This is a genomic window from Extensimonas vulgaris, assembly GCF_003337425.1.
GTDB lineage: Bacteria > Pseudomonadota > Gammaproteobacteria > Burkholderiales > Burkholderiaceae_C > Extensimonas > Extensimonas vulgaris.
Genome location: NZ_QPJU01000011.1, coordinates 1 through 55567 on the forward strand (window position 1 = coordinate 1; position 55567 = coordinate 55567).

53 protein-coding genes (1 of these 53 cut by a window edge) are annotated in these 55567 nt (G+C 65.6%); 35 read left to right on the forward strand and 18 right to left on the reverse strand.

The window, feature by feature from the left end; all coding sequences use genetic code 11:
- From DFR45_RS14600 to DFR45_RS12685, 15 genes are all read left to right on the forward strand, one after another.
- On the forward strand, positions 1-205 hold a 205-nt coding region (locus tag DFR45_RS14600), incomplete at its 5' end, for a hypothetical protein (RefSeq protein WP_211306510.1).
- A 95-nt stretch (positions 206-300) separates the two neighbouring features.
- On the forward strand, positions 301-1125 hold the full coding sequence (locus DFR45_RS12620) for an ABC transporter ATP-binding protein (protein ID WP_114484106.1): 825 nt from the start codon (positions 301-303) through the stop codon (positions 1123-1125).
- Entirely contained in the window at positions 1122-1904 is a 783-nt protein-coding gene (gene mlaE / locus DFR45_RS12625) for a lipid asymmetry maintenance ABC transporter permease subunit MlaE (protein WP_114484107.1), read from the forward strand. The genes DFR45_RS12620 and mlaE overlap by 4 nt, the downstream gene beginning before the upstream one ends.
- Positions 1905-2120: 216 nt before the next feature.
- Complete coding sequence (gene mlaD, locus DFR45_RS12630; RefSeq protein WP_114484108.1) at positions 2121-2609, forward strand: outer membrane lipid asymmetry maintenance protein MlaD; 489 nt, start codon at positions 2121-2123, stop codon at positions 2607-2609.
- On the forward strand, positions 2606-3340 hold the full coding sequence (locus DFR45_RS12635) for an MlaA family lipoprotein (RefSeq protein WP_114484109.1): 735 nt from the start codon (positions 2606-2608) through the stop codon (positions 3338-3340). Before mlaD ends, DFR45_RS12635 begins: the two co-directional genes overlap by 4 nt.
- Positions 3341-3396: 56 nt before the next feature.
- Positions 3397-4038: an MlaC/ttg2D family ABC transporter substrate-binding protein gene (locus DFR45_RS12640; RefSeq protein WP_114484151.1), complete on the forward strand. Its 642-nt coding sequence runs from the start codon at positions 3397-3399 to the stop codon at positions 4036-4038.
- Complete coding sequence (locus DFR45_RS12645; RefSeq protein WP_114484110.1) at positions 4016-4336, forward strand: STAS domain-containing protein; 321 nt, start codon at positions 4016-4018, stop codon at positions 4334-4336. The genes DFR45_RS12640 and DFR45_RS12645 overlap by 23 nt, the downstream gene beginning before the upstream one ends.
- Before the next feature lie 57 nt (positions 4337-4393).
- Positions 4394-5344: an ABC transporter ATP-binding protein gene (locus DFR45_RS12650; RefSeq protein ID WP_114484111.1), complete on the forward strand. Its 951-nt coding sequence runs from the start codon at positions 4394-4396 to the stop codon at positions 5342-5344.
- Positions 5341-6096 (forward strand): ABC transporter permease, encoded by a 756-nt coding sequence (locus DFR45_RS12655; protein ID WP_114484112.1) that lies wholly within the window; start codon positions 5341-5343, stop codon positions 6094-6096. The genes DFR45_RS12650 and DFR45_RS12655 overlap by 4 nt, the downstream gene beginning before the upstream one ends.
- Positions 6097-6115: 19 nt before the next feature.
- Complete coding sequence (locus DFR45_RS12660; RefSeq protein ID WP_114484113.1) at positions 6116-6361, forward strand: BolA family protein; 246 nt, start codon at positions 6116-6118, stop codon at positions 6359-6361.
- An 86-nt stretch (positions 6362-6447) separates the two neighbouring features.
- Positions 6448-7722 (forward strand): UDP-N-acetylglucosamine 1-carboxyvinyltransferase, encoded by a 1275-nt coding sequence (gene murA, locus DFR45_RS12665; RefSeq protein ID WP_114484114.1) that lies wholly within the window; start codon positions 6448-6450, stop codon positions 7720-7722.
- Positions 7719-8381, forward strand: coding sequence for an ATP phosphoribosyltransferase (gene hisG, locus DFR45_RS12670; protein WP_114484115.1), 663 nt, complete (start codon positions 7719-7721; stop codon positions 8379-8381). Before murA ends, hisG begins: the two co-directional genes overlap by 4 nt.
- On the forward strand, positions 8378-9703 hold the full coding sequence (gene hisD / locus DFR45_RS12675) for a histidinol dehydrogenase (protein WP_421782703.1): 1326 nt from the start codon (positions 8378-8380) through the stop codon (positions 9701-9703). The genes hisG and hisD overlap by 4 nt, the downstream gene beginning before the upstream one ends.
- 71 nt (positions 9704-9774) lie before the next feature.
- Entirely contained in the window at positions 9775-10086 is a 312-nt protein-coding gene (locus tag DFR45_RS12680; RefSeq protein WP_114484116.1) for a type II toxin-antitoxin system RelE/ParE family toxin, read from the forward strand.
- Entirely contained in the window at positions 10070-10417 is a 348-nt protein-coding gene (locus DFR45_RS12685) for a helix-turn-helix domain-containing protein (protein ID WP_114484117.1), read from the forward strand. Before DFR45_RS12680 ends, DFR45_RS12685 begins: the two co-directional genes overlap by 17 nt.
- A gap of 13 nt (positions 10418-10430) precedes the next feature.
- Here DFR45_RS12685 and hisC read toward each other — a convergent pair whose 3' ends face one another.
- Positions 10431-11504, reverse strand: a complete 1074-nt coding sequence (gene hisC, locus DFR45_RS12690; protein ID WP_114484118.1) for a histidinol-phosphate transaminase — start codon at positions 11502-11504, stop codon at positions 10431-10433.
- Between the two features lie 180 nt (positions 11505-11684).
- Here hisC and hisB point away from each other — a divergent pair, with 180 nt between their 5' ends.
- The 3 genes from hisB (at position 11685) to hisA (ending at position 13807) form a co-directional block, all read left to right on the forward strand.
- Entirely contained in the window at positions 11685-12287 is a 603-nt protein-coding gene (gene hisB, locus DFR45_RS12695) for an imidazoleglycerol-phosphate dehydratase HisB (RefSeq protein WP_114484119.1), read from the forward strand.
- Between the two features lie 52 nt (positions 12288-12339).
- Positions 12340-13008: an imidazole glycerol phosphate synthase subunit HisH gene (hisH, locus tag DFR45_RS12700; protein ID WP_114484120.1), complete on the forward strand. Its 669-nt coding sequence runs from the start codon at positions 12340-12342 to the stop codon at positions 13006-13008.
- 61 nt (positions 13009-13069) lie between these two features.
- The gene (gene hisA / locus DFR45_RS12705) at positions 13070-13807 is read left to right on the forward strand and encodes a 1-(5-phosphoribosyl)-5-[(5-phosphoribosylamino)methylideneamino]imidazole-4-carboxamide isomerase (RefSeq protein WP_114484121.1); all 738 of its coding nucleotides are present in this window, start codon (positions 13070-13072) and stop codon (positions 13805-13807) included.
- A gap of 69 nt (positions 13808-13876) precedes the next feature.
- Here hisA and DFR45_RS14395 read toward each other — a convergent pair whose 3' ends face one another.
- Together DFR45_RS14395 and DFR45_RS12710 are read right to left on the reverse strand one after the other, a co-directional pair.
- On the reverse strand, positions 13877-14833 hold the full coding sequence (locus DFR45_RS14395; protein ID WP_144686967.1) for a hypothetical protein: 957 nt from the start codon (positions 14831-14833) through the stop codon (positions 13877-13879).
- A complete protein-coding gene (locus tag DFR45_RS12710; RefSeq protein ID WP_114484122.1) occupies positions 14818-16146 on the reverse strand; it encodes a glycosyltransferase family 2 protein in 1329 nt (442 codons plus the stop codon). The genes DFR45_RS14395 and DFR45_RS12710 overlap by 16 nt, the downstream gene beginning before the upstream one ends.
- Positions 16147-16399: 253 nt before the next feature.
- Between DFR45_RS12710 and galE the strand changes: the two genes are divergently transcribed.
- The 9 genes from galE to tatB all read left to right on the forward strand — a co-directional run bounded on the left by galE (position 16400) and on the right by tatB (position 22058).
- Positions 16400-17407: a UDP-glucose 4-epimerase GalE gene (gene galE / locus DFR45_RS12715; protein ID WP_114484153.1), complete on the forward strand. Its 1008-nt coding sequence runs from the start codon at positions 16400-16402 to the stop codon at positions 17405-17407.
- A 127-nt stretch (positions 17408-17534) separates the two neighbouring features.
- Positions 17535-18314, forward strand: a complete 780-nt coding sequence (gene hisF / locus DFR45_RS12720) for an imidazole glycerol phosphate synthase subunit HisF (RefSeq protein ID WP_114484123.1) — start codon at positions 17535-17537, stop codon at positions 18312-18314.
- 71 nt (positions 18315-18385) lie between these two features.
- Complete coding sequence (gene hisI / locus DFR45_RS12725) at positions 18386-18811, forward strand: phosphoribosyl-AMP cyclohydrolase (RefSeq protein ID WP_114484124.1); 426 nt, start codon at positions 18386-18388, stop codon at positions 18809-18811.
- A complete protein-coding gene (locus DFR45_RS12730; protein WP_114484125.1) occupies positions 18808-19182 on the forward strand; it encodes a phosphoribosyl-ATP diphosphatase in 375 nt (124 codons plus the stop codon). The genes hisI and DFR45_RS12730 overlap by 4 nt, the downstream gene beginning before the upstream one ends.
- Before the next feature lie 49 nt (positions 19183-19231).
- Positions 19232-19618 (forward strand): DUF4870 family protein, encoded by a 387-nt coding sequence (locus DFR45_RS12735; protein WP_114484126.1) that lies wholly within the window; start codon positions 19232-19234, stop codon positions 19616-19618.
- A 43-nt stretch (positions 19619-19661) separates the two neighbouring features.
- Positions 19662-20723: a patatin-like phospholipase family protein gene (locus tag DFR45_RS12740; protein ID WP_114484127.1), complete on the forward strand. Its 1062-nt coding sequence runs from the start codon at positions 19662-19664 to the stop codon at positions 20721-20723.
- Between the two features lie 47 nt (positions 20724-20770).
- Positions 20771-21139, forward strand: coding sequence for a histidine triad nucleotide-binding protein (locus DFR45_RS12745; RefSeq protein ID WP_114484128.1), 369 nt, complete (start codon positions 20771-20773; stop codon positions 21137-21139).
- A gap of 149 nt (positions 21140-21288) precedes the next feature.
- Positions 21289-21531 (forward strand): Sec-independent protein translocase subunit TatA, encoded by a 243-nt coding sequence (gene tatA / locus DFR45_RS12750; protein ID WP_114484129.1) that lies wholly within the window; start codon positions 21289-21291, stop codon positions 21529-21531.
- Positions 21532-21599: 68 nt separating this feature from the next.
- The gene (tatB, locus tag DFR45_RS12755) at positions 21600-22058 is read left to right on the forward strand and encodes a Sec-independent protein translocase protein TatB (RefSeq protein WP_114484130.1); all 459 of its coding nucleotides are present in this window, start codon (positions 21600-21602) and stop codon (positions 22056-22058) included.
- A gap of 32 nt (positions 22059-22090) precedes the next feature.
- Here the strand turns inward: tatB and DFR45_RS14565 are convergent, their stop codons facing one another.
- Positions 22091-22234, reverse strand: coding sequence for a hypothetical protein (locus DFR45_RS14565; protein ID WP_158637015.1), 144 nt, complete (start codon positions 22232-22234; stop codon positions 22091-22093).
- A gap of 183 nt (positions 22235-22417) precedes the next feature.
- Here DFR45_RS14565 and tatC point away from each other — a divergent pair, with 183 nt between their 5' ends.
- Together tatC and htpG are read left to right on the forward strand one after the other, a co-directional pair.
- A complete protein-coding gene (tatC, locus tag DFR45_RS12760; protein WP_114484131.1) occupies positions 22418-23233 on the forward strand; it encodes a twin-arginine translocase subunit TatC in 816 nt (271 codons plus the stop codon).
- 223 nt (positions 23234-23456) lie between these two features.
- A complete protein-coding gene (gene htpG / locus DFR45_RS12765) occupies positions 23457-25415 on the forward strand; it encodes a molecular chaperone HtpG (protein ID WP_114484154.1) in 1959 nt (652 codons plus the stop codon).
- On the opposite strand, the gene guaD is transcribed toward htpG, so the two are convergent.
- From guaD to DFR45_RS12785, 4 genes are all read right to left on the reverse strand, one after another.
- Positions 25376-26743 carry a guanine deaminase gene (guaD, locus tag DFR45_RS12770; RefSeq protein ID WP_114484155.1) on the reverse strand — a complete coding sequence of 456 codons (1368 nt, stop codon included), beginning with the start codon at positions 26741-26743 and terminating at the stop codon, positions 25376-25378. The genes htpG and guaD overlap by 40 nt on opposite strands.
- 800 nt (positions 26744-27543) lie before the next feature.
- A complete protein-coding gene (locus DFR45_RS12775; protein ID WP_421782719.1) occupies positions 27544-28671 on the reverse strand; it encodes a BMP family ABC transporter substrate-binding protein in 1128 nt (375 codons plus the stop codon).
- A gap of 190 nt (positions 28672-28861) precedes the next feature.
- Positions 28862-30175 (reverse strand): YbfB/YjiJ family MFS transporter, encoded by a 1314-nt coding sequence (locus DFR45_RS12780; protein WP_114484132.1) that lies wholly within the window; start codon positions 30173-30175, stop codon positions 28862-28864.
- Positions 30176-30301: 126 nt separating this feature from the next.
- A complete protein-coding gene (locus DFR45_RS12785; protein WP_277752693.1) occupies positions 30302-31366 on the reverse strand; it encodes an adenosine deaminase in 1065 nt (354 codons plus the stop codon).
- Positions 31367-31486: 120 nt separating this feature from the next.
- Between DFR45_RS12785 and DFR45_RS12790 the strand changes: the two genes are divergently transcribed.
- Both DFR45_RS12790 and DFR45_RS12795 read left to right on the forward strand, forming a co-directional pair.
- On the forward strand, positions 31487-31906 hold the full coding sequence (locus tag DFR45_RS12790) for a hypothetical protein (RefSeq protein ID WP_114484133.1): 420 nt from the start codon (positions 31487-31489) through the stop codon (positions 31904-31906).
- A gap of 54 nt (positions 31907-31960) precedes the next feature.
- A complete protein-coding gene (locus DFR45_RS12795; protein ID WP_144686966.1) occupies positions 31961-32518 on the forward strand; it encodes a hypothetical protein in 558 nt (185 codons plus the stop codon).
- Between the two features lie 17 nt (positions 32519-32535).
- Here DFR45_RS12795 and DFR45_RS12800 read toward each other — a convergent pair whose 3' ends face one another.
- The 4 genes from DFR45_RS12800 to DFR45_RS12815 are packed head-to-tail and all read right to left on the reverse strand — an operon-like array spanning position 32536 to position 37468.
- A complete protein-coding gene (locus tag DFR45_RS12800) occupies positions 32536-33702 on the reverse strand; it encodes a BMP family ABC transporter substrate-binding protein (RefSeq protein ID WP_114484135.1) in 1167 nt (388 codons plus the stop codon).
- A gap of 57 nt (positions 33703-33759) precedes the next feature.
- Positions 33760-34677, reverse strand: a complete 918-nt coding sequence (locus DFR45_RS12805) for an ABC transporter permease (protein WP_114484136.1) — start codon at positions 34675-34677, stop codon at positions 33760-33762.
- A gap of 3 nt (positions 34678-34680) precedes the next feature.
- On the reverse strand, positions 34681-35760 hold the full coding sequence (locus DFR45_RS12810) for an ABC transporter permease (protein WP_114484137.1): 1080 nt from the start codon (positions 35758-35760) through the stop codon (positions 34681-34683).
- Entirely contained in the window at positions 35747-37468 is a 1722-nt protein-coding gene (locus DFR45_RS12815; protein ID WP_114484138.1) for an ABC transporter ATP-binding protein, read from the reverse strand. The genes DFR45_RS12810 and DFR45_RS12815 overlap by 14 nt, the downstream gene beginning before the upstream one ends.
- 318 nt (positions 37469-37786) lie before the next feature.
- Here DFR45_RS12815 and xdhA point away from each other — a divergent pair, with 318 nt between their 5' ends.
- Together xdhA and xdhB are read left to right on the forward strand one after the other, a co-directional pair.
- The gene (gene xdhA, locus DFR45_RS12820) at positions 37787-39412 is read left to right on the forward strand and encodes a xanthine dehydrogenase small subunit (protein ID WP_114484139.1); all 1626 of its coding nucleotides are present in this window, start codon (positions 37787-37789) and stop codon (positions 39410-39412) included.
- A gap of 38 nt (positions 39413-39450) precedes the next feature.
- Entirely contained in the window at positions 39451-41823 is a 2373-nt protein-coding gene (gene xdhB, locus DFR45_RS12825; protein ID WP_241659459.1) for a xanthine dehydrogenase molybdopterin binding subunit, read from the forward strand.
- Between the two features lie 9 nt (positions 41824-41832).
- On the opposite strand, the gene DFR45_RS12830 is transcribed toward xdhB, so the two are convergent.
- A complete protein-coding gene (locus DFR45_RS12830; protein ID WP_114484141.1) occupies positions 41833-44115 on the reverse strand; it encodes a sensor domain-containing diguanylate cyclase in 2283 nt (760 codons plus the stop codon).
- A gap of 412 nt (positions 44116-44527) precedes the next feature.
- Positions 44528-45151 carry a Crp/Fnr family transcriptional regulator gene (locus DFR45_RS12835; RefSeq protein ID WP_114484158.1) on the reverse strand — a complete coding sequence of 208 codons (624 nt, stop codon included), beginning with the start codon at positions 45149-45151 and terminating at the stop codon, positions 44528-44530.
- A 237-nt stretch (positions 45152-45388) separates the two neighbouring features.
- On the opposite strand from DFR45_RS12835, the gene DFR45_RS12840 reads away from it, so the two are divergent.
- Positions 45389-46414 carry a porin gene (locus DFR45_RS12840; protein WP_114484142.1) on the forward strand — a complete coding sequence of 342 codons (1026 nt, stop codon included), beginning with the start codon at positions 45389-45391 and terminating at the stop codon, positions 46412-46414.
- A 42-nt stretch (positions 46415-46456) separates the two neighbouring features.
- Here the strand turns inward: DFR45_RS12840 and DFR45_RS12845 are convergent, their stop codons facing one another.
- A complete protein-coding gene (locus tag DFR45_RS12845) occupies positions 46457-47806 on the reverse strand; it encodes a glycerate kinase type-2 family protein (RefSeq protein ID WP_114484143.1) in 1350 nt (449 codons plus the stop codon).
- A 216-nt stretch (positions 47807-48022) separates the two neighbouring features.
- Between DFR45_RS12845 and DFR45_RS12850 the strand changes: the two genes are divergently transcribed.
- Positions 48023-49894, forward strand: a complete 1872-nt coding sequence (locus DFR45_RS12850; RefSeq protein WP_242005157.1) for an EAL domain-containing protein — start codon at positions 48023-48025, stop codon at positions 49892-49894.
- A 24-nt stretch (positions 49895-49918) separates the two neighbouring features.
- Here the strand turns inward: DFR45_RS12850 and DFR45_RS12855 are convergent, their stop codons facing one another.
- The 3 genes in view from DFR45_RS12855 to DFR45_RS12865 are tightly spaced (at most 38 nt apart) and all read right to left on the reverse strand, a layout consistent with a single transcriptional unit that may run on beyond the window.
- Positions 49919-51349, reverse strand: coding sequence for an efflux transporter outer membrane subunit (locus DFR45_RS12855; RefSeq protein ID WP_114484145.1), 1431 nt, complete (start codon positions 51347-51349; stop codon positions 49919-49921).
- Between the two features lie 3 nt (positions 51350-51352).
- Complete coding sequence (locus DFR45_RS12860) at positions 51353-54499, reverse strand: efflux RND transporter permease subunit (RefSeq protein ID WP_114484146.1); 3147 nt, start codon at positions 54497-54499, stop codon at positions 51353-51355.
- 38 nt (positions 54500-54537) lie between these two features.
- Positions 54538-55567, reverse strand: the 3' portion of a protein-coding gene (locus tag DFR45_RS12865) for an efflux RND transporter periplasmic adaptor subunit (RefSeq protein ID WP_114484147.1). The gene runs 284 nt beyond the window's last position; the window shows 1030 of its 1314 coding nt (coding positions 285-1314); its start codon lies off the right edge, out of view; the stop codon is at positions 54538-54540.

The window sequence follows — 55567 nt, forward strand, 5'->3', positions numbered from 1 at the left end:
GCGCATTGTAGCAGGCTTTTTTGTCAGCCCGCAAGAAGTTTTCCGACTAAAGTGCAGGGGATCTCGCGCCGCCTACGCCTTTCTCTTCCTTCTTCCCCCCTTCTCTCGCACCTACCGCGCAGCTAGCCGCCGGGGGCGCAATAAATGGGGAGGCGGATTGTATGCCGAAATTCTGGCGCTTGCGCAAGGGCAACGAGAAAAATAGGGTTCTTGGCAGATTCGAGGCCTCCGTTCGCTGCGCTAGGCTTATTCCTTTATGATCGGTCGAGCCGGCTTGATCCGGCTTTCTCATTTTTGGCCATGGAACCTGCCGCCCCATCTTCTCTCGTTGAACTCCGCCGTGTCAGCTTTGGCTATGGGGAGCGGCTCATCCTGCGCGACTTGTCGCTGCGCGTGCCGCGCGGCAAGGTTACGGCCCTGATGGGCGCATCGGGCGGCGGCAAGACCACCGTGCTGCGCCTGATCGGCGGACAGGAGCGGGCACAAAAAGGCGAGGTGCTTTTCGATGGTCACGACGTAGGCCGTATGGACCGACGCGATCTGTACCAAGCACGCAGGCGCATGGGTATGCTGTTTCAGTTCGGCGCCCTGTTCACGGACCAGAATGTGTTTGAGAACGTTGCATTTCCCTTGCGCGAGCATACCGACCTGCCCGATGAGTTGATCCGTGACATCGTGCTCATGAAGCTGCATGCGGTGGGCTTGCGCGGCGCACGTGATCTCATGCCGAGCCAAATTTCTGGCGGGATGGCGCGGCGTGTGGCGCTCGCGCGGGCTGTGGCACTCGACCCTGAGTTGGTGATGTATGACGAGCCTTTTTCAGGTCTCGACCCGATTTCGCTCGGCACTTCGTCGCAATTGATCCGACAACTCAATGACGCCATGGGCCTGACGACGCTCCTGGTCTCGCACGATCTCGAGGCAACCTTCGCGCTGGCGGACCATGTGATTATTCTCGGCCCGGGCACGGTAGCTGCCGAAGGCACGCCCGATGAGGTGCGCAACAGTCCTGATCCTTTGGTACACCAGTTCGTCAATGCCTTGCCTTCGGGCCCCGTGCCTTTTCATTACCCGGCGCCGAATATCGAGGAGGATTTCGGGCCGCCTCAAGGGAGAGTTCGATGAGTTGGTGGAAACCGGCCGACGTAGGTTTTGCCACCCGGCGCAAGTTGGCCGATATAGGGGCTGGCGCGCGCCTTTTTGCGCGGCTGATCGCCTTGTTCCCGGCCGCGCTGCGACGCCCTGCATTGGTGCGCGATCAGGTGCACTTTTTGGGCAACTATTCGTTGTCCATCATTGCCGTTTCGGGTTTGTTCGTGGGTTTCGTGATGGCGCTGCAGGGGTACTACACCCTGGAGGATTTTGGCTCGACGGCCGCGTTGGGGCAGTTGGTCGCCTTGAGTCTGCTACGCGAGCTGGGCCCTGTGATTACGGCCTTGCTGTTTGCGGGGCGGGCGGGGACGTCGCTCACGGCCGAGATCGGCCTGATGCGCGCGGGCGAGCAACTCAGTGCGATGGAGATGATGGCGGTCGACCCGGTGCGCTATATCTTGGCGCCGCGATTTTGGGCCGGCATCATTGCAATGCCCGTGCTGAGTCTGGTTTTCAATGCAGTAGGTGTGATCGGCGGCTGGCTGGTGGCGGTGGTGATGATCGGTCTCGATGAAGGCCCATTTTGGAGCCAAATGCAAGGTGGAGTGGACGTATTCAGCGACCTTGGCAACAGCATCATCAAAAGCGTGGTATTTGCATTCACTGTTACTTTTGTCGCCTTGCTGCAGGGATATACGGCCAAGCCTACTCCGGAAGGGGTTTCGCGCGCAACGACGCGCACCGTGGTCATGGCCTCGCTCGCGGTGCTGGGGCTGGACTTCCTGCTCACCGCGGTGATGTTCAGCGTCTAGTGTAGTGTTTGATGCTTGATGCGACAAATAAAACCGATGGATTTTTGGTCTGGGCAAGGCGCAAACCGCAGCGATACCGGGTGGTATCGCGAGGATTTGCAACGCGGCCCAGGCCGAAAAGACGCGGTTTTATGTCGCAGATAGCGTCGAACACTACACTAGATGCTCCATTGGGCATCCCGATTTCGAGCCGTTCGAAAGAAGAAAGAAAAAAGTATGCAACGAACCAAAAATGATGTGTGGGTCGGTTTTTTTGTCATGCTCGGCGCTGCTGCGCTGGTATTTCTGGCGCTACAGACCGCTAACCTCTTGGCTTTGAGTTTTCAGGCCGGCTATCGGGTCACGGCAAAATTCGACAATATTGGCACGCTCAAACCCAAGGCGGCCGTCAAAAGCTCGGGGGTTTCGGTGGGAAAAGTGGTGGCAATCGCCTTCGACGACAAAACTTACCAGGCAAAAGTGACACTGGAACTCGAAAAACGATACGCTTTTCCCAAAGACAGTTCCTTGAAAATCCTCACGAGCGGCTTGCTTGGCGAGCAGTACGTAGGCATAGAACCAGGCGCCGACGAACAAAATCTGGCTGAAGGCGACACCATCACCGCCACGCAATCGGCTCTTGTGCTCGAAAACCTGATCGGTCAACTTCTCTACAGCAAGGCCGCCGAGAGCGGCTCTGCAACTGAATCGGGAGCAAAGAAATGAATCCGCCCCTGCGCTTTACGGCTTTCGCTCTGAGCTCTTGCATTCTTGGGGGCTGCGCTACTGGCCCTACGGCGGATCCGCGTGACCCGCTCGAGCCGTTCAACCGGAGCATGACCTCGTTCAATGAAGCCGTGGACAAAGCGGTGCTCAAACCCGTGGCCACGGCCTACACCGACGTGCTGCCCTCGCCCGTGCGCACCGGCGTCAACAACTTTTTCGGTAACCTGGGCGACGCCTGGTCGTTCGTGAACAACGTCTTACAGCTGCGCGGCGAGCAGGCGCTCAACAGCCTGGTGCGATTCAATGTCAACACTTTTTTCGGTTTTGGCGGCGTGCTGGACATTGCGTCCGAGATGCGCATAGAGCGCAGCAAGCAGGATTTCGGTCTGACGCTGGCGCGCTGGGGCGTGCCTTCGGGGCCGTACCTGGTGCTGCCTTTCCTCGGCCCCTCCACGGTGCGCGACACGGCAGGGCTACCCGCCGACTGGTACGGCGACCTCGCGCGCCAGGTTGACCCTGTGTCCGACCGGAACATGCTGTATGCACTGCGCATCGTGGATACGCGCGCAAGCCTGCTGAACGCCGGTGATGTGATTGAAGGCGCGGCACTCGACAAATACACCTTCACACGCGATGCCTACCTGCAAATGCGTGCCAAGCGCGCGCAAAAAACCGGCGCCGACGAAGGCAGTAGCGATGAGGGCCGTTTGCCGCCTGAACCCGAAGAGTGAGGGCTCGCCCCTGCGATACCCCGATAGCAACCATCGCGTATAAAAAGGAAATGCCCATGATGAATCGACGTCATTTCAGCCGTATGGCAGTGCTGCTTTGTACGAGCTCCATTGCCTGGGCCAGGACAGGCATGGCCGCCGCTCCCGAGGAGACACCCGATGCCATGGTGCAGCGCCTCTCGAACGAGGTGCTCGAAACCTTGCGCACCGACAAGGCCATACGTGCAGGCGACATCAATCGCATCATTGCCCTCGTGGACAAGGTGATCATGCCGCACGTGAATTTCCGCCGCATGATGGCGGCAGCCGTCGGGCCGGCATGGCGCCAAGCGACCCCTGAACAGCAGCAGCGCTTGCAGGAAGAGTTCAAAATTTTGCTCGTGCGCACTTATGCCGGCGCGCTCACGCAAGTCACCGATCAAACCGTGCGCGTGAAACCGATGCGTGCCGCGCCCGAAGACAAGGATGTGCTGGTGCGCACCGAGATCATCGGTCACGGCGACCCGATCCAGCTCGACTATCGCCTCGAAAAAACCCCCTCGGGCTGGAAGATCTACAACCTCAACGTGATGGGGGTGTGGATGGTGGAAACTTACCGCACCCAATTCGCCCAGGAAATCAACGCCCGCGGCATCGATGGTTTGATCGAGGCGCTGGCCGCCCGCAACAAGAGCAATGAAGCCGCCGCCAAGAGCTGAGGAAGCGCAAGCCGCAGGTGCGACGCCTTCGCTTGCACTGCCTGCCACGCTCACGCACCGTGAAGCCAGCGCCTGCCTGCGTGCGCTCGAGCAAAAACTGGATCAAGTTGCTGCACCGCAAATCGTGGTGGATGCGAGCGCACTTGCGGCGTTCGACACGTCGGCGCTTGCCGTGCTGCTCGAATGCCGACGCGAAGCGCTGGCACGAGGCAAATCCTTCGCGGTCAAAAATCTGCCGGCAGCGCTTGGCGGCATGTCCAAGCTCTACGGCGTCGATGTGCTGCTGCCGGCAGCTTGAGCGCGCCCTTGCCGCCGCTGCAACCACGCAGCGACGGCCGTAAAATCTCGCGCCCTTATGCCTGCAGTCTCTTTCCAAGCCGTCTCCAAAACCTTTGCCACGGCCAAAGGCCCCTTTCAAGCCCTTGATAACGTCAGCTTCGACATCGAAGAAGGCGAATTCTTTGGCCTGCTCGGCCCCAATGGGGCGGGCAAAACCACGCTCATCAGCATCCTCGCGGGGCTCGCGCGCGCCAGCAGCGGGCGCGTGCTCGTGCAGGGCAGCGACACGCAAAGCGAATTTGCCGCGGCCCGGCGCAAGCTCGGCGTGGTGCCGCAGGAGCTCGTGTTCGACCCGTTTTTCAGCGTGCGTGAAGCCCTGCGCTTTCAGTCCGGGTACTTCGGCATTCGCCACAACGACGCCTGGATCGACGAGCTGCTGTACCACCTGGGCCTCGCAGACAAGGCGCAGGCCAACATGCGCCAGCTCTCGGGGGGCATGAAGCGCCGCGTGCTGGTGGCGCTGGCGCTGGTGCACCGCCCGCCCATCATCGTGCTCGACGAGCCGACCGCGGGTGTCGATGTGGAGTTGCGCCAGACGCTGTGGCAGTTCATCGCGCGCCTGAACCAGGAAGGCCACACGGTGCTGCTGACCACACACTATCTCGAAGAAGCCGAAGCCCTGTGCGGACGCATCGCCATGCTCAAGAATGGACAAGTCGTGGCGCTCGACCGCACGAGTGCGCTGCTCAAGACGGCGTCCGGCAACGTGCTGCAGTTCAAGACCGACTCGGCCCTGCCTGCCGAGCTCGCCGCGCTCGCGCGCGTCACGGGCCGCATCGTGCAGTTGCCCGCGCACGATGCACTCGAGATCGAACGCCACCTCGCCACCCTGCGCGCAGCGCACGTCGATGTGCAGGACCTCGAAATCCGCCGCCCCGACCTCGAGGACGTGTTTTTGCACGTGATGGCCACGGCATCGCCCCTTCCGCAACCAGAACGCATCGAGCGCACCGAGGTGGCAGCATGACCGGCTGGCAAACCCTGTTTTACAAAGAAGTGCTGCGTTTTTGGAAGGTGAGCTTCCAGACCGTGGCGGCGCCGGTGCTCACGGCCGTGCTGTACCTGCTGATTTTCAGCCACGTGCTCGAAAACCACGTGCGCGTCTATGACCGGCTGAGCTACACGGCTTTTTTGATACCCGGCCTCGTGATGATGAGCTTGCTGCAAAACGCCTTTGCGAACAGCTCTTCGAGCCTGGTGCAAAGCAAGATCATGGGCAACTTGGTGTTCATCCTGCTCACGCCGCTGTCGCACTGGGCCTGGTTCGTGGCCTACGTGGGCTCGTCGGTGGTGCGCGGGCTCGTGGTGGGGCTGGGCGTGTTCGTCTGCACGCTGGTGTTTGCGCGGCCCGAGTTTTCCGCCCCCGTCTGGATCGGCGTGTTCGCGCTGCTCGGGGCGGCACTGTTGGGCACGCTGGGCCTGATCGCGGGGTTGTGGGCCGACAAGTTCGACCAGATGGCGGTGTTCCAGAACTTCATCGTCATGCCCATGACTTTTCTCTCGGGCGTGTTTTATTCGATCCATTCGCTGCCGCCGTTCTGGCAACAAGTGAGCCACCTGAACCCGTTTTTCTACATGATCGATGGCTTTCGCTACGGCTTTTTCGGGCAGAGCGACGTCTCGCCCTGGCTGAGCTTGGGCATCGTGGGCACGGCCTGGCTGCTCGTGAGCGCGCTGGCCATCCACCTGCTGCGCACGGGCTACAAAATCCGCTACTGACTTTTTTGCTGAACGCACCATGACCGCCGACGAACTCAAAGCCCTGATCGCCGCCCAGCTGCCGTGCGAACACATCGCGCTCGAAGGCGATGGCCGCCACTGGTTTGCCACCATCGTCTCGCCCGCCTTCGAGGGCCTGCGCCCCATCCAGCGCCACCAGCGCGTCTATGCCACGCTGGGCAGCAAAATCCACACCGACGAGGTGCACGCGCTGTCGATGAAGACCTACACGCCTGCCGAATGGGCGCAGCAGGCCGGCGGCTGAATTTCCAATGCTCCATTATTCATAGCTGCTTGCGCTTGATACATCTGCGCTAGAGGCCAATTTCACCCTTATTTTTGGCGATTCGCATGGACAAACTCCTGATCCGCGGCGGGCGGCGTCTGCACGGCGAAGTGCCCATCTCGGGCGCGAAGAACGCCGCGCTGCCCGAAATGTGCGCGGCGCTGCTCACGCCCGAGCCCGTGCGCCTGGTCAACGTGCCGCGCCTGCAGGACGTGGCCACCATGCGCCGGCTGCTCGACCACATGGGCGTGCGCACCGAAACGCACGGCGCGCGTGGCGGCATGGGCTTTCATGCTGCAGGGCCCATCACTCCCGAGGCGCCTTACGAGCTGGTCAAGACCATGCGCGCCTCGGTGCTCGCGCTGGGCCCGCTGCTCGCACGCTTTGGCGAAGCCACGGTGTCGCTGCCGGGCGGTTGCGCCATAGGCTCGCGCCCCGTCGATCAGCACATCAAGGGCCTGCAGGCCATGGGCGCGCACATCGTGGTCGAGCACGGCTATATCCTCGCCAAGCTGCAGCCCGGCCGCAGGCGGCTGCACGGCGCGCGCATCACCACTGACATGGTCACGGTGACCGGCACCGAAAACCTGCTCATGGCCGCGACGCTGGCCGAGGGCGAAACCGTGCTCGAAAACGCCGCGCAGGAGCCCGAAGTCACCGACCTGGCCGAGATGCTGATCGCCATGGGCGCGCAGATCGACGGCCACGGCACGAGCCGCATCCGCATCCGCGGCGTCGAGGCGCTGCACGGCTGCACGCACCACGTAGTGCCCGACCGCATCGAAGCCGGCACCTTTTTATGCGCCGTGGCCGCAACGGGCGGCGAGGCGCTGCTGCGCCACGGGCGCGCCGACCACCTCGACGCCGTGATCGACAAGCTGCGCGATGCCGGTGCCTGGGTCGAGGCCGCGGCCGACGGCATCCGCATCCAGAGCGCGGGCGGCGCCCAGCTCAAGGCGCAGAGCTTTCGCACCACCGAATACCCGGGCTTTCCGACCGACATGCAGGCGCAGTTCATGGCGCTCAACTGCATCGCACAAGGCACGGCGACGGTGGCGGAAACCATTTTCGAAAACCGCTTCATGCACGTGAACGAGCTGCAACGCCTGGGCGCACGCATCCAGACCGACGGCAAAGTGGCCGTGGTCGAAGGCGCGCAGCGCCTCTCGGGCGCCACCGTGATGGCCACCGACCTGCGCGCCTCGGCCAGCCTGGTGATCGCGGGCCTCGTGGCCGAGGGCGAAACGCTGGTCGATCGCATCTACCACCTGGACCGCGGCTACGACAGCATGGAAACCAAACTGCGCGGCCTGGGCGCCGACATCGAGAGGCTCAAGTGATCACACTGGCATTGTCCAAAGGACGCATCTTCGAAGAAACCCTGCCGCTGCTCGCCGCAGCGGGCATCACGGTGCTCGAAGACCCGGAAAAATCGCGCAAGCTCATTCTGCCCACCAACCAGCCCGACGTGCGCGTGGTGCTGGTGCGCGCGACCGACGTGCCCACCTACGTCGAATACGGCGGCGCCGACCTCGGCGTGACGGGCAAGGACACGCTGATCGAGCACGGCGGCACGGGCATCTATCAGCCGCTCGACCTGCGCATCGCGCGCTGCCGCGTGAGCGTGGCCGTGCGCGCCGACTTCGACTACGCGCAGGCCGTGCGCCAGGGCGCGCGCCTCAAGGTGGCGACCAAATACACCACCATCGCGCGCGAATTCTTCGCCGCCAAGGGCGTGCACGTCGATATGGTCAAGCTCTACGGCAGCATGGAACTCGCGCCGCTGACCGGCCTTGCCGACGCCATCGTCGATCTGGTCAGCACCGGCAACACGCTCAAGGCGAACCAGCTGGTCGAGGTCGAGCGCATCATGGACATCAGCGCGCGCCTCGTGGTCAACCAGGCTGCGCTCAAGCTCAAGCAAGCACCGCTGCGCCGCATCATGGACGCCTTTGCCAGCGCCGTGAATGCCGCCGAAAAAACGCCGGAGGCTGCATGACAAGTATCGATTTGAGAGCTACTCCCGCACGTCTATCCAGCGCTGACGGCCAATTTGATGCCAAACTCGCGGCGCGCCTGCACTGGAGCGCAGCGCAGGACGACGCGATCGAGCAGCGCGTCCAAGACATCCTCGCCGACGTGCGCGCGCGCGGCGACGTGGCCGTGCTCGACTACACCGCGCGCTTCGACGGCGTGCAGGCCGAAAGCCTCACCGCGCTGGAGCTGCAAGCAGGCGAACTTGCGGCTGCCTTCGACGCCCTGCCCGCCGCGCAGCGCGACGCGCTGCAGCAAGCCGCCGCGCGCATCCGCCGCTACCACGCCTGGCAAAAGCAGCAAGGCGGCGAAACCGCCACCTACGTGGACGAAGACGGCACCCTGCTGGGCCAGAAAGTCACGCCGCTCGACCGCGTGGGCATCTACGTGCCTGGCGGCAAGGCAGCCTACCCGAGCAGCGTGCTGATGAACGCCATCCCCGCGCATGTGGCCGGCGTGGGCGAGATCATCATGGTCGTGCCCACACCGCGCGGCGCCAAAAACCCGCTGGTGCTGGCCGCCGCGCACGTGGCCGGCGTGACGCGCGCCTTCACCATCGGCGGCGCGCAGGCCGTGGCCGCGCTCGCTTACGGCACCGCCACCGTCCCCAAGGTGGACAAGATCACCGGCCCCGGCAACGCCTACGTCGCGAGCGCGAAAAAGCACGTGTTCGGCCAGGTCGGCATCGACATGATCGCGGGCCCGTCGGAAATTCTGGTGCTCGCCGACGGCAGCACGCCGCCCGACTGGGTGGCGATGGACTTGTTCAGCCAGGCCGAGCACGACGAGCTCGCGCAATCCATTTTGCTGAGCCCCGACGCCGCCTACCTCGACGCCGTGCAGGCCGCCATCAACCGGCTGCTGCCCAGCATGCCGCGCGCCGAGATCATCGCCAAGAGCCTCACGAACCGCGGCGCGCTGATCCACACGCGCAGCATGCAAGAGGCTTGCGAGATCGCCAACCGCATCGCGCCCGAGCACCTCGAAGTCAGCAGCCGCGAGCCGCAGCGCTGGGAGCCGCTACTCAAGCACGCCGGCGCCATCTTTTTGGGTGCCTACACCAGCGAATCGCTGGGCGACTACTGCGCCGGCCCCAACCACGTCCTGCCCACGAGCGGCACGGCGCGCTTTTCAAGCCCCTTGAGCGTGTACGACTTCCAAAAACGCAGCAGCCTGATCGCCGTCAGCCAGGCCGGCGCACAAAAACTCGGCCACATCGCGCAGGTGCTGGCCGAGGGCGAGGGCCTGCACGCGCATGCCGAGGCGGCGCGGCTGCGGGTGGGGTGACTGGCAGAGCTTGCGCGTTCTCGCACCATTGCCACCGCCACGAAGATACTCCTTGGGAGTATGATTTCCCCATGTTGACGGTGGTTGAAACGCTTCTGTTCCAGCGCCAATGGCCGCTCTATTGGACGGAAGAGGAAAGAGGCGCGTTCGCCGCCTACATTGCAGCGCATCCCATGGCCGGCGACGTGGTTCCGGAGTCGGGCGGCATTCGCAAGGTGCGCTGGTCGCGTGCAGGGTCAGGCAAGTCTGGTGGCGTGCGGGTGATCTATTTCACGCGCACCTCGGCAGGGGAAGTCGTCTTGCTGACGCTGTATGCCAAAGCCAAAACCGACAACCTCACCGGCCCCAAGCTGAAGGAAATTTGCCGTGCCCTCGAAGAATAAGCCCCTTTCTGACCAGGAACTCAGCGCCTACGAAGCCGAGCGAGATCTGGCGGCTGAGCTGCTGGAAGCCGTGCAGCAAATGAAAGCCGGCCAAGTGCGCGTCGTTTCATCCCCTGTGATGGAGGCCCGCAAAAAAACCGGGCTTTCGCAATCGCAGTTTGCCGCGCTGCTAGGTGTTTCAGTACGCACATTGCAAGGTTGGGAGCAAGGACGCAAACAACCCAGCGGCGCTGCGCGCACTCTTTTGGCTATCGCGCGCACCAACCCCAAAGCTTTGCTCGCCGTGGCTACGCACAGCGCCGACTTCGCGACCAGCGACTCCAAAACCTGAATGGCTGACACCCTCACCCCGCCAAAATCTCCCCCAGCGCCCCCACCAATCGCTCGCACTGCGCATTCGTCCCAATCGTGATGCGCAGGAACTGCGCGATGCGTGGCTGCTTGAAATGGCGCACGATGATGGCGCGCTCACGCAACGCGGCGGCGAGTTGTGCGGCGTCGTGCTCGGGGTGGCGCGCGAAAATGAAGTTGGCGGCCGAGGGCAGCACCTCGAAGCCCAGCGCGCCCAGGCGCTCGACCAGCGCCGTGCGCGTGGCGATGACTTTGCGGCAGCTTTCCTGAAAATGCGCCTCGTCCTGCACCGAAGCCAGCGCGCCGGCCAGCGCCAGGCGATCCAGCGGGTAGGAATTGAAGCTGTTTTTTACGCGCTCCAGCCCTTCGATCAGCGGCGCCTGCCCGATGGCGTAGCCCACGCGCAGACCGGCGAGCGCGCGGCTCTTGGAGAAGGTGTGCACCACGAGCAGGTTCGGGTAGCGCTGCACGAGGGGCACGGCGCTTTGCCCGCCAAAGTCGATGTAGGCCTCATCGACGAGCACCACGGCGTCGGGGTTCGCGGCGACGATGCGCTCCACGTCGGCGAGCGCAAGCAGGCGGCCCGTGGGCGCGTTGGGGTTGGCAAAAACGATGGCGCCAGCGCGCTCTGCGCCGCGCGGCAGGTAATCTTCGGCGCGCAGCGCAAAGTCGTCGGCCAACGGCACCGCCCGGTGCGCGATGCCGTAGAGCTGGCAATACACGGGGTAGAACGAATACGTGATGTCGGGGAACCACAGCGGGCGCTCGTGGTGCAGCAGCGCCATGAAAGCGTGGGCGAGCACTTCGTCCGAGCCGTTGCCGACGAAGACCTGATTCGCCTGCACGCCGTAGCGCTGCGCGAGCGCGGCCTTGAGCGCGTCGGCATTCGGGTCGGGGTACAGGCGCAGGCTGTCGTCGGTGGCCGCGCGTATGGCCTCGAGCGCACGCGGCGAGGGGCCGTAGGGGTGCTCGTTGGTGTTGAGCTTGACGAGGTCGGCCAGCTTGGGTTGTTCGCCCGGAACGTAAGGGGTCAGGCCGTGGACGACGGCGCTCCAGAATCGGCTCATGGGAAAAACAGGCAGGAAGTGAATGACGGCGGCCAGGCAGCAGCTCGTAACGCCCGCTGCTGCGCTGCCGCAGCGGGCGCGGCCTGCGCGCAACGGATGGGCCAGCGCCCGCGCCGGGAAAGGCCACATTTTGTGGGGCTCGAATGCTATCATGGCCCGGTTTTTTCTTGAACTTTTCGCATGACCAGCCCCGAACCGCGGCAAGCCGAAGTCACCCGCCGCACCCTGGAGACCCAAATCACCGTCCGCGTGAACCTCGACGGCAGCGGCCAGTCGAGCCTGCACAGCGGCATCGGCTTTCTGGACCACATGCTCGAGCAGATCGCGCGCCATGGCCTCATCGACCTGGACGTTGCCTGCCAGGGCGATCTGCACATCGACGGCCACCACACGGTCGAGGACATTGGCATTACGCTGGGCCAGGCCATGGCACGCGCCGTGGGCGACAAGAAGGGCATACGCCGCTACGGCCACGCCTACGTGCCGCTCGACGAGGCGCTGAGCCGCGTGGTGGTCGATTTTTCGGGCCGCCCCGGGCTGCACATGGACGTGCAGTTCACGCGCGCCACGCTGGGCCAGCTCGACACGCAGCTGGTGTTCGAGTTCTTCCAGGGCTTCGTGAACCACGCGGGCGTGACGCTGCACATCGACAACCTCAAGGGCGTGAACGCGCACCACCAGTGCGAGACGATTTTCAAGGCCTTTGCGCGCGCGCTACGCGCCGCGCTCGAGCACGATGCGCGCGCCGCGGACAGCATTCCCTCGACCAAGGGCGCGCTCTGAAATTTTTTAAGCAAATCGGCCCCTAGCGCTTGATACACCAGCGTAAGCAGCTATGAATACGAAAGCAAACACCGTCGCCGTGGTGGACTACGGCATGGGCAACCTGCGCTCCGTCTCGCAGGCCGTGCAGGCGGCAGCGCAAGGCAGCGGCTGGACGGTGCAAGTCACCGCGCGCCCCGAGGAAGTGCGCGCGGCGCAGCGCGTGGTGCTGCCGGGCCAGGGCGCGATGCCCGACTGCATGCGCGAGTTGCAGGACTCGGGCCTGCGCGCCTCGGTGCTCGAAGCCGCGGCCAGCAAGCCGCTGTTCGGCGTGTGCGTGGGCATGCAGATGCTGCTCGAGCACAGCGCCGAGGGCGACACGCCGGGCCTGGGCCTGATCCCGGGCGTGGTGCGCAAGTTCGCGCTCGCGGGCCAGCGCCAGCCCGACGGCAGCCGCTACAAAGTGCCGCAAATGGGCTGGAACCAGGTGCGCCAAACAGCGTCCGGCGGCCGCGTGCACCCGCTGTGGGCGGGCATCCCCGATGAAAGTTATTTTTACTTCGTGCACAGCTTTTACGCGCTGCCGCAGGACGCACGCCACTGCGCGGGCGAAACCGATTACGGCGGCTTCTTTGCCTCGGCCATCGCACGCGACAACATTTTTGCCACGCAATTCCACCCGGAAAAGAGCGCCCAGCACGGCCTGGCGCTGTACCGCAACTTCCTGCACTGGAATCCCTGAGCTTTTCCTCGTTTCTCTCTCCTACCCTGCCCTTTTTCGGCCCTAGCCTTCCTGCTCCACCATGCTGCTCATCCCCGCCATTGACCTCAAAGACGGCCACTGCGTGCGCCTCGTACAAGGCGACATGGACCAATCCACCACCTTCGGCGAAGACCCTGCCGCGATGGCGCGCAAGTGGGTCGATCTGGGCGCGCGGCGCCTGCACCTGGTGGACTTGAACGGCGCCTTTGCCGGTGCGCCCAAAAACTACGCCGCGATCAAAGCCATCCTCAAGGAAGTGGGCGACGAGGTGCCCGTGCAACTGGGCGGCGGCATCCGCGACCTCGACACCATCGAAAAATACATAGACGGCGGCCTGCGCTACGTCATCATCGGCACCGCGGCAGTGAAAAACCCGGGCTTTCTGCGCGACGCCTGCAGCGCCTTCGGCGGCCACATCATCGTCGGACTCGATGCCAAGGACGGCAAGGTTGCCACCGACGGCTGGAGCAAGCTCACGGGCCATGAAGTCGTCGATCTGGCGAAAAAGTTCGAGGACTGGGGCGTCGAATCCATCATCTACACCGACATCGGCCGCGACGGCATGCTCACGGGCATCAACATCGAGGCCACCGTCAAGCTCGCGCAGGCGCTCACCATCCCCGTGATCGCCTCGGGCGGCCTGAGCGGCATGGACGACATCGAAAAGCTCTGCGCCGTGCAGGACGAAGGCATCGAAGGCGTGATCTGCGGCCGCGCGATCTACACCGGCGCGCTCGACTTCGCCGCGGCGCAGGCGCGCGCGGATGCGCTGAGTTGACGTAGCGCCCCAGAACGGCGGGCCTTTTCTTCAGCCGTGGCCTACTCCTTGAGCACAAAGCCTGTATGGCTAAAAGGGAATGATGAAGTCTGCTCTTGCATACTGATATCGATACCCCGGACCGCCGCCCGTCCCGGCGGTAGTTTGCCGGCCTACCGAAACGTCCATTCGCAATGGCTGTTGAATCACACTTTGATATCGGATTTGCCAAGCGTAAACCGACGAATTGCTTCCATCCACGCGCTCCTGCCCGTATTCCGCATAAGCGCTCAAAACACCTCGAAGTGCAGGAATACGGCGCCGCACACTGGCACCTAAAAGATACTCGGCATAATGCTCTGGAGAAAAATAATTTCCAGAATATGCATTACTGTCACGATACAACCTCCCCCGGACATAGGCGGCGAGCCCCTGCTCTTCAGATACGACATAACTCAACTTCATCCGCCCCAAAGGACGATTGTTGTTATCCGAGAAATCGATCCACCCCAACACGCCTGCAACATTCAGACGCTCAGATACAGGGTAATCGAGCGCGACAGTAGTGGCATTATATGTCACACCATTACGCAGTGAGTTTTCCGAGTCTACAATATTGCGTTCGAAGCGTAACTCATAATTCACCCCCTGCAAATCGGCACTAATTTGGGCTGCACCAATGGCGTGAGATTTCTCATCACTTAATCGAATTTGCCCCAATTCAGCTTCGGCTTTTATCTTGCGACCAGAGTCCAATTCGAGGGTACGAGCGCCAAAAAAAACATCTGCATTGCCATGCAGACTGAATCCGGGGGCGGAAAACTGATACATGCCATGCCGAATGCCAAATTTATCGTAATCGTCATCAGGACTGGTGCGTACCCCCACCCCAAGCATGACACCGCGCACACGATTGTGATCAGTATCCTCGCTGGCAACTACATTCGAAGACACAAAAGGCTCAGCGGCGAAGCCAAAAGAATAAATGGAAAAAAGAAGGCCTACAGAAATTCGCGAAATCATGCGCATCATCATTTTGTCCCCCATCTTTTTTGCACCTTGAATAATTCCATAAAATACCCCGCAAGACAGGCCGGTTGCAATATTGCACCATACAAGAGCGCGTATATCACAAATCCCAACAAATTACGCCGAACTTTCAATCCCTGGCTACGAAACATCTGCACCTGAACAGTATACATCACATAATTAATCAACATCGCCAAAGGCAAAACAACCAGAGTCATTGGGCCCGCTATCCAGTAAACACCAAAAAAAGCCAAAACAACGCCAGGCAAAAAAACCGCCGTGTAGACGAAATCAATGTAAGGAAATAAGAGATTCCACCAAATAAATACAACACTCATCCGCGAATGGAAAAGCAACCGCCAATGATGCTTGAATGCCTCTATCAATCCACGCGACCATCTTTGCCTTTGTTTTATAAACTGCCTGAGTGTTGTTGGCGCATTCGTAAAGGCACAGGCATCTTCACAATAGCCTACACGCCAACCTCGCTCCAATAGCGCCCAGGTGAGCACGATATCTTCACCGACACACTCCTTCCAGCCGCCGACATCTCGCAACACATCGGTACGGTAAATTGAAAAAGCCCCTTGCGCAACCAATGTCCCCTGCAACAGACTTTGCACTCGCTTTATGGCGGCAATGCCATTAAAATAATCCCATTCTTGGATTTTTGTCACCCAATTGAGACGGGAATTACGCACCAAGACACTACCAGCAACCGCGGCTGTATTTGGAGGATCACTCAAATAACGCCCCACCAAGTTAACAAGTGCATTGCGATAAAGATAGGAATCAGCATCTAACGTCACAACCAACCCATAGCGCACGCGCTCTAGCCCAGCATTCAGGGCTGCCGCTTTTCCGCGGTTGGGTCGTTGGTCTATCACCTCGAGCCAGGGATAATTCAAAGCCCGGACTTTTTCCAGCGTTCCATCGCTTGAACCATCATTGATAACAATTACCTGCAACTCCCCTGGATAATCTTGCTTCGCAATACTCTCTATAGTACTTGCTATTGTATTTTCTTCATTATACGCAGCCACCAAAATACTCAAGGGCGGGTATTTTTCCATCTTCTTTTTTGGCGGCCTTCTATCTAATAGAAGCCCGACCAATAAAAAAGCATTCATCCACCCAGGAATTATCGCAATGCCAAATATAATGAAATGGGCAGCAAAATTTCCGATCAAAAATGAAAGATCGTCAATCCAACGCTTCGCCAAAATGTACGAAAATATCGCCCAAAGCAGACTTACGAGCAACATGACACAATATTTCAAAAATACCGAAAAATAAAAACTTTTCCCTGGTTTTAATTTTTTCTCGTTCATAAATTAAAATCTCCAGCCGCATCACAAAACATCTCGCCCTGACAAAAACAAAGCCACAAAATAAAAACAAGGCTAGGCGGCAGCAACGCCCGCGTCATCAAAGTACCATGCATTCGCAACGAGACCTGAACCTTTACACATTTATCTATTCTCAAAACAAAACCGGCTAGAATTCATAAAATATGCTTTTCCATCAAGACGTTTGCCATGCATGGCAACTATCCGAATGCACCCCAAGCAAGAAAGGCAACTTGTGATCCTCGTCACCGGCGGCGCCGGCTTCATCGGCTCACACACCTGCGTAGCGCTGGCCGAAGCCGGTATGCAGTATCTCATCCTCGACAATTTTTGTAACAGCCGCCGCTCGGTGCTCGACCGCCTGGCGCGCATCACGGGCGCAGCGCCGGCATTCATCGAAGGCGATGTGCGTGATGTGGCGCTATTGCAACGCCTCTTTTCCGAGCATCCGATCAGCGCGGTGATCCACTTCGCTGGACTCAAGGCCGTGGGCGAGTCGGTGCGCGAGCCGCTGCGCTATTACGACAACAACGTTGCCGGCAGCCTGACCCTGCTGCAAGCCATGCAGGCGGCTGAAGTGCGCACGCTGGTGTTTTCGTCTTCGGCCACGGTGTACGCCGAATCGGCCGTGCAGCCGCTGCGCGAAGACTTCCCCCTTTCGGCGACCAACCCTTACGGCTGGAGCAAGTTCATGGTCGAGCGAATGCTCGCAGACCTCGACCAGGCCGAGCCGGGCCAATGGCGCATTGCGCGGCTGCGCTACTTCAACCCCGTGGGCGCGCACGAAAGCGGCCTGATCGGCGAAGACCCGCAGGACGTGCCGAACAACCTGTCGCCCTACATCGCGCAGGTGGCCACGGGTCAGCGGGAAGCCTTGAGCGTCTATGGCAACGACTACCCCACGCCCGACGGCACCGGCGTGCGCGACTACATCCACGTGATGGACCTGGCCGAGGGCCATGTGGCGGCGCTGCGCTACCTGCAAACGCATCCTGGGCTGCTCACGGTGAACCTGGGCACGGGGCGGCCCGCTTCGGTGCTCGACATGGTGCGCAGCTTCGAGCGCGCAAGCGGCCGCCCCATCCCCTACCGCATCGTGGCACGCCGCCCGGGCGATCTCGCTCAATACTGGGCCGATGCTTCGCTGGCCGAGCAGCTGCTGGGCTGGCGCGCGCAGCGCGACCTCGACCGCATGTGCGCCGACCTGTGGCGCTGGCAAAGCGGCGCGGCGCAAAGTGCCTGAGGGCGCATCGCGTCGATTGTCGACAGACCGCTGATTGCCCGATCGCCTGCGTGCCCGCGCCCAGTGCAGGCGCGCGCGCCGTGGTATCTTGCGCGGCTTCTGATTTACTTTTCCCTGTTGCTTTCTCATGCTCGCCAAACGCATCATTCCCTGCCTGGACGTGACCGGTGGCCGCGTGGTCAAGGGCGTCAACTTTGTCGAACTGCGCGACGCGGGCGACCCGGTGGAGATTGCCGCGCGCTACAACGACCAGGGCGCCGATGAGCTCACGTTTCTCGACATCACAGCCACGAGCGACGGGCGCGACCTGATCCTGCACATTATCGAAGCCGTGGCCAGCCAGGTTTTCATCCCGCTCACCGTGGGCGGCGGCGTGCGCACCGTGGAGGACGTGCGCCGCCTGCTCAACGCCGGCGCCGACAAGGTCAGCTTCAACTCCGCGGCGATCGCGAATCCGCAGGTGATCGCCGACGCATCGCACAAGTACGGCGCACAGTGCATCGTCGTGGCCATAGACGCCAAGCGCCGCTTCGGCAACGACCTGCTCGACCGCGGCGAAGGCTGGGACGTGTACAGCCACGGCGGGCGCAAAAATACCGGGCTCGACGCCGTCGCCTGGGCGCGCCGCATGGCCGAGGCGGGCGCGGGCGAAATTCTGCTCACGAGCATGGACCGCGACGGCACCAAGGCCGGGTTCGACCTGGAGCTCACGCGCGCCGTGAGCGATGCCGTGGACGTGCCCGTGATCGCCTCGGGCGGCGTGGGCCAGCTCGAACACCTGGCCGACGGCATCCAGATCGGCGGCGCCGACGCAGTGCTCGCGGCGAGCATCTTCCATTACGGCGAATTCACCATCGCGCAGGCCAAGGCCTGCATGGCCGCGCGCGGGATTCCCGTGCGAATTTGAAGCGTTTTTGGCCTCTAGCGCTTATCCATAAAGCGCAAGCAGCTACTCTTTCAGAAAGCAAACGAACTGCCATGACGAACACGGACGACTCCTCCCCGAACTGGCTCGACGCCGTGCGCTGGGACGCGCAGGGCCTGGTGCCCGTGATCGCGCAGGAGCGCGGCACGGGCGACGTGCTGATGTTCGCCTGGATGAACCGCGAGGCGCTGCAAAAAACGGCGGAACTGGGCCGCGCCGTGTATTTCAGCCGCTCGCGCGGCAAGCTGTGGTTCAAGGGCGAAGAATCGGGCCACGTGCAGACCGTGCACGACATCCGCCTCGACTGCGACAACGACGTCATCCTGCTGCAGGTCACGCAGCAAGGCCACGATCCCGGCATCGCCTGCCACACGGGCCGCCACAGCTGCTTCTTCCAGCAATTGCACCATGGCCAATGGCGCGCGGTGGAGCCCGTGCTCAAAGACCCGGCTTCGATTTACCACGACCCCAAAGCATGAACACCCCCACTCTCCCGCCCGATGCGCAAGCCGCCGCGGACATCCTCGCGCGCCTTGCCGCCGTGATCGAAAGCCGCAAGCCCGCGCACGGCGGCGACCCCGAAAAGAGCTACGTCGCGCGCCTGCTGCACAAGGGGCCTGACGCTTTTTTGAAAAAAATCGGCGAAGAGGCCACCGAAGTGGTCATGGCTGCGAAAGACGCGCAGCATGGTGCCGAGCGCGCAAAAATCGTCTATGAAGTGGCCGACTTGTGGTTCCACTGCCTGGTCGCGCTCGCGCATTTCGGGCTCACCCCCGACGCGGTGCTCGCCGAACTCGCGCGCCGCGAGGGCCTGAGCGGCATCGCAGAAAAAGCCGCGCGCCCGGTGTGACGGCCCCGGCGCTTGCGGCGGCAAGCGCGCCCAACTGGAGATAAACAGCATGAACGACATCATCGACGTACAGTCGGACGAAGAACGTGCCGAGGGCCTCAAGGCCTGGGGCTGGGTGAGCTACGTGCTGCACCTGATCGTCGCGCTCGGCGCGGTGATTCCGGGCGCGCAGCCGGGCGCGGCGCTGCTCATCATCGCGCTCATCATCGACCTCGTGAAGCAAAGCGACGCCGCGGGCACCTGGCAAGAGAGCCACTACCTCTGGCGCATCCGCACCGTGCTCTGGGCGGGCATTCTTTACATCATTACGGCGCCGCTGTGGCTCTTTTTTCTGATCCCCGGCATGCTCGCCTGGGCGCTGATTTCGATCTGGTTCCTCTACCGCATCGTGCGCGGCATGATCGCGATGAACCAAAACCGCGCGATCGCGGTCTGAACGGCAACGCACCGACACCCTCCTTTTTTACAGCGACTGCGCCATGCCCGCACCCGAAGACCCCGCCACCAGCGCCCCTGCGCGCAACGCGGCGCGCCAGCCGCTGAACCTCGGGCTGCAGGGCGGCGGCTCGCACGGCGCGTTCACCTGGGGCGTGCTCGACGCCTTGCTAGCAGACGGGCAATGGGACTTCGACGGCATCAGCGGCACCAGCGCCGGCGCGATGAACGCCGTGGCCGTCGCGCACGGCTTTGCGCAGGCCGCACGCGAGCACCGCGACGCGCAGGACGCGCACGCCGCCGGTTGCGCGATGGCGCGCGCAACGCTCAGCCGCTTCTGGGAGGGCGTGGGCACCGTGGGCACGCTGTTCGCGGCGCCGCTGCTGAGCTCCAAACCGCTGCTGGGCATGATGAGCCAGTGGCTCTCGCCCTACCAGACCAACCCGCTCGACTTCAACCCGCTGCGCCGCCTGCTCGAGCGCGAGGTCGATTTCGAGCTGCTGCGCGCCACGCGCTCGGCGCAGGTGCCCAAGGTCTTCGTGTGCGCGACCAACGTGCGCACGGGGCGCGGCGAGATTTTTCACGGCAAGCGCCTGAGCGCCGACGCCGTGATGGCCTCGGCCTGCCTGCCGCTGTTGTTCCAGGCCGTGCAGATCGAGGGCGAGTATTACTGGGACGGCGGCTTTTCGGGCAATCCCGCGCTGCACCCGCTGGTCTATCAGACCGAGTGCTGCGACACCCTGCTCGTGCAGATCAACCCCATGGAGCACCCCGAGCTGCCCGACACCGTGCCAGAGATCGTCGAACGCATGAACGACATCACCTTCAACGCGAGCCTGCTGGCCGAGCTGCGCAGCATCGAATTCGTGCGCCGGCTGCTCGCCGAAGGGCGGCTCGATGCGCGCCGCTACAAAGACATGCGCATGCACCACATCGACGGCGGTGCGCTGCTGCACGCCTTCGGCCCCACGAGCAAGTCGCGGGCTGACTTGGGCCTGGTGCGCAAGCTGTTCACCCTCGGGCGCGAGGCCGGGCAAGACTGGCTCGCGGCACACCGCGCCGACGTGGGCCAGCGCGCGAGCATGCGGATCACCGAAAATATCTGACTCTCGAAACCGGAGCCGACCTGCCACCCCGCACGGAGACCCGCACCATGGACACCCTTTCGCACGACCCCAACTGCATCTTTTGCAAGATCATCGCCGGCCAGATTCCCTCGAAAAAAGTCTATGAAGACGAGGGCATCTATGCCTTTCACGACATCCACCCCTGGGCACCCGTCCATTTTCTGATGGTGCCCAAGGAGCACATTCCTTCGATGGCACAGCTCACGCCTGACCATGCCCCGCTGCTCGGACGCATGATGACGCTCGCGCCGCGCCTGGCGCTGGAGCAAGGCTGCAGGCCCTACCCCGAGGGCGGCTTTCGCATCGTCATCAACACGGGGCTTGACGGCGGGCAGGAAGTGCACCATCTACATATGCACGTGATCGGCGGGCCGCGCCCCTGGCGCAAAGGTTGAGCTTGCACTCTTTCCCATGTTGGGCGTGCAGGTGCTGCAGGGCAGCGTCATGGCCGCTGTCTACAATGGCCGCCGCCGTGCAACGCCCCGCGCACAGCGCAGGTACATTTGCCGCACGCCCCGCAAGGGTTTTTCCGAGGAGTTGATTCATGGGTTCCTTTTCCATCTGGCACTGGCTGATCGTGCTGCTGATCGTCGTCATGGTGTTCGGCACCAAAAAGCTCAAAAACATAGGCTCCGACCTCGGCCAGGCCGTCAAAGGCTTCAAAGACGGCATGAAAGACGGCGCCGCGCCCGAACAGCCCGCCACGCCTCCCGCCGCGCAGGTGACGCAACAGGCTGCGTCCGAGCCCAGCACCACCATAGACGTGCAAGCCAAACAAAAGGGCTGAGCGGCTGCGCGCATTTTCCCCATGGCCGAAAAACTCTCAGCCCCTGAGCCTGCCGCTTTGCAACTGCCATGATCGACATTGGCCTCTCCAAGATGGCGCTGATCGGCGCGGTCGCGCTGATCGTCATCGGCCCCGAAAAGCTCCCGCGCGTGGCGCGCACCGTGGGCACGCTGCTGGGCAAGGCGCAGCGCTACGTCGCCGAGGTCAAGGCCGAGGTCAACCGCTCCATGGAGCTCGAAGAGCTCATGAAGTTAAAGACGCAAGTGGAGACGGCCGCGCACTCGGTCGAGCAGTCCATCCACGGCACGGTGCGCTCGCTGGAGCAAGATTTTGCCGCCTTGCAGGGTGACGCTGGCACGGGCGCCGCGTCGGCAGCCACGCCCCCCAGCTACCGGCACCCGCGCAAGAACTGGCGCCTCAAACGCGCGGCCATCCCCCAGTGGTACAAGGCACGCAACGGCGTGCGCACCCGGGCGCTGTCAGGCGCGGCGCGCGTGGCGCGCTACCGGCCCAAGAAGTTCCACTGACGTTCCGCTATTGCCGCGCATTGGCTGATGGATCACGACTTACGCAAATCAAGATCAGGCAAGGCACGCGCCCTTTGGCAAAACACTTTGCTGCATCCTAGGAGCCTGTCGGACTTTGGAATCGTCGGCTGCGAAAGCGCCGCAGCGGCCCATTTTTTACCGTCTTCTTGCCCCATAGTCCCGCTATGGGGCGGCGAATCCGGCAAAAACTGGCCTCGCTGGGGCGCATTCTCGCTTTCGACGTCCAAAGTCCGACAGGCTCCTAGTTTGCGTAAGTCCAATGGATATTCGCCAGCGCGGCCCCGCCGCGCCACGGCCTGCCACAAACCGTGGCGCACAGACCTCCGCTGATACCTACCATGTCCGCAACCCCACCCCCAGAAGACGAGCTCGCCGGCACCGAGCAGCCCTTCGTCGAGCACCTCATGGAGCTGCGCGACCGGCTCATCAAGGCCATGCTTGCCGTGCTCATCGCAGCGGCCGTGCTGTTTTTCTACCCCGGCCCTGGCGCACTCTACGACCTGCTTGCAGCCCCGCTGGTCGCGCACCTGCCGCATGGCGCGACGCTGATCGCGACCTCGGTGATCTCGCCTTTCATGGTGCCGCTCAAAATCCTGCTCATGGCGGCGTTTTTGCTGGCGCTGCCCGTGGTGCTGTGGCAGCTCTGGGCCTTCGTCGCGCCGGGCCTTTACGCGCACGAAAAGCGCCTGGTGCTGCCGCTCGTGATCTCGAGCACCGTGCTGTTCTTCGTGGGCGTGGCGTTTTGCTACTTCTTCGTTTTCGGCAAGGTGTTCAGCTTCATCCAGAGCTTTGCGCCCAAAAGCATCACTGCCGCGCCCGACATCGAGGCTTACCTGAGCTTCGTGCTCACCATGTTTCTCGCCTTCGGACTGGCCTTCGAGGTACCCATTGCCGTCGTCGTGCTCGCGCACCTGGGCGTGGTCGAGGTGGACAAGCTCAAGTCCTTCCGCGGCTACTTCGTCGTGCTGGCTTTCGTCGTCGCGGCCATCGTGACGCCGCCCGACGTGGTCTCGCAGCTCGCGCTGGCCGTGCCCATGTGTCTGCTCTACGAGCTCGGCATCTGGGCCGCGCACTTTTCCGTGCAGCGCCACCGCGCAGCCACAGAGGCACACGAGGCAAGCGCCGACAAAGCCAACGAAGCGCCCTCGCCCTGAGCTTTGCGGGGCGGCTTGCGCCCCCCGTCGATGGCGCGCAAAAAATCTTGCCAAATCGCCATCCAGCGCTTATTTATCAATCCTCAGCAGCTATCATTAGAGTAGCATTCAAGCGTATCCCGGCTGTCTGCCAAACGCTTGAAATTCCAGACGCAGTCCCAAGATGGCCTGCGCAACTTTTGCGACCTTTCCCAACAAGAATCTGGCCAAGCGATCACACACCATGAGCAAACAAACCTTGTCTTTCCAGACCGAAGTGGCGCAGCTGCTGCACCTGGTCACGCACTCGCTGTATTCGAACAAAGACATTTTCCTGCGCGAGCTGATCTCCAACGCCTCCGACGCATGCGACAAGCTGCGCTTCGAAGCGCTGAACAACCCTGCTCTGTATGAGGACGCACCGAACCTCGAAATTCGCGTGTCCTTCGACCCCGAGGCCCGGACGATCACGATCACCGACAACGGCGTCGGCATGAGCGCGCAAGAGGCCATAGACCACCTGGGAACGATCGCCAAGAGCGGCACCAAGGAGTTCATGAACCGCCTCTCGGGCGACCAAAAGCAGGATGCGCAGCTCATCGGCCAGTTCGGCGTGGGCTTTTATTCGGGCTTCATCGTGGCCGACCAGATCACCGTGGAGTCGCGCCGCGCGGGCCTGCCGCCCGAGCAGGGCGTGCGCTGGACGAGCCGCGGCACGGGCGACTTCGAGGTCGAGCCGATCACGCGCGCGCAGCGCGGCACCAGCGTGATCCTGCACCTGCGCGAAGACGCCCAGGAATACCTCAACGGCTGGAAGCTCAAGTCCATCATCAGCAAATACTCCGACCACATCGGACTGCCCATCCTGATGGAAAAAGAGGAGTGGCAAGACGGTGCACCGATCGACCCCAACGACGAAAAAGCCGGCCGCCATCCGGGCCGCATGGTCAAGACCGGCGAGTGGGAAACCGTGAACCAGGCGAGCGCCCTGTGGACGCGGCCCAAGAAGGACATCACCGACGAGCAGTACCAGGAGTTCTACAAGGCCATCAGCCACGACTTCGAAAACCCGCTGGCCTGGACGCACAACCGCGTCGAGGGCAGCACCGAATACATCCAGCTGCTCTACATCCCCGCGAAGGCGCCGTTCGACCTGTGGAACCGTGACAAAAAAGGCGGCGTCAGGCTCTACGTCAAGCGCGTGTTCATCATGGACGACGCCGAGGCGCTGCTGCCCGGCTACCTGCGTTTCGTCAAGGGCGTGATCGACTCGGCCGACCTGCCACTCAACGTGAGCCGCGAGCTGCTGCAGGAAAGCCGCGACGTGCGCGCGATCCGCGAAGGCAACACGCGCCGCATCCTGTCGCTGCTCGAAGACCTGGCCAAGCATGACAAACACGCGCCGGACGCCGAAGTCAGCCCCGAAGACAAGGCCAAGGAAGGCAAATACAGCCAGTTCTACGCCGAATTCGGCGCCGTGCTGAAGGAAGGCCTGGGCGAGGACTTTGCCAACCGCGAGCGCATCGCCGGCTTGCTGCGCTTTGCAAGCACGCAAAGCGACACGGTGAGCGTGTCTTTGGCCGACTACAAAGCGCGCATGAAGGAAGGCCAGGAGGCCATCTACTACATCACCGCCGAGAATCTGAACGCCGCCAAGAACAGCCCGCAGCTCGAAATCTTCAAGAAAAAAGGCATCGAAGTGCTCTTGATGACCGACCGCGTGGACGAATGGGCGCTGGGCTACCTGACCGAATTCGACGGCACGCCGCTGCAATCGGTGGCCAAGGGCGCGGCCGATCTGGGCAAGCTGCAGGACGAGGCCGAGAAAAAAGCCGCCGAAGAAGCCGCCGAAGCCTTCAAGCCCCTGCTCGCCAAGCTCAAAGAGGCGCTCAAGAATGAAGTCGAAGACGTGCGCGTGAGCACGCGCCTCGTCGATTCGCCCGCGTGCCTGGTGGTCAAAGAGGGCGGCATGAGCACGCAAATGGCGCGCCTGCTCAAGCAGATGGGGCAGAAAGTGCCTGACGTCAAACCGGTGCTCGAAGTCAATCCCGAGCACCCGCTCGTCCAAAAGCTCGACGGCTCGGTGCACTTCCACGATCTCGCGCACATCCTCTTCGACCAGGCCCTGCTCGCCGAGGGCGGCCTGCCCGAAGACCCGGCCGCTTACGTGCGCCGCGTGAACGCGCTGCTCGCGGGGGCCTGAGACGATTTCGCAGCCTGTCCTGCCACGAAGCACTGCTCGATCGCGCGATCGTCACCGAGCACGATCAGCGCGAACAGCAGCTCGTCCAGGCTCTGCGCCTGCGCCGTCTTGCGCGCGAGCAGCGGCGTCGCGGCAGGGTCGAGCACGAGGAAGTCGGCCTCGCAGCCCGGCTGCAGGTTGCCGACCACGCCCGCGAGGCCCAAGGCCTGCGCGGCGCCTGCCGTGTGCTGCCACCACAGCTGCTGCGGCGTGAGGCCCAGGCCCGTCTTGGTCTGGCCTTCGCGCGCCACGTAATAGGCCGCGAGCATGGTGTGAAACGGGCTGAAGCCCGTGCCGCCGCCCACGTCGCTTGCCAAACCATAGTGAAAGCCCGCGCGCTCGGCCGCGGCGTAATCGAAAAAGCCGCTGCCGAGAAACAGGTTGCTGCTCGGGCACACGGCAGCGGCCGTGTGGCGCTGGCGCAGCAGCGCGCGGTCGGCGGCGTCGAGGTGGATGCAGTGCGCATACACGGCGCGCTCGCGCATCAGGCCGAAGTCGTCATACACCGCGAGGTAGCTGCGCGCGGCAGGGAACAGCTCGCGCGCCCAGCGCACTTCGTTCACGTTTTCCGCCACGTGCGACTGGACCCACGTGTCCGGGTAGCGCGCCGCGAGCTCGCCCGCGCCGCGCAGTTGCGCAGGCGTGCTCGTGGGGGCGAAGCGCGGCGTGATTGCATAACCGAGCCGATCGACGCCGTGCCAGCGCTGGATCAGCGCCTCGGTGTCGACCAGGCCTTGCACGGTGTCGTCGCGCACGCCTTCGGGCGAATGCCTGTCTTGCAGCACCTTGCCGGTGATGAGGCGCATGCGCCGGCGCTGCGCCGCTGCGAACAGCGCATCGACCGAGGCCGGATGCGAGGTGGCAAAGGTGAGCGCCGTGCTCACGCCGTGGCGCAGCAGCTCCTCGAGGAAGAATTCGGCCACCGCGGCGCAGTGCGCAGGATCGGCAAAGCGCGCCTCGTGCGGGAAGGTGTAGCGCTCAAGCCAGGACAGCAGGTCTTCGGCGGGCGCGCCGATCACGTCGGTCTGCGGGTAGTGGATGTGCATGTCCACGAAGCCCGGCGCGAGGATGCGGCCCGCAAAATGCGTGGTCGGCACGTGCGCAAAGCGCGGCGCCAGCGCGCCGTAACTGCCCACGGCGAGCACGCGCGGACAGGCTGTGGCGGACTCAGCGCCGGCGGCATCGACAGCACCGGTCTCGCCGGGGCCGACGACGAGCAAGCCGTCGGATTCGTAATGGGCCTGCCCAGGGCCGGTGAAATACAGCAAGGCACCGCGGTACGCTTTCATGGTCATGCCCGCAAGCGTAGCAAGTTGTCGGCCCGCCAAGTGACAAGCCGCTCAACGGCGGCGCCAAAATACTACTTATTTAGTAGCTACTGGCGCTTTCCACATCTACACAAAAGGCGATTTCGCCTCAATGAGGTGTGACGCTCGATGATCGTTTCCCGTCATTGCGAGGGCCGAAGGCACGCGGCGATCCAGCGGCCTGCGATCCAGCGCCTGCGCACGCTGCAATGGACAGAACTGGATGGCCGCGCCCCTGCGGGGCTCGCAATGACGGGCGCCTTGCAAAAGGCCGAGCGCAGCGAAGGCCCGTGGGGTATCCCCGCCCTTTTTGGCTGCGCCGAGGAGCGCAGCGCCCGGCGGATCAAGGGCGCGCGATTGTCTGAGCGAAGCGAGTTTCGCGCGACCCCGCCGGGCGTGAGCACCGCAGGTTGCCCTGGGCGCCGAGCAGGCGCCCAGGGACGCAGACAGCAGGGTCGCCTTCTTTTGCCTTCTTTTCTTGGCGAGACAAGAAAAGAAGGTGCGCCGCCGGGCGCATCTCCCGGCACCCTCCCTTTGCCCCATCACCACCACCCGGAAATTGGAATATGGCTCCCAATTTCGCCCCCGTCATCGCAAGGGCCACAAGGCCCGCGGCGATCCAGCGCCTGCGCACGCTGCAATGGGCAGCACTGGATTGCCGCGCCCCTGCGGGGCTCGCAATGACGGGGTTGCTGTGCAGCGGCCCAAGTGACCGGCAGAGGCCCGCCAGCGCCCGCGTAGGCGCGCAGCTGCGCCTCATGAACAATCTGGGTTCCACTTTCTCAGCGCGGCAGCGTTCCCTGCACGCCTTCGACGAGCCAGTTCATCTGCAGCATCTGCGCGTCGGTGAGCGCCTCGCCTGATGGAATCACGACCCGGCCCTGGGTGTCGCGCACGGCCTCGCGGCCCGCGGCGAAAGGCCGCAGGCGCCCTTCGGCGACGGCCTGTTGCGCCGCGAGCACCTCGGTCTGCACGGCGGGCGGCATCCCGGGGCCGAAAGCGCCCACGCGCACCATGCCGGCGCGCACGCCGCCCCAGAAATTGCCGCTTTGCCAGCGCCCTTCGAGCAGCGCACGCACGCGCTCGGTGTAATAGCCGCCCCACTCATGCATGACGGCGAGCAGCTGCGCATCGGGCGCCACGCTGCGCATGTCGGAGTGGTAGGCGACGGCGAGCCGGCCGCGCTCCTGCGCCGCGGCCATCACCGCGCTCGAGCCCGTATGGAACGCGAGCACCTCGGCGCCCTGGTTCATCAGCGTCACCGCGGCGTCGCGCTCGCGCGGCGGATCGAACCAGGCGTCGAGCCACACGAGCTTGACGCGCGCCTTGGGGTTGACCGAACGCATGCCCAGCGTGAACGCGTTCAGCCCCTGCAGCACCTCGGGGATGGGAAAGCCCGCCACGTAACCCGCCATGCCACTGCGCGCAAGCCGCCCCGCCGCAATGCCCGCGAGGTAGCGCCCCTCGTAGTAACGCGCATTCGCCGTGGTCACGTTGGGCGCAGTCTTGTAGCCGGTGATGGCCTCGAACTTCACCTGCGGGAATTCGCGCGCCACGCGCAGCACGGGCTCCATGTAGCCGAAGCTGGTCGTGAAGATGAGCTGGTGGCCCGACACGGCGAGCTCGCGCAGCACGCGCTCGGCGTCCGCGCCCTCGGGCACGTTTTCGACGTAGCGGGTCTGCACGCGCGCGCCCAAGGCCGCTTCGACGGCTTTGCGGCCCAACTCGTGCTGGTGCGTCCAGCCCGCGTCCGTGACCGGAGAGACATAGACAAATCCCACCTTGAGCGGCGCGACCGCAGTCGCCGCCATCGTGCAGGTGGGGGAAAAAGCTGCAGGCAGCAGCGCTGCACCAGCAAACGCGCCCAGACCCAAGCCGAACGTACGCCGGCGCATGAGGTTTTTGCACATGGTTTTCCTCGACATGGCCCCGGCAATGAACGAAAACCCCTGACCGCCGGGGCAGCGGTCAGGGGTGGGCGCCGATTATAGCGATGGATGGAAATCAAAAACAATAGCAAAAATAATCAACAAAAAACACTTCAAGCGCTTATAAATTCAGCGTCAATAGCTACTGTAAAAATAGCGAAATGGTACAAATCTAAGCTTGCGCGCCGCCGCTTACGGCGGCGGCCTTCAGCGGGTAGGCCCACACCATGCCCGCATAAATCAGCGCTCCGGCGAGCAGCGCGCCCGCGGCGACTTCGAGCGACAGCGTGAACCCCGCCGCCGCGTCGGGCAGGCGGCGCAGCAGCAGCGCGACCAGCGCCGGGCCGAGGATCTGCCCGACGCCATACACGGCCGTGAGCAGGCCGATGAAGCTCGCGGCCTGGGCCGGGCGCAGGCGGCGCACCTCGTGCATCGCAAAAAAGGTGATCGCGGTAAAGGGCAGCCCCAGCAGCACGCTGCCGAGCACGAAGCCCCCCAGACTCGGGCTGTAGAGGCTTGCCACCACGCCCGCGGCCTGCAGCACATAGCACACGATCAGGCGCAGGCGAAAGTCACCGCCGTGCGGCAGGCGCGAGACGAGCAGTGCGCCGCCCATCACGCCGAGGCCGAAAATGGGCCAGAACATGTCCAGCCAGGCCGAGCCGGGCAAGGCCGTGCGCGCGATCACGGGCAGGAAGGTTGCGGTGATGATGTAGCCAAAGCCCGCCAAGCCGTAGGCCAGCGCGAGCCAGGCCATTTCGGCGCGGCCCTGCGGCGGTGCGCTCGCGCCGCTCCCCGTCTGTCCTGCGGCCGGTGCGCCGGCGTGCAGACGCTCGTCGCTGCCGCGCAGGGTGCGCCAGACCAGGGCTGCGAGCACCCAGGCAAGCAGGCCGAACAGCCCCCAGCCCGCCGCTGCGCGCCAGTGCCAGGCCGTCATGGCGCTGGCCGCAAGGCCGCTGAGCACGATGCCCGCGCCCGGCCCCATGTAAATCATGCCGCTGAGCGCAGGCACACCCAGCCGCGCGAGCCGCGCCATGCACCAGCCCGAGGTATAGACGAACACCACGGCGCTCGTCACGCCCGCGGCAAAGCGCAGCACGGGCCAGGCCGCAGGCGCGGGCCAGGCCATCGCGAGCGTGAGCAGCCCCGTCGCCACGAGCCCGCCGCGCACCAGCGTGACGAAAGCGAACAGGGGCAGCACGCGCAGCCGCGCCCACAGCCAGGGCTGCAGCGTGCACAGCACGGCGCCGACCAGATAGCCGAAATAGTTGGCGCTCGCGAGCCAGCTCGCGCCGGGCAGGTCGAGCAGGCCGTCGTGCAGCATCATGGGCAGCAGCGGCGTGAACGCAAAACGCCCTATGCCCATGGCCACGGCAAGCGCCACCAGCCCCGCGAGCGCGATGTCCATCGGACGCTGCGCGGTGGATTCGGCGGGGGCCGCGTTTGGAGGGGCCTCGTTTGGAGCCGGGCTTGGGGCGCTTCGCATGGTGCTGTCTCCGGGGCTTGTTGTGCGTGCATTGTCCCAGCTTCGCCCGCAGCGCAAGCGCCCGCGCGCGCCAGCCTGCCCCGGCCAAACGATCAACGTCCGCACCGCAGGCGCCGAGGAGGGCGCCTACTCCTGCGCAAAGCGCGCGAACACCGCGTCGAGCCGTTCCTGCCAGGCGCGCTTGGTACCTGCATCAACGAAACTGGCCTCGAAGCTGTTGCGCGCCAGCATGTAGGCGTGCGGCACCCCCAGGCCCGTGGCGGCAAACAGCTGCGTGAAGTTGTCGTTGATGTAGCCGCCGAAGTAGGCCGGATCGTCCGAGTTGACCGTGACGCACAGCCCCGCGGCGAGCAGTTGCGGCAGGTTGTGCTGCGCCAGGCTGGCAAAGACGCAGAGCTTGAGGTTGGACAGCGGGCACACGGTGAGCGGCGTGCGTTCGCGCGCCAGGCGCTCGAGCAGCGCCGCGTCGTGCTGCGCCTGCACGCCGTGGTCTATGCGCTCGGCGTGGAGCACGTCGAGCGCGCTCCAGATGTAGGCTGGCGGCCCTTCCTCGCCCGCGTGCGCGACCAGGTGCAGGCCCAGCTCGCGGCAGCGTGCGAACACGCGCGCAAACTTTTCTGGCGGGTGGCCGAGCTCGCTCGAATCCAGCCCCACGCCGATGAATTTGTCGCGCAGCGGCAGGGCCTGCTGCAGCGTGGCAAAGGCGTCTTCCTCGCTCAGGTGGCGCAAAAAGCACAGGATCAGCGCCGCCGAAATGCCCAGCTCGGCGCGCGCATCGACGCAGGCGCGGTGCAAGCCCTGGATCACGACCTCGATGGGCACGCCGCGCGCCGTGTGCGTCTGCGGGTCGAAGAAAATCTCCGCGTGCACTACGTTTTCGGAAGCAGCGCGCGCAAGATAGGCGCGCGCCATGTCGTAAAAGTCCTGCTCGTGCAGCAAGACGCTGGCGCCCGCGTAGTAAATGTCCAGAAAGCTCTGCAGGTTGCTGAAGGCATAGGCGCTGCGCAGCTGCGCCACGCTCGCATACGGCAGCGCCACGCCGTTGCGTTGCGCGAGCGCAAAGATCAGCTCGGGCTCGAGCGAGCCTTCGATGTGGATGTGCAGCTCGGCCTTGGGCATCGCGGCGAGCAGCTCGGGCAGGCGCGCGGGGGCAATGCGCGCGAACAGGGCGGGAAGATCGGTGGTGGTCACGGGCGGGCTCCAAAAACAAACACCCTGGCGCCGCACGGGGCAACGCCGGGTTGACAGAACAAAATGCAGCGCGTCAAAATGCCCCATAATCATTGGGGAAAACATCCGCGCAGGTGCACCATGGGCAAAGCAAAAATCGGTTTCGAAGTCGATGAAGACGATCTGGCCAAGGCCAAGGCCTATGTTGCCAGACATGGGGGCTCACTCAACAAACTGGTGTCGGCCTTGTTCGCCTCGCTGGGGCGTGACGATCCCGCAGAGCCCATGGCTCTGGACCCCACGGTCAAAACCCTGCTGGCAACGAGCATGGGCAAAATTTCTCTCATGGAAGCGGCGCATCAGCTTGACCTGCCCGATGCGGGCTACGTGCTCCACCTGCTGACAGAAAAAAACCTGCCCCTGCCGCGCCTGCCGCAAGACTTCGTCTCCCGGCAACTCGAGGCCGCACGCAGCGCCCTCGACGAATGCCTGATCGAAGCCGCGCCCACTGCCCCCAAACGCCGCGGCGGCCGCAAAAACTCCACGGCTGCGACACACTGAGCCTCCCCCTTATTCGGCAGTGAAGCTGCACGCCGCAACCAGATGGCCCGCGCAATGAGCCGCCTGCTCATCCCCGACGCGGGGCCGCTGTTTTCCCTGGCTGCGGGCGATCTACTGCACTTGTTGCTGAAGTTCCGCCTGGGGCTGACCGATGTCGTCTGCGCCGAAACGGTGCACCGCGGTCTGGCCGCCAACGCCTCCATCGAGGCGCGCAACCTGCTGGCGTTCTACAACATCCATGCAGAGCACATCGAAACCTTCACCACGCAGGTGGGTGCATCCCTGGCCAGGCTGCGCGCGCAGGAGCCGAACTACCAGACTCCGCCCAACCTGGGTGAGCTCTCTATCCAAAGCCTGCTCATCGACTTGCAGCTTCAGGCACCGGCGGCGCGCCCCCTGGTCTTGTTCGAAGATGCCTGGTTTTTACGCAACGCCGCGGCTCTGCCCAAAACCTGCGTGCTGCTGAGTACGCAGGCGTTCCTGGAATACGCCGCAGAAAAGGCGTGGATCGCTTCGGCAGCGCAGGCGCGCCAACAGATTGCACTGGCGCGCCCGACGGCTTGGACCGAAAGCGTGCAGATCGCACCCGCAGGGCCCAGACCTCCGCGTTGAGCGGCTTACTCTTGCCCTTACTTCTTCTCCCCGCCCGGCACCTTGCCCTCCACGCCCTTGACGTAGAAGTTGATGCTCGTGAGGAATTTATCGTCGGCCACGGCGTCTTTTTCGAGCACGTGCTTGCCGGTGTTGTCTGCGATGGGGCCCTTCCAGATCACCAGGCTGCCGTCCTTGAGGCCGCTTTTGGCCGCTTCGACTTTGGCTTTGAGCTCGGCGGGTACGTCGTCGGCGATCGAGACGATGTCGATCGCGCCCTCTTTCACGCCCCACCAGCTGCGCCCAGTCTTCCAGGTGCCGTCGAGCACCTCTTTGACGCTCTGGATGTAGTACGGGCCCCAGTTGATGATGGAAGACGCGAGGTGCGCCTTCGGGCCGTAGGCTTTCATGTCGCTGTCCCAGCCGAACGCGCGCTTGCCCTTGTCCTCGGCGGTCTTGAGCACGGCGGGCGAGTCGGTGTTCTGGAACAGCACGTCAGCGCCGCCGTTGATCAGCGAAGTCGCGGCCTCGGTCTCCTTGGGCGGGTTGAACCACTCGTTCACCCAGACCACCTTGGTCTTGATCTTGGGGTTCACGCTTTGCGCGCCGAGCGTGAAGCTGTTGATGTTGCGCACCACTTCGGGGATGGGCACCGAGCCCACCACGCCCAGCGTGTTGCTCTTGGTCATGCCGCCCGCGATGATGCCCGCGAGGTATGCACCCTCGTAGGTGCGGCTGTCGTAGGTGCGCAGGTTGTCCGCCGTCTTGTAGCCCGTGGCGTGCTCGAACTTGACCTCGGGATGTTCGGCCGCGACCTTGACCATGCTTTCCATGTAGCCGAACGAGGTGCCGAACACGAGCTTGTTGCCCTGGCCCACCATGTCGCGGAACACGCGCTCGGCGTCTGCGCCTTCGGGCACGCTCTCGACGTAGCTCGTCTGCACCTTGTCGCCAAACTCCTTCTCGACCGCCTTGCGCCCGAGGTCGTGCGCGTAAGACCAGCCGCCGTCGCCCACCGGGCCCACGTAGGCAAAGGCGATTTTGAGCGGCTCGGGCTTGGGTGCGGGCGCCTCGGCGGCCGAGGCCGGCGCGGCAGCGGGCGCGGGGGCGGGCTCTTCCTTCTTGCCGCAGCCGGCGAGCGCGGCCGCCGCCAGCGCCGAGAACGTGGCGAGCTTGAGCAGGGAGCGTTTGTGCAGGTCAGTCATGGGAGTCCTTTCAGAACAGAAGGCTTGCAGGGACGAAAAACCGATGCGGCGCCAGCATCACCCCGGATGGAACGGCTTGCCGAGCGAGGCCGGCATGTTGACACGAATCCAGACCGGGTTGCGCGAAATCAGCGCGAGCACCACGATGGTGGCCACGTAGGGCAGCATGCTCAGCCACTGGCTGGGCAGTTCCACGCCAGTGGCCTGCAGGTGGAACTGCAGCATGGTCACGCCGCCGAACAGGTACGCGCCAAGCAAGACACGTGCCGGGCGCCAGGTGGCAAAGGTGGTGAGCGCGAGCGCGATCCAGCCGCGCCCCGCGACCATGCCCTCGACCCACAGCGGCGTATAAACCGTCGAAAGGTAAGCCCCCGCGAGGCCGCACAGCGCGCCGCCCGCGAGCACGGCCGCAAGGCGGATGCGCCGCACCGGGTAGCCGAGCGCGTGCGCCGCCGCGGGCGACTCGCCCACCGCGCGCAGCACCAGCCCGGCGCGCGCGCGGTACAAAAACCACGCGAGCGCCGCCGTGAGCAGCATGGTCAGGTACACGAGCGGGTGCTGGCGAAACAGCGCCGGCCCGAGCAGCGGCACGTCACCCAGCACCGGAATCGCGTAGCGCGGCAGCTCGGGCAGTTTGGCCTGCACGTAGCCTATGCCCACGAAGGCCGAAAAGCCGCTGCCGAACAGGCTCAGCGCGAGCCCCGTCGCGTACTGGTTGGTGTGCAGCCAGATCACGAGCAGGCCGAACGCGCCCGCAAGCAGCGCGCCCACCGCCATGCCTGCAGCAAAGCCCAGCCAGGTATTGCCCGTGTGCACCACGGTGGCAAAGCCCGCGATCGCGGCGCACAGCATCATGCCCTCGGCGCCCAGGTTGACGATGCCGGCCTTTTCGTTGATGAGCAAGCCGAGCGCCGCGAGCGCGAGCACCGTGCCGGCGTTGAGCGTAGCGGCAATGAGCAATGCGTAGGATTCCATGCCTCAACCCCCTGCCTTGCGCGCCCCGGCGCGGCCCCAGCGCACGCGGTACGCGATCAGCGTGTCGCAGGCCAGCAGCGTGAACAGCAGCAGGCCCTGGAACACGCCCGTGATCGACTTGGGCAGGCCCAGGCGCGACTGCGCGAGCTCGCCGCCGATATAAAACATGCTCATCAGCAAGGCCGAGAGCACCATGCCCACCGGGTGCAGCCGCCCGACGAAGGCGACGATGATCGCGGCAAAGCCGTAGCCCGCGGGCACGTAGGGCGTGAGCTGCCCGATCGGCCCCGCGACTTCGAGCGCCCCGGCCAGCCCCGCGAGCCCGCCCGACAGCAGCAGCGCCAGCCACAGCGCGCGCCGCGAAGAAAAGCCCGCGTAGCGCGCCGCCGCAGGCGCGAGCCCGCCCACCTGCTGCGCAAAGCCCGCGCGCGTGCGAAACAAAAACACCCACAGCCCCGCCGCCGCCGCGAGCGCGAGCACCAGCCCGACATGCACGCGCGTGCCCGGCCACAGGCGCGGAATCTGCGTCACGCGCTCGAACATGCGCGTCTGCGGAAAGTTGTAGCCCTGCGGGTCTTTCCACGGCCCGAACACCAGGTAGCTGAGCAGCAGCGAAGCCACATAGACCAGCATCAGGCTCACGAGGATTTCGTTCGCATGAAAGCGGTCGCGCAGCAGCGCCGTGAGCGCGGCCCAGGCCATGCCGCCCAGCACCCCCGCGAGCAGCAGCGCAGGCACGATCCAGCGCCCCGTCTCGGGCGTCGCGAGCAGCGCCACGCCGCCGCCACAGATCGCGCCGAGGATGTATTGCCCCTCGGCGCCGATGTTCCACACGTTGGAGCGAAAGCACACCGCGAGCCCGAGCGCGATGAGCAGCAGCGGCGTGGCCTTGACCAGCAGCTCGCCGAGCGCGTAAGCCGACTTGACGGGCTCCCAGAAAAACACCTGCAGACCGCGCAGCGGGTCTTTGCCCAGCAGCGCGAACAGCGCCACGCCTATCAGCACCGTGAGCGCGAGCGCGAGCAGCGGCGAGGCATAGGTCCAGCCGCGCGAGGGCGCCGGCCGGGGCTCAAGCCGCAGCATGCGTGGCTCCGTCGGAGGTGGACGCAGGCGCGCCGGGGTTTTCAGGCGGCGATTCGGGCGGCGATTGCGCAGACATTTCGGCCGTCTGCGCCAGGTGCGCCAGGTGCGCCTGCACCTCGGTGTGCCACAGGCCGCTCATCCAGGCACCGATCTGCGCCACCGTGGCCTCGGCGCGTGGCACCGCGGGCGACAGCCGCCCCTTGGCCAGCACGTGCAGCCGGTCGCTGAGCTCGAACAGCTCGTCGAGCTCCTCGCTGAACACGAGCACGGCGCAGCCCGCGTCGCGCAGCGCCAGGATTTCGGCGCGGATCTGCGCCGCCGCGCCCACGTCCACGCCCCAGGTCGGCTGCGCAAGGATGAGCAGGCGCGGCTGGGCATCGATCTCGCGCCCGACGATGAACTTTTGCAGATTGCCGCCTGACAGCGACTGCGCCGGTGCCTGCGGCCCCGCGGCGCGCACGCGAAAGCGCTCGATGATGCCGCACGCCTGCGCCTGCAGCGCCGCGAGCCGAATCCAGCCGCCCGCAGCCACGGCCTCCGCGCGCGTGAGCAGCAGGTTGTGCGCCAAGTCCATGCTGGGCACGGCGCCGCGGCCCAGGCGCTCCTCGGGCACGAAGTGCAGGCCCAGCGCACGGCGGGCCCCCGGCCCTTGCCGGCTCACGTCCTGCACCTGCCGACTCACGTCCTGCCCCTGCCGGCCCGCACCCGGCCCCACGATCTCGATACTGCCGGGTGCGGCGCGCGTGTCCTCGCCCGAAAGCGCGGCGAGCAGCTCCTTTTGCCCATTGCCCGACACGCCCGCAATGCCCACGACCTCGCCCGCGCGCACCTCGAGCTGCACATCGACCAGATCGACGCCGAAGGGCTCGGCGCGCCGCAGCGACAAGCCCTGCACGCGCAGCACGGGCGCGCCCGGCGGCGCCGCGCGGTGCTGCAGCGCGGGCGGCTCGGCGCCTATCATCAGGCGCGAGAGCGAGGCGTTCGATTCGAGCGCCGGGTTGCACACGCCCGTGACCTTGCCGCCGCGCAGCACCGTGCAGGCCGTGCACAGCGCGCGGATCTCGTGCAGCTTGTGGCTGATGTAGAGGATGCTGCAGCCCTCGCTGGCGAGCCGGCGCAGCACGACGAAGAGCTTGTCCACCGCCTGCGGCGTGAGCACCGAAGTCGGCTCGTCGAGGATCAAGAGCTGCGGCGCCCCGAGCAGCGCGCGGATGATCTCCACACGCTGCATCTCGCCCACGCTCAGCGTGTGCACGGGGCGCAGCGGATCGACGTCGAGCCCGTACTCTGCCGCCTTGGCGCTGATGCGACGCGTGACCTCGGCCAGCGTGAGCCCCTTGTCCAGCCCCAGCCACACGTTCTCGGCCACGGTGAGCGTGTCGAACAGGCTGAAATGCTGAAACACCATCGCAATGCCCAGCGCGCGCGCCTGCTGCGGGTTGCGCACCTGCACGGGGCGGCCGTTGAACCACACCGCACCGGCGTCGGGCTGCACCGCGCCGTAGATGATCTTCATGAGCGTGGACTTGCCCGCACCGTTTTCGCCCAGCACCGCATGGATCTCGCCCGGCTGCACCGTGAGCGACACGTCATCGTTGGCCACCACCCCGGGGTAGCTTTTGCGGATGCCGGCGAGCTGCAGGCGCGGCGGGGCGGCGGAGCGATCCGATGCGCGATCCGTGGCAACAAAAGAAGAAGATGCGTTCATGCGATGCACTTGCTTGGCTATTGCTATTTTATGGAAGCAAATTCAATGCCTCGGCGCATTGAGCATGCGCGGAAAGCTCTTTTTTTGGCAGCGCAGTATGCCCACGGAAGACGGATTTTGCGCCACCGATCCGGCATAAAACATGCTTTGGACTTACGCAAACAAGGATGCCGCAGAGTGTTTTGTTATGGGATGCGCGCCTTGCCTGACCTCGATTTGCGTAAGTCGTGATGCTATTTCACCGGCGTTCGCCATCCGCCGCACAATGGCGCAGAGCATAGACCGCTTTTTTTCTTCTTCGTTGTCCAGATTCGCCCCATGCACACCCGCCCCCTACGCTTCGTACGCCGTGCCCAGTTGGTCACGCTGCCGCATGTTCCGCCCGATCGCACCTTGCTCGACCTGCTGCGCGAAGACCTGGGGCAGACCGGCACCAAAGAGGGTTGCGGCGAGGGCGATTGCGGCGCCTGCACCGTGGTGCTGGCCGAGCGGCACGAGGGGCGGCTGCGCTACCGCGCCGTGAACAGCTGCATTCGGCTTGCGCATTCGATCGATGGCATGGCTTTGTGGACGGTGGAAGACCTGACGCGCGACCCGCTGCTGCGCCGCCAGTGCGCCGATGCAGCAGCCGATCTGCACCCCGTGCAGCAGGCGATGCTCGAATGCCATGGCTCGCAGTGCGGCTTTTGCACGCCGGGCTTCGTGATGAGCCTGTTCGGCCTGTACCAGAACCAGATCGCTGCAGGCGCTGCGGGGCGCGGAGGCCCAGAAGTCACGGCCGAGCAGGCGCTCGAAGCGCTCTCGGGCAACCTGTGCCGCTGCACCGGCTACCGCCCCATCGTGCAGGCGGCGCAGCGCATGGGCGCGCTGCCAGCCGTGGCCGTCGACGAGGCCGAATTGCTACGACTATTGGAGCTGCTAGCGCAGGATGGTAAAGCGCTGGAAGGTGATTTTGCTTATGAAGCGCCGCGCAGCCTACCGGCCCTGCTCGCGGCGCGCGCGGCGCGGCCTGAGGCGCAGGTGGTGGCCGGCTGCACCGACGTGGGTCTGTGGGTGACGCAGCAGCAGCGGCGCTTTGCGCAGGTGCTCGATGTCACGCGCGTGCCCGAGCTGCGCCGCATAGACTGGCACGCCGACCACATCGCCATCGGTGCGGCGGTGAAGCTCGCCGAGGCGTTCGGTGCCCTGGCGCAGCAATGGCCGCAGCTGCACGACTTTGGTGCGCGCTTTGCCGGGCTGCCGGTGCGCAACGCGGGCACGCTGGGCGGCAACGTGGCGAATGGCTCGCCGATCGGCGATTCGATGCCGCTGTTGATCGCGCTGGGCGCGCAGCTCGTGCTCGCAAGCACGCGCGGCGAGCGCACGCTTGCGCTTGAGGACTTTTACACCGGCTACCGCCGCACCCAGCTCGCGCCCGACGAGCTGCTGGTGCGCATCCTCGTGCCGCGGCCGCCCTCTCCATCGGCCGCGCCCGACGCCCTCGATGCGGCGCCGCACTCGCTGCAGCTGTTGCGCGCCTACAAAGTCTCCAAGCGCTGGGAGGACGACATCTCGGCCGTGTGCCTCGCGCTGCAGGTCGAGGTGGTGGCCGGCGTGGTGCAGCATGTGCGCATTGGCGCGGGCGGCGTCGCAGCCACGCCCGCACGCGCGCGCCAGACCGAGGCCGCGTTGCTCGGCCAGCCCTGGACGCAGGCCAGCATCCACGCCGCCGCGCGCGCCCTGCAGGCGGAGTTCACGCCCTTGTCCGACCTGCGCGCGAGCAGCGCCTACCGCCGCGCCGTGCTTGGGCGGCTGCTGCAGCGCTTTTGGCTGGAAAGCCAGGCCGCTGGCGCCCATGAAGATCAAGGTCAAAATGGGCTCCAACACCCGCCCCATCTGCCACAGCAGCTACCAAGTCTGGAGCACCATCATCTGCCGCTGCTGCTGCAGGAGGTCGCACGATGAAGCCCGCTACGCTGCCTGCTGCAGCTTCCGCCACGTCCATGCCGGCGTCCCCCGCCTCCTCCACCGGCCCCGCGCTGGGCCAGCCCTGGCCGCACGAGAGCGCGCGCGCCCAGGTCTGCGGCGCGGCGCCCTATGTCGATGACCTGCCCGAAACCAAGGGCACGCTCTATGCCGCGCCCATCGTCTCGCCGTGTGCGCACGGGCTGCTGCGCGGCATCGATGCGGCGCCCGCGCTCGCGCTGCCCGGCGTGCACGGCGTGGTGCTCGCGGCCGACGTGCCGGGCGACTTGTGGCTGCCCACGCCCGCGCGCGACGAGCCCATTTTTGCGCTCGAGCGCGTGCACTACCTGGGCCAGGTGCTGGGGCTGGTGGTGGCGGACAGCCCGGCGCTGGCGCGGCGCGCGGCGCGCGCGGTGCAGGCCGACATCGCGCCGCTGCCCGCGATCCTCACGCTGGAACAGGCGCTGCAGGCGCAAAGCTACGTGCTGCCGCCCGTCACGCTGCGCCGCGGCGATGCGGCGGCGGCGCTGGCGGCGGCGGCGCGGCGCCTGTGCGGGCGCTTCGAGGTCGGCGGGCAGGAACATTTCTATCTTGAGGGGCAGATCGCCTACGCGCTGCCGCTGGAGCAGGGCCAGTGGCTCGTGCATTCGAGCACGCAGCACCCCGCCGAGGTGCAGCACTGGGTCGCGCACGCGCTCGGGCTCGCGCAGCACGCGGTGCGCGTGGAATGCCGGCGCATGGGCGGCGGCTTTGGCGGCAAGGAGACGCAGGCCGGCCAGATCGCCGTATGGGCGGCGCTGGCCGCGCACAAGTTCGGCCGCCCCGTGAAGCTGCGGCTCGCGCGGCGCGAGGACTTTCTCATCACCGGCAAGCGCCACCCCTTCGCGTACGACTACGAGGTAGGCTTCGACGACACGGGGCGCATCAGCGGGCTGCGGCTGCAGATGGCGGTCAACTGCGGCTTCTCGGCCGACCTCTCGGGCCCGGTGGCCGACCGCGCGGTGTTCCACTGCGACAACGCCTATTACCTGGGCGACGTGGAAATCACCTCGCTGCGCTGCAAGACGCACACGCAAAGCCACACGGCCTTTCGCGGCTTTGGCGGGCCGCAGGGCATGATCGCGATCGAGACCATCCTCGGCGACATCGCGCGCGCGCTGGGGCATGACGCGCTCGACGTGCGGCGGCGCAACCTCTACGACCCCGACCCAGCTGCGGGGCGATGCACCACGCCCTACCAGATGGCGGTGGAAGACAACATCCTGCCGCAATTGCTCTCAAAACTGGAGCTGTCTGCCAACTACCGGCGCCGGCAAGAGGCCATTTTGGCTTGGAACCGCATGCAGCCCGTGCTGCGCCGCGGGCTTGCGCTCACGCCGGTCAAGTTCGGTATCAGCTTCACGGCCACGCAGTTCAACCAGGCGGGGGCGCTGGTGCACGTCTATACCGATGGCAGCGTGCAGGTGAACCACGGCGGCACCGAGATGGGGCAAGGGCTGCACACCAAGGTGGCGCAGGTCGTCGCCGACGAGCTCGGCGTGCCGCTGGCCCAGGTGCAGGTCACGGCCAGCGACACCGCCAAGGTGCCCAACGCGAGCGCCACGGCCGCATCGAGCGGTACCGACCTCAACGGCCGCGCCGCGCAGGACGCCGCACGCCAGGTGCGCGCGCGCCTGGCGGCGCTGGTGGCGCAGCTCGACGGCTGCCACCCCGAGCAGGTGCGCTTCGCCGACGGCCAGGTGCACTCGCCCGCGCAGCAGCGCAGCTTCGCGGCGCTGGTGCAGCTGGCCTACGCGCAGCGCGTGCAGCTGTGGAGCGACGGCTTTTACCGCACGCCCAAGATCCACTACGACAAGCACACGCTCACGGGCCGGCCGTTTTACTACTTCGCCTACGGCGCGGCCTGCACCGAGGTGGCCATAGACACGCTCACGGGCGAAAGCCGCGTGCTGCGCGTGGACATCCTGCACGACGTGGGCCACAGCATCAACCCGGCCATAGACCGCGGCCAGATCGAGGGCGGCTTCGTGCAGGGCATGGGTTGGCTCACAACCGAGCAGCTCGTGTGGAACGACGCCGGCGCCCTGAGCACCTGCGCGCCCAGCACCTACAAAATCCCCGCCGCGGGCGACGTGCCCGCGCAATTCCACGTGGACTTGTGGCCAGAGCCCAACCGCGAGGACAACGTGGGCGGCAGCAAGGCCGTGGGCGAGCCGCCCTTCATGCTCGCGCTCAGCGTTTATGAGGCGCTGCGCAATGCCATCGCCGCCGCGCCAGGCGCAGCGGGCGAACAAAGCACGGTGGGTGCGGCGACCAATCCCAATCCCTTCGCCGCACAGCCGCTGCGCCTCGACGCCCCGGCCACGCCCGAACACATCCTGCGCGCGCTCGGGGCCTTGGCACCAGACTGACATCACTGCTCAGGCTTGCCGCGCCCGCAGGCCGCGCGTCAGGGCCGCGTCGCCGCGATCTTGCAGCACCGGCTGAGTGCGCACGCAGTTGCGTCCGGCGCGCTTGGCCTCGTAGCAGGCCATGTCGGCGGTGCGCAGCACGGTGCGCAGGTCGTGCCAGTGCGCCTCGGCCAGCGGCACCAGCCCTATGCTCACGCTGAGCGTGAAGCCGTGCCCGTGGTAGGCGGCTTCGAGCCCCTGCACCGCGGCGCGCAGCTGCTCGGCCACGGCCTGGCCGCGCGCGAGCGAGCAGCGCGGCAGCACCACGCCGAACTTGTCGCCACCCAGGCGCGCGGCCCAGCCGCTGTGGCGCACCTGGCTGTCGATGAGCCGCGCGAAATGGCGCAGCACGTCGTCGCCCGCGCCGTGGCCCGCGACTTCATTGACCAGCGTGAGGTGGTCCAGGTCCAGAAACAGCAGCACGCCCGCTTCGGCCGGATCGAAGCCCGCGTGCACCACGGCCACATTGCCTGACCGTGCCGCGACCTGGGCCGCCTGGCCGCGCTCTGCCAGCAGCAGGCCCAGACGCTGCTCGAAGCTCGCGCGGTTGCACAGCTGCGTGAGCGCGTCGTGCGTGCGCTCCCACTCCTGCTGGTGGCGCACCTCGCGCAAGGCGGTGATGTCCTCGAACAGCCACAGGATGCCTGCCTCGGCATCGCCTGCCTGTATGGGCCGCGCCTGCACGCGCGCCCACATCAGGCTGCCGTCCTTGCGCAGGAAACGCGCCTCGCCGTCGAGCACGCCGTGGGCGGCAAACTCGGTCTGCACACGCGCGCGCCAATGCGCGTAGTCGGCATCGCTCGCGTGCAGGCGCCGTGCCGAGCAACCCTGCAGCTCCTGCACGCCGTAGCCGAGCAACTGGCACGCCTGGCGCCCGAGCAGCTGCAAAACGCCCTGGCGCGAGAGCGCGATACCCACCGGAGCGTGCTCCAGGATGGCCTGCAGCTGCGCCGCCAGCGCACCGCTGCGCTGCCATTGGCGCTGGCCTTCCTGCTGCAGGCGCTGCAGCCAGACCAACAGCACGTCGACTTCGTCCGCGCCGGTCGATTCATCGCCCGCCGCCTCCCGTTGCAGCGCTTGCACATCCGACCGGTGCGCGGGCCGGTGCGCGGGCCAGGGCTGCAGCAAGGTGGGCAGCGCGCAAGCCTCCGCGGCCGCCAAGGCACCCGCTGACGCGCCGTCGTGGTGCCGCAGTGCCCGCTGCGCCGCACGCCCCAGTCGCGTGAGTGGCTGCGCGAGCCAGGCCATCAACCCCAGCAGCAGCAAGGCACACACGCCCAGCAGGGCCAGCGCGGCCTGCCCTGCGCCGCGGCGCAGGACTGCCCCCGCGCCGAGCAGATCGGGCACGGCGCTCACACGCGCCACGGTCCATTGCGGCAGCGGCATGTCGGCACAACTCGCAAGGTACACGCCCTGCACTCGTGCATGTTCCTGCATCCCAAGCACTGGCGGCGCGCACATGGTGCCAGGTGCAAACCCCGGCTCGTCGCGCACACTGCCCAGCACACGGGCCGCATCGGTGTGAAAAAGAATCCGGCCCGCGCGTGTGAACACCAGCAACCGCTGCGGCCCTTGCGCGGGCGCTGCGGCGACTGCGGGCGCGAACAGGGCTGAGGTTTGCAAGGGCACACTGACGCCCAGCGCGCCCAGCACCTGCCCGTTCGCCCCGAGCAGCGGCAGGCTGAAGGCGATGTGCGCCGCGGCCGGCCCATCGCCAGGCACTTCGCCCATCTGCGCCCTGGCCTCGCGCACGGTGCGCTGCAATATTGCGCGCTCGGCGGCGCTGGCCTGGTGCAGTTCAGGCTCGTGCAGCACCGGGCCGCTGGCGCGCGCCGTGCTTGCCTGCGCTGCTTGCAGGTGCACGAGCACCGTGCCATCGGGCCGCACCATGGTCATGCTGGCAAGCCAGGGCATGGCCGCGAACTCCTGCTGCAGCGCGCGCTGCAGCACCGCGGGCTGCGCCAGCAGTTGCGGCGCAATGCGCGAGGCCGCAGCGCGCAACTGCTTTTGCAGCAGCTCGATCTTGCCCGCAAAAAGCCGTGCCAGCAGATCGACCTCGTCGCTTTGCTGGCGCGCGAGCTGCTGCAAGGCGTCCTGCTGCACCGCGCGCACCACCAGCCACCCGCCCACACCGGCGGCGAGCATGAGCAGCCCGAGTGCCACGCCCATCAGGCGCAGCACCAGGGGGCCAGGCATGCTCCAGGTGGGCGCGATGCCGGCGGTGGTGGCGGACGAGGGCGCAGCGCGAGGCATCAGGCCGCCTTCGACGCAAAAGCCGTGCCCGCAAGCGCCAGCGTCAAGGAAAGATCGAACATCCAAAACTTCCACGCGCCGCGGAATGCGGGCGCATGGATGCAGCATACGCAGTGGCAACGCGCGTGTAACTTGGGTGGAACCCGTACCCCGCCAAAGGTGCGGGCACGACGCGTGGACGGTCAGACAGGTGCGTGCACGGCGCCTGCGGGGTGCGCAGAAACCGGGAAAGGAAGAATCTGGAGCGCGGCTCAGAGGCTGAGAGTTTTTCGGCCGCGGCCGAAAGGCGCATCCAAACGCCACCGCTTAAGGCGCAAAGCGCAGCCATAGCGCGGGCTATGGCGAGCATTTGCAACGACAAGCGGGGAGTTTTGGTGCGCAAGGCGGCCATGGGCGAAAGGCTCTCAGCCTCTCAGCCACCCGCGACCGATTGCAGAGCGTGCGGCTGCGGCAGGTTGAGCACGTTGCCCGTGCCGGCAATCAGCCCATGCTCGCGCAGGTGGCGCAAGATGCGCGAAAAAGTCTCGGGCGCGATGCCCAATTGCGCGGCGATGATGCGCTTGCGCTCTTGCAGGGTCACGCGCAGGGTGCCGTTGGGTTCGGGCTGCGCGTGCTGCAGCAGCCATTGCGCGCAGCGCGCCTCGGCGTCCTGCGCCAGGCGGCTCACGGCCAAGTCCGTCTGCCGACGGCAGGCGGCGGCCATGTCGTGCAGCAAGGCGCGCGCAGGCTCCGGCAGCGCGGCGCAACCTTGCTGGAACGCATCCAAAGGCAAGCGGCGCACCTGCACCGCAGTTTCGGCCACCATATCGACCGCGCAGTGCTTGCCAAGCAAGGCATCGGCCGCGTCCAGCCAGCACGGCCCTTCGACCAGCCCCAGACGATGGCGCAACTCGCCTTGTTCGCACACGCCGAGCACCACGCGGCCGCTGTCGAGGTGCAGCACCGAATCCAGGTGCTCGTGGCGTTGGCGCAGCATGTCGCCCGCAGCCGCCGTTTCGGCTTCCGAAGGAAGGGGGAACAGGGTGGATGACAGCATGGTGCCGACTGTGCCGCGCCGCGCCACCGCCCGTGTTGAGCAAAATCAAAGGTGTAGCCTATCCACCAGCACCGCGGGCGCCGCACCCTGCACGTGCACCACTTTGCTGCGGCATGACAATTGCTTTTTGCCATCAGGCCGCTTTTGGCGCCCGATGCGTTGCCAAAACGCTGCCGTCTTTCGTGCGCCGGTGTTTTACGGACAATACCGATTTTCCATTTTTCAGGAGGGTTATCCATGCAAAAGAATCTCGTCACCCTGGCCGCCGCGCTGCTGTGCGCGACTGCCGCCCAAGCTCAGAGCTCCGTGCAAGCCACGGGCCTGCTCGATGCCTACGTGGGCTCCATGCGCTACGCGGGCGACGCCGAGCGCACCAGCACCGTGGGCAGCGGCGGCTTGACGACCTCGTGGTTCGGCTTCAAGGGCAGCGAAGACCTGGGCGGCGGGCTCAAGGCCAACTTCGCCCTGACGGGCTTCATGCGCATGGATACGGGCGAGGCCGGCCGCTTCCCGAACGACCCCTTCTTCTCGCGCGATGCGAACGTGGGGCTCTCGGGCAGTTTTGGCGCGCTGACGCTGGGGCGCGGCCTCGCGCCCAACTTCCTGCCCTCGGTGATCGCCAACCCCTTGGGCGACTCGTTCACCTTCGCGCCGCTGATCCTGCACATGAACGTGCCGCTGTTCAATGCCTCGCACTGGCAAGCCACCACACCTTCTGACACCGGCTGGTCAAATGAAATCATCTACACCACGCCCGACTTCTCCGGCCTGAAAGCCAATCTGCACTACCAGTTCGGCGAAGTGCCGGGCAACAACAGCAAGAAGAACATCGGCGTCAACGCGCTGTATTTCAACGGCCCGCTCACGCTCACGGCGTTTTACGAGCACGACCAAATCAGCAACCCCGCCCCCACCACCTACTTCGGCACGACCAAGAAGGACTGGATGCTCGGCGGCGCCTACGACTTCAGCATCGTCAAGGCTTACCTCACGTATGGCGAGGCCAAGTCCGACGACAGCCCCATCAAGGCCAAGACCACGCAGGTCGGCGCCTCGATTCCGCTCGGCGGGCCGGGCAAGGTGCTGGCTTCGTGGGCGCAGACCAAGCTCACGGACGTGGACCTCAAGCGCAAGACCTTCACGCTCGGCTACGACTACAACCTGTCCAAGCGCACCGACGTGTATGCCATGTTCATGAACGACCGCATCACGGACCAGGACACCGGCAACAGCTTCGGCATCGGCATGCGCCACAGCTTCTGACGCCGGCGGCACCGGCGGCGTCTGCGCGCGATTGCGCACTGCTCAGAGCACCAAAATCGCGCGGAAGTCGTTCACGTTGGTATAGGTCGGCCCGGTCACGAGCAGATCGTCCAGGACTGAAAAGAATCCCCAGGAGTCGTTGCGCGCAAGGTGCTCGGCCACGCGCAGGCCGGCGCGTGCGGCGCGGTCGAGCGTGTCCGGCGCCACCCAGGCGCCCGCGTTGTTCTCGCTGCCGTCTATGCCGTCGGTGTCGGCCGCGAGCGCCCAGATGTTCGGCGCGCCTTGCAGCGCCTGCGCGAGCGCGAGGCAGAACTCGCCCGCGCGCCCGCCGCGCCCCGGCAAATCGCCCGCGGCGCGCGGGTGCACCGTCACGGTGGTTTCGCCGCCCGACAAGAGCACACAGGGCGCGGCAAACGGCGCGCCGCGCTGCGCCACCGTGCGCGCCAGCGCCGCGTGCACCTTGGCCACTTCGCGCGACTCGCCTTGGATTTCATCTGACAGCACATGCGCGGCGATCCCTGCGCTGCGCGCCGCCTGCGCCGCGGCCTGCAGCGCCTGCCAGGGCGTGGCGACGAGGCGCACGGTGTTTTTGGCAAAGGCCGCAGCGCCGGGCTTTGGGGTTTCGAGCGCGCCGCTTTCCAGCCCTTGGCGCACCGCCTGCGGCAGCGCGATGGCGTAACGCCGCACGATTTCGAGCGCCTCGGCGCAGGTGCTCGCATCGGGCACCGTGGGGCCGCTCGCGATCACGGCGGGGTCGTCGCCGGGCACGTCGCTGATCGCGAGCGTGCACACCGGCGCCGGCGCACATGCGAGCGCCAAGCGCCCGCCCTTGATGCGCGAAAGGTGCTTGCGCACGCAGTTCATCCCGGCAATGTTCGCGCCGCTCGCAAGCAACTCGCGGTTGATGCGCTGCTTGTCCTGCAGCGTCAGCCCCTCCACAGGCAGCGCAAGCAGCGCCGAGCCGCCGCCCGAGACGAGGAACAGCACGAGGTCATCGTCCGTGAGGCGGCTTTGCTGCACGAGCGCCAGCATGCGCTGCGCGGCCACCTCGCTCGCGGCATCGGGCACGGGATGCGCGGCTTCCATCACTTCGATGCGCTGCGGCACACCCGCGGGCCGCGGCGGAATGTGGCCGTAGCGCGTCACGACCAGGCCCGACAGCGGCGCATCCGCAGGCCACAGCGCTTCGAGCGCCTGCGCCATCGCACCCGCCGCCTTGCCCGCGCCGAGCACCAGCGTGCGCCCGCGCGGCGGCGCTGGCAAGGCGGCCGCGAGCCCGTGCAAGGGCTGGGCGCTGCGCACCGCGACCTCGAACAAGGCCTGCAAAAAGGCTCGCGGACGGGTGCGCGGATCAGGCAGCGGCGGGGAAAGAGGGGCGCTTTGGTCTGGCATGGCACGCCTCGTGGCTGGCAAACACGTTGAAGTCTGCCCAAAAAGAGGGGGGTTCACAATCGAAATGATAGCTGCCTACGCTTTATATAAAAGCATAAATGCCGTTTTTCTTTATGAAAAAAATCATCAAAAACAATAGCATCTGGCGGACCGCCATATTCCCGTCATCGACGGAGATTATGGTTTCGTCCCTGCCCCTGCCCCTGCCCCGCTCTCATGACCCAGATACCACCGTCCGCCCGGCATGCGGCCATGCTGACCCTGCTCTCCCCTGCGCTGCGCCACGGCACGGGGGTGCTGGCGCGTCTGGTGCGCGCGGGCGCGCTGCACTGCGTGTTCCAGCCCTTGGGCGACTTGCGCGCGGGCGGGGTGTATGCCCACGAGGCCTTGATTCGCGGCCCGCGGGATACGGCCTGGCACACGCCCATAGCGCTGCTGGAGCAGGCACAGCGCGAGCACGTGCTGGCCGACTTTGAGCTTTTTTGCATCTTCACGGCGCTGCGCGACTGGGCGGCCACGCACCCGCCCGGCACCGCGCCGGGGCGCCTGTTCGTCAACATCAGCGCCGACGCGCTGGTGCTGGGCGTGTCCATTTTCGGCGCCAAGCTCGCCCAGGCGGTGCGCAGCATGGGGAGCAAGGCGCGCATGCTGGTGCTCGAAGTCACCGAACACGAGCGCGTGACCGACATGGCCATGCTGCGCGCAGCCGTCAAGACCGTGCACGCCTGCGGCATACGCCTGGCGCTCGACGACTTCGGCGATGGCCGCTCGAGCCTGCGCCTATGGTCCGAGGTCAAGCCCGACTTCGTGAAAATCGACAAGCATTTCATCCACGCCATCAGCGCGCACCCCGAAAAGCTGCAGATGCTGCAGGCCATCAAAGGCATCGCCGAGATGTTTGGCACACAGCTGATCGCCGAAGGCATCGAAACCCGCGAAGACCTGCACGCCCTGCGCGATCTGGACATCCCTTTCGGCCAAGGCTGGCTGCTGGGCCGCCCGGCGCAAGCGCCGCGCGCGCGCCTGGATGATGAGGCGCTGGCCGTGCTGAAAGACCGGCACGTAGCCGTGCTGCCCCATTTAGGACAGACGGCCCGCCCCGGCATTCTGCGCAGCCTCCCCCTGGTGCAGGCGCCGGCTGTCAGCCCCGACACGAGCAACGACGCCGTCGCCGCGCTGTTCCATGCGCACCCGACCCTGCACGCCTTGCCCGTGGTCGAAGGCACGCGCCCCATCGCACTGGTCAACCGCCTGCAGTTCATGAACCGCTACGCCACGCTCTACTTCCGCGAGGTCCATGGCCGCAAGTCCTGCCTGGCATTCGCCAATCCATCACCGCGCGTGGTCGAGCTCGACTGTGACGTGGAGCAGCTCATGGGCATCCTCACCGCGCAGGATCAGCGCTACCTCAACGATGGCTACATCGTGACCGACAATGGCCGCTATCTGGGCCTGGGCACGGGCGCCCAGCTGGTGCGCGCCGTCACGGAAACGCGCATCGAGGCCGCGCGCCACGCCAATCCCCTGACCTTCCTGCCCGGCAACATCCCCATCAGCCTGCACATACAGCGCCTGCTCGACAACGGCACCGAATTCACGGCCTGCTACGCCGACCTGAACCACTTCAAGCCCTTCAACGACTACTACGGCTACTGGCGCGGCGACCAGATGATCCGCCTGCTGGCCCGGCTGGCCACGGCGCACTGCGACCCGCGCCACGACTTCGTCGGGCATGTGGGGGGCGACGACTTCGTGCTGCTGTTCCAGAGCGGCGACTGGCTGCAGCGCTGCGAGAACCTCGTGGCGGAGTTCGCGCGCGAGGCCCTCTTGCTGTTCGACGAGGCCGCGCGCCAGGCCGGGGGCATCTACGCCGAGGACCGTGACGGCGTGCGCCGCTTCTTCCCTTGCACCACCTTGTCGATTGGTGTGGTGCGCATCGCGCCGGGCGCGCTGCGCCGCGCCGAAGACGTGGCCAACCTGGCCGCTATGTCCAAGCACGATGCCAAGCTCGCCGCGAGCGGCATCGCCGTGCGCGCTGGCCCCACAGCGGCAGCGCAAACCGACCCGGAGCTGGCGCGCGCAGCCTGAGAGGCTGAGCGCGGGGCACCCCGCTCAGTTTTTCGCCACGGGCGTATCCGCTTCGCTCCAGCCGCCGCCCAGCGCCTTGTAGAGCAGCACCTGGTTTTGCCGCTGCGCAAGCTGTGTTTGCGCGAGCGCCTGCTGCGCGGCAAACAGCGTGCGCTGGGCGTCGAGCAGTTCGAGGTAGCTGGCCACGCCATTGCGGTAGCGCTGGTCGGACAGGCGGTAGCTGACCAGCGCCGCATCGACCTGCTGCTGCAGCGCACGCACCTGGTCGCCCAGCGTGGCGCGGCCCGCGAGCGCGTCGGAGACTTCGCGGAACGCCGTTTGTATGGCCTTTTCGTACTGCGCCACCGCGATCTCGCGGCCCGCGCGGGCGGAATCGAGCCCGGCCTGGTTGCGCCCGGCGTCGAAGATGGTCAGCAGGGTCTGGTTGGTCTGCGTCCAGACCCAGGTGCCGCCGCTGAACAGGTCGGAGAGCTGGTTGCTCGCATTGCCCGTGGAGGCCGTGAGCGCAATGCGCGGGAAGAAGGCCGCGCGCGCCGCGCCGATGTTGGCGTTGGCCGCGATCAGCTGCTGCTCGGCCTGGCGGATGTCCGGGCGGCGCGTGAGCAGGTCGGACGGCATGCCCGCGGGCACATCGACGAATTGCACGCCTTGCTGCGTGTCAAGCAGCTGCTCGGGCACGCTTTGGCCCACGAGCAGGGTGAGCACGTTGTAGTCGAGCGCACGCTGGCGCCTTTGCTGCGCCAGCGTGGCGCGCGCCGTGGCGGCGAGCGATTCTGCCTGGCGCAGGTCGAGCTCGGACGCCACGCCCTGCTCGAAGCGCTTGCGGATGAGCGCGAGCGACTCTTCGCGCGTGGTGAGCGTGCGCTCGGTCAACACGAGCAACTCGTCGTCGGTCTGCAGGCTCAGCCAGGTGCTCACGACCGAGGCAATCAAGCTGGTCTGCACCGCGCTGCGCGCCTCTTGCGTGGCAAAGAATTGCGCGAGCGCCGCTTCCTTGAGGCTTTGCAGGCGCCCGAACAGGTCGATCTCCCAGCTCGCCATGGTCAGGCCCACGGTGTAGGCGTGCACCATGTTGCCGGTGGCGCCGGGCTGGTAGCTGCCCGTCAGACCCGCGCTGACGGTGGGCAGCTGGTTCGCACGGTTGATCTGGTACTGCGCACGTGCCTGCTCTATGGTGAGCGCAGCGACGCGCAGGTCGCGGTTGTTGGCAAGCGCCAATTCCACGAGGGCGCGCAGGCGCGCATCGTTGACGAAGTCCTGCCAGCGGATGTCTGCCGCCTGCGGCTGGGCCGTGTCGGCGACGGGGGCTGGGGCGCCGCCGGGCACGCTCGGCCACTGCGGCGCCACGGGTGCGGCGGGGCGCTCGTAGGTCGGAATCAAAGAGCAGGCGCTGAGCCCCAAGGCCAGCAGCGCCGCGCTCCAGCGCAAACGGGGCGCGAAAACGGTCGAAGCCATGGTTCAGTTTTCCTTGTGTTCAGCGGCAGCTGCGGGGGCGGCCTGCCCTGGGCGCGGCTCGCCCTTGAACAGGCTGCGCACCACGACGAAGAAGGTCGGCACGAAAAAGACCGCCAGGAAGGTGCCGGTGATCATGCCGCCGATCACCCCGGTGCCGATCGCGCGCTGGCTTGCCGCGCTCGCTCCGGTCGCAATGGCCAGCGGCACCACGCCGAGGATGAAGGCCATCGAGGTCATCAGAATCGGCCTGAAGCGCAGGTGCGCGGCCTGCAGCGCGGCGTCGAACACGCTGCGCCCCTCGGCCTGCAAGTCCTTGGCGAATTCGATGATCAGAATCCCGTTCTTCGCCGACAGGCCGATGATGGTCACGAGGCCGACCTGGAAATACACGTCGTTGGGCATGTGGCGCAGGAGCACTGCGAGCAGCATGCCGAGCACGCCCAGCGGCACCACCAGCATCACCGAGAACGGGATCGACCAGCTTTCATACAGTGCAGCCAGGCACAGGAACACGGCCAGGATGGCGAACGCATAAAGCACGATGGCCTGCGAGCCGGCGATCTTTTCCTCGCGCGACTGGCCCGTCCACTCGAAGCCGAAGCCCGCGGGCAATTGCGCCGCCAGGCGCTCCATCTCGGCCATGGCCTGCCCCGTGCTGTAGCCCGGCGCGGCGTTGCCTGCGATGCGCATCGACGGGTAGCCGTTGTAGCGCACCGTCTGCATGGGGCCGGTCACCCAGCGCGTCGTGGCAAAGGTGGAAAACGGCACCAGATTGCCCTGGCTGTTGACGGCCGTGAGCTTGAGGATGTCTTCGGGCTGCATGCGCGCGGGGGCATCGGCCTGCACGATGACGCGCTGCATGCGCCCCGCGTTCGGAAAGTCGTTGATGTAGGACGAGCCGAAGGCCACGGACATGGCGCTGTTGATGGCCGCAAAACTCACCCCCTGCGCGCTCGCCTTGTCGCGGTCTATGTCCACCTGCAGCTGCGGCGCGTCTTCGAGGCCGTCGGGGCGCACGGCGGTGAGCACGGGGCTCTTCATGGCCATGCCCAGGAGCTGGTTGCGCGCATTCACGAGCGCGTCGTGGCCATTGCTGCCGCGGTCTTGCAACCGGAAAGCAAAACCCGTACTCGTGCCGAGCTCAGGAATCGGCGGCGGGCTCAGCACGAAGATGAAGGCGTCGCGAATCTGCGAGAAGGCTGCCATGCCGCGCCCCACGATGGCGTCGACGCTGTGCTCGGCGCCGGGACGCTCGGCCCAGTCCTTGAGCGTGACGAAGGCGATGCCGGCGTTTTGCCCACGCCCCGAGAAGCTGAAGCCTTGCACGGTAACGATGTTGTCCACCTCGGACTGCTTGAGCATGAAGTCCTCGATCTGCTTGACCACGGCGCCGGTACGGCTGTCGGCCGCACCCGGCGGCAGCTGGATGTTCACGAGCGCGTAGCCCTGGTCTTCATTGGGCAAAAAGGAGGTCGGCAGGCGCAGATACAGCACGCCCACGGCTGCGATCAGGGCGACGTAGATGATCATCATGCGCCCACCGCGGTGCAGGAGCTTGGCCACCCAGCCTTCGTAGCGTTTGGCACTGCGGTTGAAGCTGCGGTTGAACCAGCCAAAAAAGCCTTTTTTCTCGTGGTGGTGCCCGGCTTCGACGGGCTTGAGCAGCGTGGCGCACAAAGCCGGCGTGAGCGAGAGCGCCAGAAAGGCGGAAAAACCAATCGACACAGCCATCACGACCGAGAACTGACGGTAGATGTTGCCCACCGAGCCGGCAAAAAACGCCAGCGGCAAAAACACCGACACCAGCACCACGGTGATGCCGACGACGGCGCCCGCGATCTGGCCCATGGCCTTGCGCGTAGCCTCGCGCGGCGGCAGGCCCTCCTCGCTCATGATGCGTTCGACGTTTTCCACCACCACGATCGCGTCGTCCACCACGATACCGATCACGAGCACCATGCCGAACATGGTCAGCACGTTGATCGAAAACCCCAGCGCGAGCAAAGCGCCGAAGGTGCCCAGCAAGGCCACGGGCACGACGATGGTCGGAATCAGGGTGTAGCGGATGTTCTGCAGGAACACGAACATCACGATGAACACCAGCACGATGGCTTCGAACAGCGTGTGCACCACCTTCTCGATCGAGATCGAGACGAACTTGGAGCTGTCGTAAGGCAGGCTCCAGCGCACCCCTTTGGGGAAATACTTCTCCAGCTCCTGCAGCCGCGCGCGCACCATCTTGGCCGACGCAAGCGCGTTGCCGCTGGGCGACAGCTGTATGCCTATGCCCGCGGCCGGTTTGCCGTTGAGGCGCGCAGTCGTCGCATAGGACTCGACCCCAAGCTCGATGCGTGCTACGTCCTTGAGCCGCACCGTGGAGCCGTCGGGGTTGGCGCGCAGCACGATCTTGCCGAACTGCTCCACCGTTCTGAGCTGCCCCGGCACGATCACGGTCGCCGTGATCGTCTGATCTTTGAGGTTGGGCTTGTCGCCTATGCTGCCCGAGGACACCTGCACGTTCTGCGCCTGGATGGCAGCGGCGATGTCGGCAGTCGAGACGTTGTAGCCCTGCATCTTGGCCGGGTCTATCCAAATGCGCATGGAGCGCTCGGCACCGAACAGCTGCACCTGCCCGATGCCGGGCACGCGCTGCAGCTCGGGCACCACGTTGCGCGCCGCATAGTCGGTCAGGTCGTCCAGGGTGACCTCCGGCGATTCGGACGAAAGCATCGCGAACTGCAGGAAGTTCGAACGTGACTTGTCCACCTTCACGCCCTGCTGCGTCACTGCCGCAGGCAGGCGCGGCGTGGCGCGCGAGAGACGGTTTTGCACGTCCACCTGCGCCATGTCGGGGTCGGTACCGGGCTCGAAGCTCAGCGTCAGCGTGCCCGTGCCGTCGGCCTGGCTCACGGCCTCCATGTAGGCGAGGCCCGTGGCGCCGTTCATTTCGCGCTCGACCACGGCGATCACGCTGTCTTCGAGCGTCTGTGCGGATGCACCAGGGTAGGTGAACGACACCACGATAGTCGGCGGCGCCACCGTGGGGTATTGCGCTACGGGCAGCTGCGTGATCGACACGCCGCCCAGCACCATGATGAAGATGGCCACCACCCACGCAAAAATCGGGCGGTCGATGAAAAAATTGGGCATGGAACGCGCTCCTCTTTTCTTTTAGCGGCTCGCGGCGTTCAGGGGCGCGCCGCTGCGGGAGCGCTGGCGGACGAGGCAGCCTTGGCCGGCGCAGGCTGCGCGGCAGGGGCTGCGCCCGCGCCGGCGCCCGGGCCACCTGCCGCCGTGGGCTGCCAGGGCACGGGCTTCACGGGCGTGCCCGGCGGCAGCATCATCACCTTTTGAAAGCCGTCGACCATGACCTGCTCGCCCGCCTTGAGACCGTCGAGCACCACCCAGCGGTTACCGCGTGCGGCGCCGATCTTCACCTTGCGCTGGCTCAATTTGCCGTCGGGGCCGACCACCGTGACCGTGTCGCCCTGCTGCGTGCGCGTGACGGCCTGCTGCGGCACCGTAATGCCGTTGGGCAGCTGCGCCTGCTCGACGCGCACGCGCACGTACAGGCCCGGCAGCAAGTCGCCCTTGGGGTTGGGCACCTCGGCACGCAGGGTGATCTGGCCCGTGGCCTGATCCACCGTCAAGTCCGAAAACAGCAGTTTGCCGGGCAGGGCGTATTCGCTGCCGTCGTCGAGCGCGATGCGCACGCGCGCCGCGTTTTCATTGCCCACGCGCTGCAGCTGCCCCGCCGCCATGGCGTTGCGCAGCTGCATCACCTCGTTGGCCGATTGCGTGAAGTTGACATAGACCGGATCGATTTGCTGGATCACGGCCAGCTGCGTGGCCTCGCCCTGGCCCACGAGCGCACCTTCGGTCACGAGCGCGCGCCCGATGCGCCCCGAAATCGGCGCCGTGACGCTGGCGTAACCCAGGTTGATGCGCGCCGTCTGCACGGCCGCCTTGCCCGCGGCCACGTCGGCCTCGGCCTGCTTTTGCGCCGCTGCGGCGTTGTCGTAATCCTGCTTGCTCACGGCATTCACGGCCACGAGCGGCTTGTAGCGCTCGGCCAGCGCCGTGGCCTGCAGCAAATTGGCCTGCGAGCGTGCCAGCGTGGCCTCGGCGCTTTGCAGCGCGGCCTGGTAGGGGGCGGGGTCGATCGCGTAGAGCAGCTCGCCCGCCTTGACGTCGCTGCCTTCACGGAACAGCCGCTTT

What these genes read in the sequence shown, in the direction of transcription:
- DFR45_RS12620 (WP_114484106.1), top strand. Translation starts at nt 301, where the DNA reads ATGGAACCTGCCGCCCCATCTTCTCTCGTTGAACTCCGCCGTGTCAGC.
- mlaE (WP_114484107.1), top strand. Translation starts at nt 1,122, where the DNA reads ATGAGTTGGTGGAAACCGGCCGACGTAGGTTTTGCCACCCGGCGCAAG.
- mlaD (WP_114484108.1), top strand. Translation starts at nt 2,121, where the DNA reads ATGCAACGAACCAAAAATGATGTGTGGGTCGGTTTTTTTGTCATGCTC.
- DFR45_RS12635 (WP_114484109.1), top strand. Translation starts at nt 2,606, where the DNA reads ATGAATCCGCCCCTGCGCTTTACGGCTTTCGCTCTGAGCTCTTGCATT.
- DFR45_RS12640 (WP_114484151.1), top strand. Translation starts at nt 3,397, where the DNA reads ATGATGAATCGACGTCATTTCAGCCGTATGGCAGTGCTGCTTTGTACG.
- DFR45_RS12645 (WP_114484110.1), top strand. Translation starts at nt 4,016, where the DNA reads ATGAAGCCGCCGCCAAGAGCTGAGGAAGCGCAAGCCGCAGGTGCGACG.
- DFR45_RS12650 (WP_114484111.1), top strand. Translation starts at nt 4,394, where the DNA reads ATGCCTGCAGTCTCTTTCCAAGCCGTCTCCAAAACCTTTGCCACGGCC.
- DFR45_RS12655 (WP_114484112.1), top strand. Translation starts at nt 5,341, where the DNA reads ATGACCGGCTGGCAAACCCTGTTTTACAAAGAAGTGCTGCGTTTTTGG.
- DFR45_RS12660 (WP_114484113.1), top strand. Translation starts at nt 6,116, where the DNA reads ATGACCGCCGACGAACTCAAAGCCCTGATCGCCGCCCAGCTGCCGTGC.
- murA (WP_114484114.1), top strand. Translation starts at nt 6,448, where the DNA reads ATGGACAAACTCCTGATCCGCGGCGGGCGGCGTCTGCACGGCGAAGTG.
- hisD (WP_421782703.1), top strand. Translation starts at nt 8,378, where the DNA reads ATGACAAGTATCGATTTGAGAGCTACTCCCGCACGTCTATCCAGCGCT.
- DFR45_RS12680 (WP_114484116.1), top strand. Translation starts at nt 9,775, where the DNA reads ATGTTGACGGTGGTTGAAACGCTTCTGTTCCAGCGCCAATGGCCGCTC.
- hisC (WP_114484118.1), bottom strand. Translation starts at nt 11,504, where the DNA reads ATGAGCCGATTCTGGAGCGCCGTCGTCCACGGCCTGACCCCTTACGTT.
- hisB (WP_114484119.1), top strand. Translation starts at nt 11,685, where the DNA reads ATGACCAGCCCCGAACCGCGGCAAGCCGAAGTCACCCGCCGCACCCTG.
- hisH (WP_114484120.1), top strand. Translation starts at nt 12,340, where the DNA reads ATGAATACGAAAGCAAACACCGTCGCCGTGGTGGACTACGGCATGGGC.
- hisA (WP_114484121.1), top strand. Translation starts at nt 13,070, where the DNA reads ATGCTGCTCATCCCCGCCATTGACCTCAAAGACGGCCACTGCGTGCGC.
- DFR45_RS14395 (WP_144686967.1), bottom strand. Translation starts at nt 14,833, where the DNA reads ATGGGGGACAAAATGATGATGCGCATGATTTCGCGAATTTCTGTAGGC.
- DFR45_RS12710 (WP_114484122.1), bottom strand. Translation starts at nt 16,146, where the DNA reads ATGAACGAGAAAAAATTAAAACCAGGGAAAAGTTTTTATTTTTCGGTA.
- hisF (WP_114484123.1), top strand. Translation starts at nt 17,535, where the DNA reads ATGCTCGCCAAACGCATCATTCCCTGCCTGGACGTGACCGGTGGCCGC.
- hisI (WP_114484124.1), top strand. Translation starts at nt 18,386, where the DNA reads ATGACGAACACGGACGACTCCTCCCCGAACTGGCTCGACGCCGTGCGC.
- DFR45_RS12730 (WP_114484125.1), top strand. Translation starts at nt 18,808, where the DNA reads ATGAACACCCCCACTCTCCCGCCCGATGCGCAAGCCGCCGCGGACATC.
- DFR45_RS12735 (WP_114484126.1), top strand. Translation starts at nt 19,232, where the DNA reads ATGAACGACATCATCGACGTACAGTCGGACGAAGAACGTGCCGAGGGC.
- DFR45_RS12740 (WP_114484127.1), top strand. Translation starts at nt 19,662, where the DNA reads ATGCCCGCACCCGAAGACCCCGCCACCAGCGCCCCTGCGCGCAACGCG.
- DFR45_RS12745 (WP_114484128.1), top strand. Translation starts at nt 20,771, where the DNA reads ATGGACACCCTTTCGCACGACCCCAACTGCATCTTTTGCAAGATCATC.
- tatA (WP_114484129.1), top strand. Translation starts at nt 21,289, where the DNA reads ATGGGTTCCTTTTCCATCTGGCACTGGCTGATCGTGCTGCTGATCGTC.
- tatB (WP_114484130.1), top strand. Translation starts at nt 21,600, where the DNA reads ATGATCGACATTGGCCTCTCCAAGATGGCGCTGATCGGCGCGGTCGCG.
- DFR45_RS14565 (WP_158637015.1), bottom strand. Translation starts at nt 22,234, where the DNA reads ATGGGGCAAGAAGACGGTAAAAAATGGGCCGCTGCGGCGCTTTCGCAG.
- tatC (WP_114484131.1), top strand. Translation starts at nt 22,418, where the DNA reads ATGTCCGCAACCCCACCCCCAGAAGACGAGCTCGCCGGCACCGAGCAG.
- htpG (WP_114484154.1), top strand. Translation starts at nt 23,457, where the DNA reads ATGAGCAAACAAACCTTGTCTTTCCAGACCGAAGTGGCGCAGCTGCTG.
- guaD (WP_114484155.1), bottom strand. Translation starts at nt 26,743, where the DNA reads ATGAAAGCGTACCGCGGTGCCTTGCTGTATTTCACCGGCCCTGGGCAG.
- DFR45_RS12775 (WP_421782719.1), bottom strand. Translation starts at nt 28,671, where the DNA reads ATGTGCAAAAACCTCATGCGCCGGCGTACGTTCGGCTTGGGTCTGGGC.
- DFR45_RS12780 (WP_114484132.1), bottom strand. Translation starts at nt 30,175, where the DNA reads ATGCGAAGCGCCCCAAGCCCGGCTCCAAACGAGGCCCCTCCAAACGCG.
- DFR45_RS12790 (WP_114484133.1), top strand. Translation starts at nt 31,487, where the DNA reads ATGGGCAAAGCAAAAATCGGTTTCGAAGTCGATGAAGACGATCTGGCC.
- DFR45_RS12795 (WP_144686966.1), top strand. Translation starts at nt 31,961, where the DNA reads ATGAGCCGCCTGCTCATCCCCGACGCGGGGCCGCTGTTTTCCCTGGCT.
- DFR45_RS12800 (WP_114484135.1), bottom strand. Translation starts at nt 33,702, where the DNA reads ATGACTGACCTGCACAAACGCTCCCTGCTCAAGCTCGCCACGTTCTCG.
- DFR45_RS12805 (WP_114484136.1), bottom strand. Translation starts at nt 34,677, where the DNA reads ATGGAATCCTACGCATTGCTCATTGCCGCTACGCTCAACGCCGGCACG.
- DFR45_RS12810 (WP_114484137.1), bottom strand. Translation starts at nt 35,760, where the DNA reads ATGCTGCGGCTTGAGCCCCGGCCGGCGCCCTCGCGCGGCTGGACCTAT.
- DFR45_RS12815 (WP_114484138.1), bottom strand. Translation starts at nt 37,468, where the DNA reads ATGAACGCATCTTCTTCTTTTGTTGCCACGGATCGCGCATCGGATCGC.
- xdhA (WP_114484139.1), top strand. Translation starts at nt 37,787, where the DNA reads ATGCACACCCGCCCCCTACGCTTCGTACGCCGTGCCCAGTTGGTCACG.
- xdhB (WP_241659459.1), top strand. Translation starts at nt 39,451, where the DNA reads ATGCCGGCGTCCCCCGCCTCCTCCACCGGCCCCGCGCTGGGCCAGCCC.
- DFR45_RS12830 (WP_114484141.1), bottom strand. Translation starts at nt 44,115, where the DNA reads ATGCCTCGCGCTGCGCCCTCGTCCGCCACCACCGCCGGCATCGCGCCC.
- DFR45_RS12835 (WP_114484158.1), bottom strand. Translation starts at nt 45,151, where the DNA reads ATGCTGTCATCCACCCTGTTCCCCCTTCCTTCGGAAGCCGAAACGGCG.
- DFR45_RS12840 (WP_114484142.1), top strand. Translation starts at nt 45,389, where the DNA reads ATGCAAAAGAATCTCGTCACCCTGGCCGCCGCGCTGCTGTGCGCGACT.
- DFR45_RS12845 (WP_114484143.1), bottom strand. Translation starts at nt 47,806, where the DNA reads ATGCCAGACCAAAGCGCCCCTCTTTCCCCGCCGCTGCCTGATCCGCGC.
- DFR45_RS12850 (WP_242005157.1), top strand. Translation starts at nt 48,023, where the DNA reads ATGACCCAGATACCACCGTCCGCCCGGCATGCGGCCATGCTGACCCTG.
- DFR45_RS12855 (WP_114484145.1), bottom strand. Translation starts at nt 51,349, where the DNA reads ATGGCTTCGACCGTTTTCGCGCCCCGTTTGCGCTGGAGCGCGGCGCTG.
- DFR45_RS12860 (WP_114484146.1), bottom strand. Translation starts at nt 54,499, where the DNA reads ATGCCCAATTTTTTCATCGACCGCCCGATTTTTGCGTGGGTGGTGGCC.